The 57,671-nt window shown below is 46.8% G+C and carries 54 protein-coding genes, 2 tRNA genes and 1 other RNA gene (1 of these 57 only partly in view); 34 read left to right on the top strand and 23 right to left on the bottom strand.

What is annotated here, in order from left to right; translation table 11 throughout:
* Positions 1-490 precede the first annotated feature (490 nt).
* Both MHN31_RS17035 and MHN31_RS17040 read left to right on the top strand, forming a co-directional pair.
* Positions 491-763 carry a hypothetical protein gene (locus MHN31_RS17035; RefSeq protein ID WP_239444872.1) on the top strand — a complete coding sequence of 91 codons (273 nt, stop codon included), beginning with the start codon at positions 491-493 and terminating at the stop codon, positions 761-763.
* Positions 760-1,278 carry a DUF2726 domain-containing protein gene (locus MHN31_RS17040; RefSeq protein ID WP_239444873.1) on the top strand — a complete coding sequence of 173 codons (519 nt, stop codon included), beginning with the start codon at positions 760-762 and terminating at the stop codon, positions 1,276-1,278. Before MHN31_RS17035 ends, MHN31_RS17040 begins: the two co-directional genes overlap by 4 nt.
* Before the next feature lie 6 nt (positions 1,279-1,284).
* On the opposite strand, the gene MHN31_RS17045 is transcribed toward MHN31_RS17040, so the two are convergent.
* Positions 1,285-1,686 carry a helix-turn-helix domain-containing protein gene (locus MHN31_RS17045; RefSeq protein WP_239444874.1) on the bottom strand — a complete coding sequence of 134 codons (402 nt, stop codon included), beginning with the start codon at positions 1,684-1,686 and terminating at the stop codon, positions 1,285-1,287.
* Positions 1,687-1,793: 107 nt separating this feature from the next.
* Here MHN31_RS17045 and MHN31_RS17050 point away from each other — a divergent pair, with 107 nt between their 5' ends.
* The 9 genes from MHN31_RS17050 to MHN31_RS17085 all read left to right on the top strand — a co-directional run bounded on the left by MHN31_RS17050 (position 1,794) and on the right by MHN31_RS17085 (position 9,292).
* Positions 1,794-2,033 (top strand): DNA-binding protein, encoded by a 240-nt coding sequence (locus tag MHN31_RS17050; protein WP_239444875.1) that lies wholly within the window; start codon positions 1,794-1,796, stop codon positions 2,031-2,033.
* Between the two features lie 11 nt (positions 2,034-2,044).
* Complete coding sequence (locus MHN31_RS17055; protein WP_239444876.1) at positions 2,045-4,120, top strand: replication endonuclease; 2,076 nt, start codon at positions 2,045-2,047, stop codon at positions 4,118-4,120.
* A gap of 99 nt (positions 4,121-4,219) precedes the next feature.
* Positions 4,220-4,543: a hypothetical protein gene (locus MHN31_RS17060; protein WP_046004242.1), complete on the top strand. Its 324-nt coding sequence runs from the start codon at positions 4,220-4,222 to the stop codon at positions 4,541-4,543.
* Between the two features lie 5 nt (positions 4,544-4,548).
* On the top strand, positions 4,549-4,815 hold the full coding sequence (locus MHN31_RS17065; RefSeq protein ID WP_239444877.1) for a hypothetical protein: 267 nt from the start codon (positions 4,549-4,551) through the stop codon (positions 4,813-4,815).
* An 18-nt stretch (positions 4,816-4,833) separates the two neighbouring features.
* On the top strand, positions 4,834-4,968 hold the full coding sequence (locus MHN31_RS24275) for a hypothetical protein (protein WP_275446837.1): 135 nt from the start codon (positions 4,834-4,836) through the stop codon (positions 4,966-4,968).
* A 175-nt stretch (positions 4,969-5,143) separates the two neighbouring features.
* Positions 5,144-7,600, top strand: coding sequence for a collagen-like protein (locus tag MHN31_RS17070; protein WP_239444878.1), 2,457 nt, complete (start codon positions 5,144-5,146; stop codon positions 7,598-7,600).
* Positions 7,593-7,916, top strand: coding sequence for a hypothetical protein (locus tag MHN31_RS17075; protein WP_239444879.1), 324 nt, complete (start codon positions 7,593-7,595; stop codon positions 7,914-7,916). The genes MHN31_RS17070 and MHN31_RS17075 overlap by 8 nt, the downstream gene beginning before the upstream one ends.
* Before the next feature lie 9 nt (positions 7,917-7,925).
* Positions 7,926-9,065, top strand: coding sequence for a zonular occludens toxin domain-containing protein (locus MHN31_RS17080; RefSeq protein WP_239444880.1), 1,140 nt, complete (start codon positions 7,926-7,928; stop codon positions 9,063-9,065).
* A 32-nt stretch (positions 9,066-9,097) separates the two neighbouring features.
* Positions 9,098-9,292 (top strand): hypothetical protein, encoded by a 195-nt coding sequence (locus MHN31_RS17085; protein ID WP_239444881.1) that lies wholly within the window; start codon positions 9,098-9,100, stop codon positions 9,290-9,292.
* Between the two features lie 334 nt (positions 9,293-9,626).
* Here the strand turns inward: MHN31_RS17085 and ssrA are convergent.
* Positions 9,627-9,983, bottom strand: a transfer-messenger RNA (tmRNA) gene (ssrA, locus tag MHN31_RS17090).
* A gap of 587 nt (positions 9,984-10,570) precedes the next feature.
* Between ssrA and MHN31_RS17095 the strand changes: the two genes are divergently transcribed.
* Complete coding sequence (locus tag MHN31_RS17095; RefSeq protein WP_239444882.1) at positions 10,571-12,205, top strand: FapA family protein; 1,635 nt, start codon at positions 10,571-10,573, stop codon at positions 12,203-12,205.
* 50 nt (positions 12,206-12,255) lie between these two features.
* Here the strand turns inward: MHN31_RS17095 and rnt are convergent, their stop codons facing one another.
* Complete coding sequence (gene rnt / locus MHN31_RS17100) at positions 12,256-12,918, bottom strand: ribonuclease T (RefSeq protein WP_138539051.1); 663 nt, start codon at positions 12,916-12,918, stop codon at positions 12,256-12,258.
* A gap of 253 nt (positions 12,919-13,171) precedes the next feature.
* Between rnt and MHN31_RS17105 the strand changes: the two genes are divergently transcribed.
* A complete protein-coding gene (locus MHN31_RS17105) occupies positions 13,172-14,047 on the top strand; it encodes an OmpA family protein (RefSeq protein ID WP_125563340.1) in 876 nt (291 codons plus the stop codon).
* Between the two features lie 49 nt (positions 14,048-14,096).
* Here MHN31_RS17105 and mnmC read toward each other — a convergent pair whose 3' ends face one another.
* The gene (mnmC, locus tag MHN31_RS17110; protein WP_239444883.1) at positions 14,097-16,082 is read right to left on the bottom strand and encodes a bifunctional tRNA (5-methylaminomethyl-2-thiouridine)(34)-methyltransferase MnmD/FAD-dependent 5-carboxymethylaminomethyl-2-thiouridine(34) oxidoreductase MnmC; all 1,986 of its coding nucleotides are present in this window, start codon (positions 16,080-16,082) and stop codon (positions 14,097-14,099) included.
* Between the two features lie 180 nt (positions 16,083-16,262).
* Between mnmC and fabB the strand changes: the two genes are divergently transcribed.
* Positions 16,263-17,477, top strand: coding sequence for a beta-ketoacyl-ACP synthase I (fabB, locus tag MHN31_RS17115; protein WP_125563336.1), 1,215 nt, complete (start codon positions 16,263-16,265; stop codon positions 17,475-17,477).
* A 61-nt stretch (positions 17,478-17,538) separates the two neighbouring features.
* On the opposite strand, the gene smpB is transcribed toward fabB, so the two are convergent.
* On the bottom strand, positions 17,539-18,018 hold the full coding sequence (smpB, locus tag MHN31_RS17120) for an SsrA-binding protein SmpB (protein WP_010385884.1): 480 nt from the start codon (positions 18,016-18,018) through the stop codon (positions 17,539-17,541).
* 129 nt (positions 18,019-18,147) lie between these two features.
* Here smpB and MHN31_RS17125 point away from each other — a divergent pair, with 129 nt between their 5' ends.
* Positions 18,148-18,585 (top strand): SRPBCC family protein, encoded by a 438-nt coding sequence (locus MHN31_RS17125; RefSeq protein ID WP_125563334.1) that lies wholly within the window; start codon positions 18,148-18,150, stop codon positions 18,583-18,585.
* Positions 18,582-18,905, top strand: coding sequence for an RnfH family protein (locus MHN31_RS17130; protein WP_010385887.1), 324 nt, complete (start codon positions 18,582-18,584; stop codon positions 18,903-18,905). The genes MHN31_RS17125 and MHN31_RS17130 overlap by 4 nt, the downstream gene beginning before the upstream one ends.
* Positions 18,906-18,951: 46 nt before the next feature.
* Here MHN31_RS17130 and MHN31_RS17135 read toward each other — a convergent pair whose 3' ends face one another.
* The 5 genes from MHN31_RS17135 to MHN31_RS17155 all read right to left on the bottom strand — a co-directional run bounded on the left by MHN31_RS17135 (position 18,952) and on the right by MHN31_RS17155 (position 22,618).
* Positions 18,952-19,404: a DUF2069 domain-containing protein gene (locus MHN31_RS17135; RefSeq protein ID WP_239444884.1), complete on the bottom strand. Its 453-nt coding sequence runs from the start codon at positions 19,402-19,404 to the stop codon at positions 18,952-18,954.
* Entirely contained in the window at positions 19,401-19,952 is a 552-nt protein-coding gene (gene wrbA / locus MHN31_RS17140) for an NAD(P)H:quinone oxidoreductase (protein WP_125563330.1), read from the bottom strand. The genes MHN31_RS17135 and wrbA overlap by 4 nt, the downstream gene beginning before the upstream one ends.
* Positions 19,953-19,956: 4 nt before the next feature.
* Entirely contained in the window at positions 19,957-20,304 is a 348-nt protein-coding gene (arsC, locus tag MHN31_RS17145) for an arsenate reductase (glutaredoxin) (RefSeq protein ID WP_125563328.1), read from the bottom strand.
* Between the two features lie 195 nt (positions 20,305-20,499).
* Positions 20,500-21,951 (bottom strand): M48 family metalloprotease, encoded by a 1,452-nt coding sequence (locus MHN31_RS17150; RefSeq protein ID WP_239444885.1) that lies wholly within the window; start codon positions 21,949-21,951, stop codon positions 20,500-20,502.
* Position 21,952: 1 nt separating this feature from the next.
* Positions 21,953-22,618 carry a hypothetical protein gene (locus MHN31_RS17155; RefSeq protein WP_125563324.1) on the bottom strand — a complete coding sequence of 222 codons (666 nt, stop codon included), beginning with the start codon at positions 22,616-22,618 and terminating at the stop codon, positions 21,953-21,955.
* Positions 22,619-22,742: 124 nt separating this feature from the next.
* Between MHN31_RS17155 and MHN31_RS17160 the strand changes: the two genes are divergently transcribed.
* The 3 genes from MHN31_RS17160 to MHN31_RS17170 all read left to right on the top strand — a co-directional run bounded on the left by MHN31_RS17160 (position 22,743) and on the right by MHN31_RS17170 (position 26,486).
* Positions 22,743-23,000 (top strand): hypothetical protein, encoded by a 258-nt coding sequence (locus tag MHN31_RS17160; RefSeq protein ID WP_125563322.1) that lies wholly within the window; start codon positions 22,743-22,745, stop codon positions 22,998-23,000.
* A complete protein-coding gene (locus MHN31_RS17165) occupies positions 22,993-24,069 on the top strand; it encodes an AI-2E family transporter (protein WP_125563320.1) in 1,077 nt (358 codons plus the stop codon). The genes MHN31_RS17160 and MHN31_RS17165 overlap by 8 nt, the downstream gene beginning before the upstream one ends.
* 173 nt (positions 24,070-24,242) lie before the next feature.
* The gene (locus MHN31_RS17170; RefSeq protein ID WP_125563318.1) at positions 24,243-26,486 is read left to right on the top strand and encodes an aminotransferase class V-fold PLP-dependent enzyme; all 2,244 of its coding nucleotides are present in this window, start codon (positions 24,243-24,245) and stop codon (positions 26,484-26,486) included.
* Between the two features lie 35 nt (positions 26,487-26,521).
* Here the strand turns inward: MHN31_RS17170 and MHN31_RS17175 are convergent, their stop codons facing one another.
* Entirely contained in the window at positions 26,522-27,559 is a 1,038-nt protein-coding gene (locus MHN31_RS17175) for a LacI family DNA-binding transcriptional regulator (protein WP_239444886.1), read from the bottom strand.
* A 389-nt stretch (positions 27,560-27,948) separates the two neighbouring features.
* Between MHN31_RS17175 and pgi the strand changes: the two genes are divergently transcribed.
* From pgi to pgl, 3 genes are all read left to right on the top strand, one after another.
* Positions 27,949-29,589, top strand: a complete 1,641-nt coding sequence (pgi, locus tag MHN31_RS17180) for a glucose-6-phosphate isomerase (protein WP_125563314.1) — start codon at positions 27,949-27,951, stop codon at positions 29,587-29,589.
* A gap of 468 nt (positions 29,590-30,057) precedes the next feature.
* Positions 30,058-31,530 carry a glucose-6-phosphate dehydrogenase gene (gene zwf / locus MHN31_RS17185; RefSeq protein WP_239444887.1) on the top strand — a complete coding sequence of 491 codons (1,473 nt, stop codon included), beginning with the start codon at positions 30,058-30,060 and terminating at the stop codon, positions 31,528-31,530.
* The gene (gene pgl, locus MHN31_RS17190; RefSeq protein WP_239444888.1) at positions 31,530-32,240 is read left to right on the top strand and encodes a 6-phosphogluconolactonase; all 711 of its coding nucleotides are present in this window, start codon (positions 31,530-31,532) and stop codon (positions 32,238-32,240) included. The genes zwf and pgl overlap by 1 nt, the downstream gene beginning before the upstream one ends.
* Positions 32,241-32,589: 349 nt before the next feature.
* On the opposite strand, the gene MHN31_RS17195 is transcribed toward pgl, so the two are convergent.
* The 4 genes from MHN31_RS17195 to MHN31_RS17210 form a co-directional block, all read right to left on the bottom strand.
* Entirely contained in the window at positions 32,590-33,936 is a 1,347-nt protein-coding gene (locus tag MHN31_RS17195) for a sodium-dependent transporter (protein WP_125563308.1), read from the bottom strand.
* Between the two features lie 188 nt (positions 33,937-34,124).
* Positions 34,125-35,435, bottom strand: coding sequence for a HAMP domain-containing sensor histidine kinase (locus MHN31_RS17200; RefSeq protein ID WP_125563306.1), 1,311 nt, complete (start codon positions 35,433-35,435; stop codon positions 34,125-34,127).
* 99 nt (positions 35,436-35,534) lie between these two features.
* On the bottom strand, positions 35,535-36,242 hold the full coding sequence (locus MHN31_RS17205) for a response regulator transcription factor (protein WP_194866716.1): 708 nt from the start codon (positions 36,240-36,242) through the stop codon (positions 35,535-35,537).
* A gap of 307 nt (positions 36,243-36,549) precedes the next feature.
* Positions 36,550-37,356: a hypothetical protein gene (locus MHN31_RS17210; protein WP_138537856.1), complete on the bottom strand. Its 807-nt coding sequence runs from the start codon at positions 37,354-37,356 to the stop codon at positions 36,550-36,552.
* A gap of 180 nt (positions 37,357-37,536) precedes the next feature.
* Here MHN31_RS17210 and MHN31_RS17215 point away from each other — a divergent pair, with 180 nt between their 5' ends.
* A complete protein-coding gene (locus tag MHN31_RS17215) occupies positions 37,537-38,709 on the top strand; it encodes a serine hydrolase domain-containing protein (RefSeq protein ID WP_239444918.1) in 1,173 nt (390 codons plus the stop codon).
* Positions 38,710-38,712: 3 nt separating this feature from the next.
* Here MHN31_RS17215 and yhbY read toward each other — a convergent pair whose 3' ends face one another.
* Complete coding sequence (yhbY, locus tag MHN31_RS17220; RefSeq protein ID WP_010385908.1) at positions 38,713-39,009, bottom strand: ribosome assembly RNA-binding protein YhbY; 297 nt, start codon at positions 39,007-39,009, stop codon at positions 38,713-38,715.
* 83 nt (positions 39,010-39,092) lie between these two features.
* Here yhbY and rlmE point away from each other — a divergent pair, with 83 nt between their 5' ends.
* The 10 genes from rlmE (at position 39,093) to MHN31_RS17270 (ending at position 48,917) form a co-directional block, all read left to right on the top strand.
* On the top strand, positions 39,093-39,722 hold the full coding sequence (rlmE, locus tag MHN31_RS17225) for a 23S rRNA (uridine(2552)-2'-O)-methyltransferase RlmE (protein ID WP_010385909.1): 630 nt from the start codon (positions 39,093-39,095) through the stop codon (positions 39,720-39,722).
* A gap of 68 nt (positions 39,723-39,790) precedes the next feature.
* A complete protein-coding gene (gene ftsH / locus MHN31_RS17230) occupies positions 39,791-41,725 on the top strand; it encodes an ATP-dependent zinc metalloprotease FtsH (RefSeq protein WP_239444889.1) in 1,935 nt (644 codons plus the stop codon).
* 394 nt (positions 41,726-42,119) lie between these two features.
* A complete protein-coding gene (gene folP / locus MHN31_RS17235) occupies positions 42,120-42,965 on the top strand; it encodes a dihydropteroate synthase (protein ID WP_194866714.1) in 846 nt (281 codons plus the stop codon).
* Positions 42,962-44,302, top strand: a complete 1,341-nt coding sequence (gene glmM, locus MHN31_RS17240) for a phosphoglucosamine mutase (protein ID WP_125563294.1) — start codon at positions 42,962-42,964, stop codon at positions 44,300-44,302. Before folP ends, glmM begins: the two co-directional genes overlap by 4 nt.
* Before the next feature lie 79 nt (positions 44,303-44,381).
* Complete coding sequence (tpiA, locus tag MHN31_RS17245) at positions 44,382-45,125, top strand: triose-phosphate isomerase (RefSeq protein ID WP_125563292.1); 744 nt, start codon at positions 44,382-44,384, stop codon at positions 45,123-45,125.
* A gap of 4 nt (positions 45,126-45,129) precedes the next feature.
* Positions 45,130-45,477 (top strand): preprotein translocase subunit SecG, encoded by a 348-nt coding sequence (gene secG / locus MHN31_RS17250; RefSeq protein WP_125563290.1) that lies wholly within the window; start codon positions 45,130-45,132, stop codon positions 45,475-45,477.
* Positions 45,478-45,487: 10 nt separating this feature from the next.
* Positions 45,488-45,573, top strand: a tRNA-Leu gene (locus MHN31_RS17255).
* Between the two features lie 81 nt (positions 45,574-45,654).
* Positions 45,655-45,740, top strand: a tRNA-Leu gene (locus tag MHN31_RS17260).
* Positions 45,741-45,842: 102 nt separating this feature from the next.
* The gene (locus tag MHN31_RS17265; RefSeq protein ID WP_239444890.1) at positions 45,843-47,834 is read left to right on the top strand and encodes a UvrD-helicase domain-containing protein; all 1,992 of its coding nucleotides are present in this window, start codon (positions 45,843-45,845) and stop codon (positions 47,832-47,834) included.
* Between the two features lie 111 nt (positions 47,835-47,945).
* Entirely contained in the window at positions 47,946-48,917 is a 972-nt protein-coding gene (locus MHN31_RS17270) for a RimK family alpha-L-glutamate ligase (protein WP_125563285.1), read from the top strand.
* A 54-nt stretch (positions 48,918-48,971) separates the two neighbouring features.
* On the opposite strand, the gene MHN31_RS17275 is transcribed toward MHN31_RS17270, so the two are convergent.
* A complete protein-coding gene (locus MHN31_RS17275; RefSeq protein ID WP_125563283.1) occupies positions 48,972-49,202 on the bottom strand; it encodes a hypothetical protein in 231 nt (76 codons plus the stop codon).
* A 131-nt stretch (positions 49,203-49,333) separates the two neighbouring features.
* The gene (queC, locus tag MHN31_RS17280; protein ID WP_125563281.1) at positions 49,334-49,990 is read right to left on the bottom strand and encodes a 7-cyano-7-deazaguanine synthase QueC; all 657 of its coding nucleotides are present in this window, start codon (positions 49,988-49,990) and stop codon (positions 49,334-49,336) included.
* A 230-nt stretch (positions 49,991-50,220) separates the two neighbouring features.
* Between queC and queE the strand changes: the two genes are divergently transcribed.
* Entirely contained in the window at positions 50,221-50,886 is a 666-nt protein-coding gene (gene queE, locus MHN31_RS17285) for a 7-carboxy-7-deazaguanine synthase QueE (RefSeq protein WP_138537862.1), read from the top strand.
* Here queE and MHN31_RS17290 read toward each other — a convergent pair.
* The 5 genes from MHN31_RS17290 to MHN31_RS17310 form a co-directional block, all read right to left on the bottom strand.
* On the bottom strand, positions 50,883-51,863 hold the full coding sequence (locus MHN31_RS17290; protein WP_239444891.1) for a helix-turn-helix domain-containing protein: 981 nt from the start codon (positions 51,861-51,863) through the stop codon (positions 50,883-50,885). The genes queE and MHN31_RS17290 overlap by 4 nt on opposite strands.
* On the bottom strand, positions 51,850-53,229 hold the full coding sequence (locus tag MHN31_RS17295; RefSeq protein WP_239444892.1) for an MATE family efflux transporter: 1,380 nt from the start codon (positions 53,227-53,229) through the stop codon (positions 51,850-51,852). The genes MHN31_RS17290 and MHN31_RS17295 overlap by 14 nt, the downstream gene beginning before the upstream one ends.
* 102 nt (positions 53,230-53,331) lie before the next feature.
* Entirely contained in the window at positions 53,332-54,234 is a 903-nt protein-coding gene (locus MHN31_RS17300; RefSeq protein ID WP_228553095.1) for a transporter substrate-binding domain-containing protein, read from the bottom strand.
* 192 nt (positions 54,235-54,426) lie between these two features.
* On the bottom strand, positions 54,427-55,395 hold the full coding sequence (gene cysK / locus MHN31_RS17305) for a cysteine synthase A (protein ID WP_125563273.1): 969 nt from the start codon (positions 55,393-55,395) through the stop codon (positions 54,427-54,429).
* Positions 55,396-55,597: 202 nt separating this feature from the next.
* Positions 55,598-57,671, bottom strand: the 3' portion of a protein-coding gene (locus MHN31_RS17310; protein ID WP_239444893.1) for a DUF5916 domain-containing protein. Its footprint extends 236 nt past the window's final position; 2,074 of the gene's 2,310 nt are visible here — the last part of the coding sequence; the start codon falls outside the window, past its right edge — the gene reads right to left on this strand; the stop codon is at positions 55,598-55,600.

The following is a 57,671-nucleotide window of genomic DNA, read 5'->3' on the forward strand; positions in this document are numbered from 1 at the left end:
TTGATGTAATTAATAGCTGGGATACGTCTATTATCATATCGTGGGTGATATTTTTCTTATTTCTTCTTTTTTTCGTTTTTACTGTTAGGAAAAATTACCCTAATGCAAAATCAAACTCTATCGCTTTAGGTGCATATGCGTTTTCTCACTTGTTAGGTAACGCCTCAAGCGTGATTGATTCCGATACGGTAAATCATTTTGCTTCCAGCTCCTATTATCTGAATTGGTCACTTTATGAGTCGTCGACTTTTCTTTCAATATACTTCCTTCATTCCTATATGAAAGTAGGGCACTCAAGCGCTGTTCGATGTGTATATTTCATGTCGATAGTTTGTATGGTTTCATATGTATATATGCATTACTTAGCCTTTGTTATGAAATATCAATGGCATTGGTTCTACACTTTTTACTCAACTGGGATAAATGTTATTTCTGTGTTGATGTCATTTGTGCTTTTCTTTGATTTGAAATTTAAACTTAGAGATATTAAATGTCGATTGAGTTATTAATAGCGATAGCATTTATATTTTTGTCCGTTCTGGCTTTTTTCAGTGTGGCAGAAGAAAGTGTTGATGTGAAAAGTATGCCTTTAGATGATTTGGCAATGCTTTTGCTTTTAGAATTTAGAGATATTAGAACATTGCCTTATGAGCATAGAACAGAGCGTTATGAAGAATGGGAACAAAAGTTTATTATCTTTTGTGAGCGTTCAGATTCTCAGCGAGTGGAAAGGTATAAAGGTGTTCTGAGGGCTGTGAAATGATTACTGATATACCATATCTATCGTATTTTCTGATATTAATACCTTTTCTTTTATTAGTTTTTATTGCTGCTGCAAAGAAGAAAAAAGGCTCGCCTGATTCTCTTGTGTACGAAGTTGTGGGTAGTGTTCTATCACCAGCAGAAATTTCATTTTATAAGGTTTTACAGTCAATACTCACTGATGAAGCAATCGTATTGTCAAAGATGCGCGTTGCGGATGTTATGTTACCTGTAACTTCAGACAGATCTCTTTGGCAGGTAAGCTTTAATAAAATATCTAGGAAACACTTTGATTTTGTAATTTGCAAATCAACTGACATGTCGGTTATTGCTGTTGTGGAGCTTAATGACAAATCACACAAGAAGAAAAACCGACAGGACAGAGATGAATTTTTGCAGCAAGCTTGCGATAGTGCTGCATTGCCTATTGTATTTATTCAGGCGTCACGCACGTACAAGCCTGCTGAGTTAGTCTCGGAAATGTCCGAGAATATACCTCAAGAATACTTCCGTTAAATTTGTCTATGCACGCTTTATCTCATCACTTGCGCTCTTTTTGCTGTCAGTCACAATAGCTTTTTTCTCAACTTGCTTGAAGATCAAAGCAGATGCAGCGGTAAGCTGCTCAAATGACAGATCTTTCAGTATTGCTAGCTCTTTGCACTCGAAGAGCCCTTCTTGAATTGCGCTAAGCAGCTCTGATTTCTCGAAGGATTTACTTTCCTTTCCCTGTATTAACCAATCCAGTGATACACCGTGCTCATTACATGCTTGTAAACATTGAGGGAACGGGATTGAGTTGTTTTTAATCATTTGTCCCGCCCACGTTTTGTTCTTCCCGAACTTATCGCAGATTTCTTTTAGTGTTTTGTAGCCGTACAAATCTTTAAGCTTTTCAAAAACTTCTGATGCTTTTGCTTCCAAAGTGTTATACCTTTCATTCGAAGTGCGTAAATTTTAGTTTGACGTAGTAAAAAATAGCACTTAAGCTTCGTTTCGTTAGTTTCAGACAGACAAACAAGGAATATAACATGGGTCAGCAATTAATTTTATCAATTCCTGCACCAGTACTAACGTATGACGCGTACGCAGATTTGCAAGGTCAGAAGGTCAAGGATGTTGTTAACGCGGTTGCGCGTGGTCGTCTTCCTGTATACCAACCACCCACAGGCCCAGACGAAAATCCAGCCAAGGTCAAAAAATACATAAACATGGTTGCTTTGTTTGCTGATGCAGCAAAGCAAGCGGGCATCGAAATCAATTTAGGGTAGGGGTTTCGGTCATGGCTTTCCAGATTCGCACATCAAGGCAAAAACCACTCAATCTGCTTTCTGAACATACTCTTTCTGTGTATGAGCGCATTTTTCCAACTCAATCCGCTGTTAACGTACTTGAAGATTCGAAGGGAGACACCAGTGCACAGGCTATCGCCAAGCGTGCACGTATGGGTAAGAAAGAGCGCTTAGCGGATGACAAACTAAATAGTCTGGAAGCCAGAACGCAAATACTAACCCGTCACAGTTCTTTATCAATCATGCTGGCTAACGGCTACTTGGTAACGGAAAAGTTTTTCGGTTATGCCGAGGCCCGTGACAGACTGATAAATGCCGACAGAGTGTTAATGCTTGGCGGCATCAATCTCAGTGTCTGTGATGACGAATTGTGTGATATCGCAGAAGAAAAAGCGCGCGTTTTCGAGCTTAAGGTAAAGCTTCAAATTCACACCTACAAGCTGTATCTCGATTTATGTCAGGCTATGCAGCGCTACAATATTGAGCCACCTGCATTTGATGATGAGTATTTCAATATGGATTCGGGTCAGCGTGCTCAGCTTAAACCCGCTTATGTCGCCAACGTAATGAACCTGCTTACAGGCGCACTTAACCGTATGGCCTGCCCGTTGTGGTGGCGCAGACGTTTGCGCAGTAAACAGGCGTTAGTTATCGAACAGCTAGCGCGAGACCTGAGAACCGTACATAAAAAATCTTCACCTTACGTTAGCGAGTTCACAATCCGGAATAAGCGTGAACGCAAAAGCAAGTCTGACCGCCTGATGTCTGACTTGTTTGTTGTGCCGGAGGGTTCTAACCCGTACCGAGATTTCGAAACGCTTCATGATGTGGCGTCGCGTAGCTCATCAAGCGGCTATCAGCTAGCCTCTGAATTAATGGTCCGTATTCGAGGGTTTGAGGAATGCGCAAAAACGTTGGGTCATCGTGGTGAATTTTACACGCTGACCGCTCCGAGCCGTTTTCACTCGGTTCACGCAAGTGGTATTCCAAACCATAAATACGATGGTTCCACACCAAATGATGCGCAGGGTTATTTTAACGAACTTTGGAAGCGCGTTCGCGCACAGTTCTCCAAGGCCAAAATACGCCCGTATGGATTCCGTGTCGTAGAGCCTCATCATGATGGCTGTCCGCACTGGCATATGTTGCTTTTCTTTGCTGATGGTCAAGCTGCACCTGCGCGGAAAATTATGCGCAAGCTATCTATGCAGGATACACCGTCAGAAGTTCGAACATCATCAACTCGCTTTAAGGCAATCGCTATAGACCCTAATAAGGGTTCTGCGGCTGGTTACATTGCGAAGTACATAACGAAGGCTGTCACAGGCTCAAATATCGAATCAGTAAGTTGCTCTCAGGCTGGCGAAATGTCCGTTCTTCCGGCTGATGCCGCAGAGCGTGCAAGTACGTGGGCCAGTACATTCAATATTCGTCGATTTCAGCAAATCGGCGGTCCCAGCGTCACCACATGGCGCGAACTCAGAAAACTAGGTCAGGGAGACACCGGAAAATGCGAGGTAGCAAATAGCATGAACACAGATTTAGACACGGTATCACGGTACGCGCTGGAAAAGGTTCGTGCGGCTGCTGATTCATCAGATTGGGCGGCGTTTTGTATTGCTATGGGTGGCGTCCAGGTTAAACGCAAAGACCAAACTTTGAGAATTCACTATCAAATCCCTGACATCGTTGACCGCATCACAGGTGAGATTAGTCGTTCAGAGTCGAACTCTCCTTATTTCACTACCAAGTACGGCGACACTCCTGCAAATCGAATTTTGGGTGTTGCGTGGGATTCGGTCGTGGTTATCACGCGCAGAGGCACGAGTCAGATTTTGACTGAGAAAGAGCTTAAAGCGCAACGCAAGATAATGATGGGTGTCAGCGAATCTATCGAGAGCTGGATAGAGGATGGCCGTTATATGCAGCCCAGCGAAGAAGAAATGGCGTTCCTCGAAGCCTGTGCAATCGAAGACCACCAAAACATGTGTTTGTTCATGGATTACGAAGCTTTGGGTTCTGTTATCCAGAGCGACGAAGTCGCGACCTTGGACTTGTGTCATTAACTGTAACCCAGAGGCGAATATGAACTATCAGGTACAACTACGAGATTTTTTGACATCTCAGTATCAACTAATTGAAAGCTACATAAAGGAGCAATAGACATGGCTAGCATTGAAGGCGCTATTACCGATGTGAATTTAGTAAATAAAACCGACGACAAGGGCGCACCTTTGCCGCAATCCGGTGAATTTAAGTTTCATACCAAAAATCCAGCAAGCATCTGGACTGTAAAAGTAACGCCAGAACAGGTTGCGGATGGTACTTATCGCCAGCTCGAATCGTTGCAGTCTGACCCAAACGGCTGGGGGCTAAAGCCTGTATTACTCAATCTTGAGTATTACGAGGGCGCCAACGTAGCGCGCCAAATGGCGTGGAATGGATTTCGACTTAACTCTATCGCGACTGAGCTTAAAAAGGCGGGTTAAGTAAGGTGGCTACTTGCACACAACTTGAGTACGGAGAATTGGTTCCCACAGCTCAGTCAATTGAGGATTGCACAGGGTATGTGTTGCTGGAGCCATCCGAGTATCAACAATTTATGTTGGGGGCATCGTTGTTTGACCCTAACGCAATATCACAGGCCCAAGCACAGGCGCTTTTTATGTCTGGCTTTGGCTTGGTGATTATCAGCTATCTCGTAGCGTGGGGTTATGGGGTGGTTATTAATTGGTTCCATCCGGAACACGATAAAACATAATGTCTAAGGAGACACAACATGGACTTTTCATCAGTCACATCTGCGGTAGATTCAACAACCATCGTTGCAGCAATCACGGCGATTGCCGCAATCAAAATCCTGCCGGGCGTTGCTCGTTGGGGCTATAACCAAGTCATCGGCTGGTTCCGTTAACAGTCGAAAAGCGTAAATCAAAGCCCCTTCGTGGGGCTTTTTAGATCTAGGCGTTCAACATGCTTTGCGACATTTTTTACGAGGCCCTTTATATCGCTTGCTGGGTTGCTGTTGTACGCCGGCTTCATCGGGCTTTTACAAGATAGGGAACTTATTATGATTTGGGGGATTTACTATGCGGTATTGGGCATTGCGAGCGCGGCTGCAATCGTACGCGGTTTTGATGGGGCGTAAGTTGATTGCGTTCGTTGGTTACTCATTACGCCACCCGTTTAGAACGATGGCGCTGTTTTTTAAACTCTGGTTATGTGTCCTGGCATTTGGTGTGATGTCATTCGCGGTTCTGGCCAGCGACCCTCTCGACACAAATAAATACGGTCATGACTGCTCAATGGTGGATTGTAGTAGTGCTGTATCGCCAAAATCCGAGATTAATAATGGTACGCCCAAATACATATTTGAGTGCTACGACGGCCGAACAGTCATAGGTACTGATTATTTCGCGTGCCGTCCTCTCTGGTTAGAACGCTGGGGCGAACATATTGCTAATGCAGATTGTGAATCGAGGTTCATTGGTTGGAGTGACAGAAACATATCGTATCGATATCAAAAATCTCGTATTGCCTATGATGAGGAAGGCAGACAGTACACTGAGTGTCTTAACCAGTGGAACACGGCTGGCTTTGCTAATCCAGCCGCTCGAACTCTTGATCGCGTAGATGACACTGAGCCAGTGACATCTTGCCCACCTGAGGAATTTCCAAATCATTATATCGCAGGTTATGAGGGTGGCGTGGTTAAGGCGTGTTTCAAGCCTCGTGTTGGTGACCCCTCTGATGATAAGAACGATGACAGTTGCGAGCAGTACATTGGTGAGGATCCGGCATGGTTTGAGGTGACCGTAGATAATAAGGTTCATCCTGATGCGTCACGTATTCAGTGCGTTTCTACGGGGTCAGGTCGCATGTGTCAGGTTACGTCAACCAGATGGCTGGATACGTTTTACACTGATTCTACAACAACATATTCCCCAGTTGGCGGCGGTAATTTTACAGGCAGTGAATGTAAAGACGCAGCTAATGTCAAAGCACCCGGCCACGAGCCCGGCGAAGACGACCCTGACCGCGACGATTTTTGCACCGCCCATAGCTCTGACGGAGTTTATACCGTTGATTGCCCTGAAACAGATGGTTTTACGGTTGATTGGAACAAAATCCAGCAGCTAGACGAAACCCGCGCAAAAGAAGACCGCAGGCTTAATGAGATACAAGAGCGGTTCGAAGGAATCGAAGCGTCGTTTCTGACGCAAGAACAAATGCAAGCTATGGTCGATAGTGGTCAGCTCAGAGGTGACAAGGGTGACCAAGGCGAGCAGGGAGAGCAAGGCGAAAAAGGCGAGAAGGGTGAACAGGGAGACAAAGGCGAAAAGGGCGAAAAGGGCGAGCAAGGCGTTAAAGGTGACCAAGGTGTTAAGGGTGACAAGGGTGACCAAGGCGAACAAGGCGAACAAGGCGAACAAGGCGAACAAGGCGAACAGGGCGTAAAAGGTGACAAAGGTGACAAAGGTGACAAAGGTGACAAGGGCGAACAAGGTGAACAAGGTGAACAGGGCGAACAGGGCGAACAGGGCGAACAAGGTGAACAGGGTGAACAGGGCGTAAAAGGTGACAAAGGTGACAAAGGCGAACAAGGCGAACAGGGCGAACAAGGTGAACAAGGTGAACAGGGCGTAAAGGGTGAAAAAGGTGAGAAAGGTGAAAAAGGTGAAAAAGGTGAAAAAGGTGAAAAAGGTGAAAAAGGTGAAAAAGGTGAAAAAGGTGAAAAAGGTGAAAAAGGTGAAAAAGGTGAAGGTGAAAAAGGTGAGAAAGGCGAGAAAGGTGAGAAAGGCGAACGTGGCGTAAAAGGCGAGCGCGGTGCACAGGGTGAGCAAGGCATACAAGGTATCGCTGGTACTGCCGGCACTGCTGGCCGTGATGGTAAAGACGGCAAAGATGGCAAAGATGGCAAAGATGGCAAAGACGGTGAAGCTGGTGAGGATGGTACTAGCTGTAGTGTCGTCAATTTACCCAGCGGAGACGCAACCATCACCTGCGCTGAATCCAGTGCGACTGTTCGTGGCGGAAAATCTTGCACAACCGTACAGCTCGATAACGGTGACACCCGTATTGATTGTGAGGATGGGACTAGCTCCACTATTGGTGGTGTTGATGAGGAGGGTATTGTTGCGGCGCTTGGGCAGGTTCGCGGTGAACTTGAAACCCAGACCGAAATTTTAAAACGTGGCCTCGAATATGAGGGAGAGCCGGGGGGCTTAGACCTTGAAACTAAGCCGGACGCATGGCAGGAAATCGAAAACTTTGACTGGGAAGAGCGCAACTTCGGGACTGTCCTCGAAGACCATGTTGAAGAGATGAGGCAAATTCCGCTGTTTAGTGCGATTGATGGTTTCTTTGATGTCTCATTCAGTGGCTCGTGTCCCACCTGGTCAACGTCTGTGAATGTATTACAGGCGTCGTTTAACGTGTCGTTTGACCAGTTATGTAGCTCAGAATTCCAAAGCATACTACCTATGATTCGCGCGATATTACTATTGTGCGCTAGCTTTTTCGCATGGAGGATTGCAATTGAATAAGGTTATTGATTGGCTCGTCAGTGTCTGGCAGAGCGTTATAGATTGGTTTTATGGTGTCATCCTGTTTATTTTAAATGCGCTGCTTTGGGTGGCTCTTGAGCTACTTGATTTGTTATTACAGGGTTTCAGATTGGTATTCTCGGCTGTGGAGCCACCTGATTTTATAACGAGTGGTTTAGGTTCTGTGTCTGGAGCAATATCTCCAGATGTTGCCTATTTCCTCAGTGCTACAGGCTTTTCAGATGCATTAGCTATTGTAGGGCTCGGGTATACATTTCGTATCACCCGAAAATTACTGACACTATTTCAGTGGTAGGGGCTAGGCATGATTATATTTCATGAGGGTTTGCCGGGGTCAGGTAAGTCGTATGAGGCTGTTGTACACCACATAATTCCTTCAATAAAGAAAGGGCGTCATGTGTACGCTCGGTTGAATGGGTTTAATGCTGAAAAGGTCGCCGAAATTATAGGTGAAACAGTTGATTATGTGAGCTCTCTATATACTGAAATTACCGAAGAACAGGTTCTTGAAGTCTATAAGTATGTCAAAAACGACTCGCTGCTGGTTATAGATGAGCTACAAAATTTTTTCCCAAGTGGTCGTCAAAAGCTATCAGACGAGATGACGCAATTTATTGCTGAACATCGGCATAAAGGGATGGACATACTCTGTATGGGTCAGGCACTTGCTGATGTGCATACGACATGGAAGCGTCGTGTTGAGCGGAAAATCGTTTTTCTTAAGCTGTCGATGGTCGGTCTCGATAAGCGATATAAGTGGAAAATGTATCAAGGGGTTTTGTCTGGTAAGAAATCAGATATTGAGTTTAAGGAGATAAAATCAGGTACAAAAAGTTATGACAGTCAGTATTTTGGTAGCTATTTGAGCCATCAGCAGGGTACTGATAATACAGATGTTTATAATGATGACCGGGTCAATGTTCTCAAGTCAAACGCAATCAAAATATACTTACCCGCATTCATCTTCGTGCTTATATTTGCTGTTTGGTTCTTGTATGGGTTGTTCACTGGTTCTGAGAGTGTTGTATCTGATAACAAATCGTCGTCGGATATTGTTCGTCATGATAAACCCGCACCTACTCAACAGCAGGGCCAATCATCAACAGCCAGGTCAAAGCCGCCTGTACGTAAAGTGTCGACAGATGTAAAACAGCGTCAGCGAGATATAATTGAGAATAGCCCGGCATATGTTACGTACAGTGAAATTTATCGTAATCAAGTAAGTGAGTTGCTTTTGGTTGTCTACGACGATTTAGGGCAGGTTATCGACAGGTATGACAGGGATTCACTTTTGGTTCTTGGTTATCGGCTTAAAAACTCTAGGCTGGGCATCATGGCGTATTACAACAATCAGCTTGTGGCACTGTTTCGTTATAAGCCAAGCGGGGATTATTTCAAGCAAATACCTGATGATACATATAGTGATTTGAGAGCATCTAACTAGGTTGGAAAATACCATATAAGGCGAGGTCACTGGTGACTATTCAAACAAAGAATCAGCGGTATGAGAGAAAACAGAAGCAGAAGGGGTTGGTCAAGCGCACTTTGTGGATACCTGCTGGCGTGGAAGTTGAAGTGAAACAGATGATTCAGTTTTTATTGGAGAACCCTGATTATGTTCCCGCTCAGGCTCGCAGCTTGAAAACAGGTAGATTTAAAAAAATTGATTGAGTGTGCTGATGTATGCCGATTTTGCTTTGATGAGCCGCATTGCTCAGGGCTGCAATTCAGCTTGCTGAATTCTAGCCCTGCAATGCGGCCATGTTCAGCATTCCAGAGTCACTCTGTTAGTGCGCGATGATAATTGTTAACGCTTTTGGTGGTCATGGTTCGATTGTGACTTGTCGCGGATGTTAGGTGCGCCACTGTCTAATTCTTATCAGCAAATATCAATCGCCTCCTGATAAGCCAAAAAAAAGTGGATGAAAATTGGATGTTTCTGTCAGATACAAAAAAGCCAGTTAAAGATTATCTCTCTAACTGGCTGTTTTATAACACTTTAAAGTGGTGGAGCTGGGGGGATTTGAACCCCCGTCCAGAAAGCGTCGACCTTCGGTCCTACATGTTTAGTATCGTCTTTTGGTTAACCTTTAAGTCTCGGACGAACACGATAAGTAAAGGCGAGGCCGCTTAAATTTAGCCCTTCAACCCCGGCCAGGGTTTCCGTAGCGATCTTGTGTAGGGTGACACTCATAATCCAGATCCACAAGCATATCTTGGCAGAGTGCTAGCGGGCTATTATGCCGCTAGAGCGTAGTTATCGTCGTTTGCGATTACTTTAAATGCGGCTTTTTTACGAGGCCAACCGCCCCTCGACATGCACCTCAGGCTTCATGAATCCTGTCGAATCCTAATCAGCCCCTGAAATCTCTTTCAGTCAGTAATTGTGATTATACCCAATAAAATCCCTAAAGCTCAAGCGAAGTTTGCCGATAAGTACAGTGATAAGAACTACTTGGCGGTTTTATACTCAAGTCTCATTTACAATCGTTTATATTTTGTCTAGCTGAGCGGCTGGTCGGGCTTAACAATTAGGGAAGGTTATGCTCAAATAAGGCAAGGCAATGGTTGTTTTTATGTATCGTTGTTTAGTCTGTTAGGCAGACTTGTACTTGTTTTAGCTAAATTTGAAATTTGGCCGCATCTTAGATTGTGGGAAATATAGCACTTTGGTTGTAATTTTTCCACGTGATTTTTGTTGTTTGTCAAAATTCGCTTGCATGATTGGGTACAAGTGTAAAATGATGGGACTAGATATCAATGCTATTAGAAGCGTGAGCGCTTTTTGGGCGGTGGTATCGCAGGCTGTTTTCTGTATAAGCTCTTCACAGATTGTCAGCATGGATGCAATACACAATAAGAGGTTACACAGCGGCCGAGCCCTATGTATAGACCTGGTAGTGCATAATAAATTTAATAACATCGTGCATATTTTTCGGGAAGTAAGTGATGTCTTTGTTTCATTTTGATGAGGAGTCAGGGTACGTTTCAATGAACGAACACCCTGCAAATACCGGATTTCCGGCCAGTTCCGCGCAGCTTGTTGAAGCGCTGGAAAGCTCTCCTTATGCCGACTTTGATATCATACATGCCAATATCGGGCAGTTGTTTTCGCCGTCGGATGACAGGGAGAAGGATTCTTTAATTGTTGCGCAGGCGGTTGATGCTGAGTTGTCTATTCGGGTTGACGAAAATAACATGATGGCTGAAGCACGCCTGACAACGGCACGCGGCGGTAAAATGGTCACTATGGATCAAGCCCGTGAAGCTCTTAAATCAGCAGGGGTTAAGCGTGGTATCAGTAAGCAGGCCTTGGACACCTTTTTAGGTCAGCAGTTTGAGCAGTCTCCGGGCAGTGTTTACAGTGGTATCGTTGCCCATGGTCAACGCGCTAAAGATGGCACCGACGCCCGATTTGTCCGTTTGTGCATGACAGCGCAAGACAGAGTGCTGAGTCCGCAACAAAAAGATGGCGGCAAAGTTGATATGCGTGACCTGGGTGCCATCATTACGGTGAGTCCGGGCAGTCCTCTTATGAAGCGCATCCCGCCCACACCGGGTGAAGAGGGTTACTCTGTGTTTGGTGATGTGCTTGAGCCCAAGCCAGGCAAAGACTTTGCGCTGGAAGTACCCGAAGGTACTAAAATCTCACCAGATGATCCTAATCTGCTTATTGCGGACGCCAAAGGTGTACCTGTTGCTATTCCGCGTGGGATCCGCGTTGACGATGTGTTGTGTTACGATCAGGTTGATGTCACCACAGGTCATATTGAATTTGACGGCAGTGTGATCGTCAGCGGTGATGTTAAAGATGGTATGAAAATCAAAGCGTCCGGAGATATTACCGTGATTGGGTTTGTTGAGTCTGCCCAACTTGAAAGCAATGGTGCTGTTACCGTGATGCTGGGTGTGATTGGTCGTAAGCGTGATGAAGGCGAAGATTTCAGTTGTTGTATCAAGGCAAAGCGTACGGTTTCTATCGGTTATGCTCAATATTGTCATATAGAATCTGAACAGGATCTGCTGATTGAGCGCCAGGTTTTACATTGTGACCTCAGAGCCAAGCGAATGATCCGGGTAGGAAAAGGCGATACGCCGCGAGGTAAGTTGATCGGTGGCACAGTTTATGATGCTATGCGTATAGAAGCAGGCGAAGTAGGGGCTCCGTCGGGGACACGAACGCGGATTGCGCTGGCCCAGGACTGGCATATGCTAAAGCAAAAACAACAAGAATTTAAAGATCTCGAAAAACGCCTCACAGATAAAACCCTTGCCCTGAAACGTGCACAGATCAAAGCCCAAAAGGCGCCTGCCTCTAATAAACGCGATGCTTATCTCAGTAAGCTGGCTCAGAATGAACAACAGCTCAGTAAACATTACGCACGTAATCAAAGAAATATAAAGCTGGTACAGCAAAAGCTGGCGCGACTATTAAAGCTTAGCCGGATTAAGGTCAATGAATTGATGCATCCGGGAATAGAGTTGACCATTGCCAGAGACAGTAAGTCGTTTTCACGGATCTATCCGCCTCACTCGGTCCTGCTGGACGAGGGTAAAATCACCCAGGAATTCGCCACTCAGTAACTGCGTCGCGATACCTCGGTGTGCGGTATCGCGTATCCAAAAGTAGCGAGCTACTCTGACCCTTCGTCGCTCTCATCCTCAACGTCTGGCAGAGGCCAGCCGCCCAAAGCCTGCCATTTATTAACGATATGGCAGAATAGCTCAGCGGTGCGTTCGGTATCATACAGGGCTGAATGTGCCTGACTGTTGTCAAACTCAATCCCCGCAGTGCGACAGGCTTTAGCCAGTACGGTCTGACCCAGTGCTAGTCCGGCCAGTGAGGTGGTATCAAAGCTCACAAATGGATGAAACGGGGTACGCTTGATTTTACAACGTTCAATGGCTGCGTTTAAAAAGCCATGGTCAAACGCCGCATTGTGCGCGACCACCACAGAGCGCTGGCATCCAGCGGCTTTTTGGGCTTTACGTACCGCTTTACAGATCTCTTTGATGGCTTCTTCCTCATCAACCGCGCCTCGGAGCGCGCTGAAGGGATCAATGCCATTAAACTCAATCGCCGACTGCTCGATATTGGCACCTTCAAATGGCGCCACATGAAAGTGTACCGTGTGGTCTAGGCTGAGCAGGCCCTGTTCATCCATCTTGAGCATGCTGACAGCAATTTCCAGCAGTGCGTCGGTGTCTTTATTAAAGCCTGCGGTTTCTACGTCAATGACGACCGGAAAGAAGCCGCGGAAGCGCTTTGCGAATAGGGTTTGCTCTTGTTCTGCCATAATCTGCTTGGTTTACTAAATTGAGCGGCCTATTATACTGATCAGAGATAAAGATGCGAATTTAGTGGCGTGCTTCCTGCACACAGAGCAAGGTAGATGTGAAGAGATGCAGGCGTCAGAACTTTGCCGTCAGAATCCGCTTTTAAAGGCATGATTATTGCTTTAACTATCGGTGAGGCGTTACCTGACGATTGCGATGGCCAATCAATCAGTTCGTCCAGTTCGATATTTTTGTTTAAAGCGGAGTAAGAGCGTGAAGTTTAAAGCGAACCTGATTATTGCTACCACACTGAGTATCCTGACACTTCAGGCGCACGGTGCAATGCGGCAATACTCTGCCACAGCAGACAGCTCCCAATGGTTTGTTGACAGGACAACGCGGTTGTCTTGTGCCTTGTCACATGAAGTCCCTTATTATGGTGAAGCGATATTCCTGGCTACGGCGAGTAAAAACAAAGATCTTACCTTTAATCTGGATATGGTGGTCAGGCCCGAGAGTTACGATTTTGCAGGTCTGGAGTCGGTGCCACCTGCATGGCGAGCCGGAATGCCAGCCAGAGTCATGGGCCAGATGAAGCTGTTGAAGAAATTTGATGGGGAACTCACCAATGCCATTAGCTGGGAGATGCTGACTGAGTTAGAGAAGGGCTATTATCCTACTTTTTATTATCAGGACTGGCAAAACCAGCATGATCAAATCTCTGTGGCACTCTCGTCAGTGAACTTTAAAAATGCCTATTGGGAATTTTTGCAGTGTCGCGATAATTTGTTGCCCTACAGCTTTGAAGACATCGCATTTACGGTGATGAACTACAAGTTCAACAGCAGTGAGCTCACTAAGTCATCACGAAAACGTTTGGATATGATCGGAGAATATCTGAATAACGACCCGCAAATTGAATCCATTTACATTTCGGCGTACACGGATAGCTATGGTGGCCGCTCGGTTAATATGGCTATGTCGAAAAAACGGGCTGAGGCGATAAAAACCTACATGGCGTCAAAAGGCATACCCGAAGATAAAATTGTCACTGATGGATTTGGCGAAAAGCGTCACGTTGCACCAAACGACACGCCGATTGGTCGGGATAAAAACCGTCGGGTCATTATCCAGATCTCGAAACCGTAACAGCCAGGCGCGCTTTTCAGGCGCGCCGCTGCAAAGTGGCAGTTTCGGGTTAAATCTTATTCCTGATTAAGTCCCGGACCACAAAGCGGGCAGGGTGCAATGCCTGATTGATCCGCTCGCTAAACGGGCGGGGCTCGTCACACAGCGCCGCAACCAGGTGCTCTGTCACTAAAGGGGCGCTGCATAGCCCTCTGGCACCAAACCCGGTCACCACATGTAATCCCTCATGAGGCTCAGTTAACGGCTCAAAGTCATCGTGTTTGCCCCGGCGCAGATTTGCAAACGCACTGCACAGGCTGTCAGGATCCGGCACCTGGCCTACCATCGGAAAGTGGTCGTTAAAACAGCAACGTACAGCTGCTTTTGCACCTGTGATTTCCCCAAGGCTTTGATCAAACTCAGTATCTGCATAAAAGCCCTGTAACTGAGCGCGGTTGGTTAGGTTATCCTGCTCGGTCACTTCTCGGCCTTTACTGTATTTTTCAAAGGTCGCACCCATGCAATGTTCACCCGCCATACTGGGCGTAAAGTACCCTTTATGGCATAACACGGTAGTGAGTTTGGAGGAGGCTTCCCCAGCCTGGATATGTGAAACCTGGCCGCGCACACCGTGCAGCCCTAAGTGCTGAGTTTGTGCGAACATATCACTGTGTTCACCACCACAGACGAAGACATCTGAAAACGGGCCTTGCCACTGCTTGTTGATTTGTAAATACCAGCCATCCTCACGCTTTTCTAGCGCGCTGACATCTGTATTAAAGTGTTGCTGGCTTTGACACTTGGACTGGGCTGCATTAAAAACTGCTGCTGTGAGCTGAGGTGGACTTACCCAGCCTGCCTGTTCAATAAAGAGTCCCTCGAACGGAGTATCAATATTAGCCAGCGCTTGCGCTTCTGCCGCAGAGACCGGACGTATCAGAGATTTGGGAAATAAGTCACTGGCGGCGATTTTTTGATGCTGTGTGCGCTTACCATCCGTCACACTTTGCAAGAGTACGCCACACCAGTCGTGGTCATAGTCAAAACCCAATGCTTCAATGTGTTGATAAAAGCGGCGCGCGTATAAAAAGCTCAACCCATACAACTCGCTGGTGGTGCTGTACTGGGCTTGCAGGTTGGGGTACACGGCACCCTGACGATTATGCGATGCGCCGCTGGCCAGCGTATCATCTTTGCAGAATAAAGTTGTGTTGATATCACGTTTGGCAAGATGGTAGCTCAAACAGGCTGAGCTTATGCCGCCGCCTATGATAGCAACTTTGTGTAGTGTACGCGGTGAATGACGGTAATATTGTGGGTTAGTTGCTTGCGTGTTGGCTGCCTCAAACTGACCAATTACCATTTCCCGCTTACGACCGTAGCCTTTCACTTTTTGGCAGTTGAAGCCTGCCTGCTGCAAGCCTCTGCGGACAAAACCCGCTGCGGTGAAAGTGGCAAATGTGGCGTTGTCTCGGCTCAGAGCCGCCATGGCATCAAACAGGGATTGTTGCCACATGTCCGGGTTTTTACTCGGAGCAAAGCCGTCCAGGTACCAGGCATCAACCAGGCCCTGTGGCCCATAAGACAGTTTCGGCAAGGAAGTGTGCACATCGCCAAACCACAGATCCAGGATCACCTGCCCATCATCAAATTCAAGACGATGACAGCCTTCAACGGCATCTGGGTATTGGGCGCAGAGTTGTTCGGCTTGTTCTGACAGATCCGGCCATGCTTTTAAGGCTTGTCTTAAATCTTCAATCTTAATCGGGTATTTTTCGAATGAAATAAAATAAAGACGCTGAACGTTACGCTGTGTTTTTAGTCGTTGAAATTGAGCCCAGGTATTAAGAAAATTCAGGCCGGTGCCAAATCCGGTTTCTGCAACCACAAAGTGGCTGCGGTCATGGCTCAGTAAACGGGTATTGAGCTTATTTTGCGAATAAAAAACATAGTCGGACTCAGCCTGGCCATCATCATTTGAAAAGTAGACATCGTCAAAGCTGTCTGCGACTGGTGTTCCTGCGTCGTTAAAGTGTATCTGGGCGTTGCGTATCATAGTGTGTATAAAAGTTCGCTACTAAATTGGTGTCTATTTTACGGATTTTATTTGCGTTCGTCCGTTGCATTTTAACAAATATCAGTTCAGAGTACGTGTGTACGCTGGAAAGCTGACCACTTGGTGCCTGGTTTCAGCGTAGAATACGCGTAAATTTAAAAAGTCCTAAGGGAATTACCCATGAGAAGAGCCGTTATTACGGGTATCGGTGTAGTGTCAAGCATCGGTAACAACAAGCAAGAAGTACTAGAGTCTTTGAAAGCGGGTAAAAGTGGTATCGCTTTTAACCAAGAGTTCGCAGACGTAAATCTGCGCAGCCAGGTATCAGGCAAGCTGGATATTGACGTGAAGTCTCTGGTTGACCGTAAAGCACATCGCTTTATGGGCGACGCAGCTGCATTTTCTTATATTTCAATGGCACAGGCGATTGAAGATTCAGGTTTGGCACCTGAGCAAGTTTCACATGAGCGTACTGGTCTGATCGTTGGTTCAGGTGGTGGTTCATCTAAGTATCAGGTTGAAGCCGCGGACATTCTGCGTGAGAAAGGCGTAAAGCGTGTAGGTCCTTACATGGTACCGCGCACGATGGCAAGTACAGCTTCAGCTTGTCTGGCAACACCTTTTAAAATCAAAGGTGTAAACTATTCAATTAGTTCTGCCTGTGCGACTTCCGCACATTGTATCGGCAACGCTGTTGAGCAGATCCAACTGGGCAAGCAGGACGTGATCTTTGCTGGTGGTGGTGAGGAGCTACACTGGACTCTGGCAATGGAATTCGACGCTATGGGTGCCTTGTCAACCAAGTACAATGAAGCGCCAGAAACGGCTTCTCGTACATATGATGCAAACCGTGATGGTTTCGTTATCTCTGGCGGTGGCGGTATTGTGGTCGTTGAAGAGCTTGAGCATGCACTGGCACGTGGCGCACACATCTATGCAGAGATTGTAGGATACGGTGCGACGTCTGATGGTTATGACATGGTTGCGCCGTCTGGTGAAGGTGCTGTGAGATGTATGAAGCAGGCGATGCAAGATCTCGACGGCCCAATCGATTACCTGAACACACATGGCACGTCTACACCAGTTGGTGATGTGAAAGAGCTGGGCGCTATTCAGGAATTATTTGGTGATAATTCCCCTGCGATTAGTGCAACTAAAGCAATGACGGGTCACGCATTGGGTGCTGCAGGCGTTCACGAAGCTATCTACTCATTGCTGATGCTGGAAAACAACTTCATCGCACCGTCTATCAACATTGACGAGCTGGATGAGCAGGCACAAGGTCTAGATATTGTCACTGAAATGCGTGAGCAAGAACTGAATACTGTCATGTCGAACAGTTTTGGTTTTGGTGGTACTAACGCGACCTTGGTTATGCAAAAGTATAAAGCTTAATGGCCTTTGTCATTAAGCGATAAAAAACCGCCGAAAGGCGGTTTTTTTATGTGTCTTGATATTAGGCTTTATGTTTCATCAGGCGTTCTTTATCACGAGACCAGTCTCTGTCTTTGATGTCGGCCCGTTTATCATGCATTTTCTTACCTTTGGCAAGGTGGAACTCAAGTTTCACCCAGCACTTCTTCCAGTACATGGCAGTGGCGACTAATGAGAAGCCATCACGCTCGGTTGCACCGATCAGCCGGTCTATTTCGCGCTTTTTAAGTAGCAACTTACGGTAGCGCATTGGATCGCATATAACATGTGTGGATGCGCTATTAAGTGGTTGGATCTGACTGGCAAGCAGGTAGGCTTCGCCGTCTTTCAGGTGAATATAAGTATCTGTGATATTGACCTTGCCAGAGCGAATGCTTTTAACTTCCCACCCCTGAAGCTCAATACCCGCTTCGAACTTGTCGTGTAAAAAATACTCATGACGCGCCTTTTTATTTAGCGCTATGGTATTGCTATTTGATTTGTTTGGTTTTTTCTTTGCCATAATGGCTTAGTCTACCTTGTATATCGGCGCGGATCAAAAATTGTGGCTATTTTCGCGCAGTCGCCTGTCACAAACAAGATAAATCTTGAAAACCTTGGTAAAATCGCCTTGTTAGAGTTTGGAGAGCGTATGCCACAAGTAGAAAAAAGTGCGTTAGTGATGTACAGCACACAAGAGATGTTTAACTTGGTCAATGATGTTGACGCTTATCCCGCTTTTTTGCCGCATTGTTCCGGGGCGCGGGTGATAGATACTTCAGATCAGGGTATGACTGCAAGCCTTGAAATCTCTAAGGCTGGTTTGACAAAATGGTTTACGACTAAGAATCAGTACGAAGGTAACCGGGTTAGAATGCAGCTCGTTGATGGTCCGTTTAAATCATTGCACGGATATTGGGAGTTTGTCGAATTGGATGAGCAGGCGTGTAAAGTCTGTTTAAAGCTAGAGTTTGAATTTGCTAATAAGCTAGTTGAGCTGGCATTTGGCCGTATCTTTAATGAAGTGGCAAAGAACATGGTCTCTGCCTTTACACAGCGAGCCAAAATTGTATACGGAGTACGCTCATGATCCAGGTTGAAGTGGTATTTGCGTTGCCCGATAAGGCCACTACGCTCAGTGTCGACGTTGCAGAGGGAACCTCGGTGGAACAAGTGGTTTTACAAAGTGGTATTTTGGAACGATGCCCTGAAATTGACCCGACGAACCTGAGCCTGGGTGTGTGGAACAGAACGGTTAAGCTGAATCATGTGGTACGAGCTGGCGATCGGATTGAGGTATATCGCCCACTTATCGCCGATCCAAAAGAAGCGCGCCGTCGTCGGGCTGAAAAAGCCAAAGAAGAAGGGCGTGCCAATAAAATCACTGGTGGACGCCCATTATCTAATTAGCAGTTAAAGTTCAGGCCGCTGTGCTGACGCGCATGGCCTGATTGCGTTACTTGTCTTCGTCCTTAGGGCTATCTTGCTCGTAAGCCGCTTTCTCATCTGCTAAATCCTGTTTTAGCTTACGGATCTTCAACCCCAGCTCCTGACCTCGGTGTCTAGCGTAATAGGTACAGCCAATAAACATACAGGTGGCAAAAAAGAGCTCAAGTAAAATCAGCAGAATTTCCTGCGGAGACACCCAAAGTAGCGTCAGTCCATGTGTGAAGTAGATCAACACAATGAAGTTGGCCCAGGCATAGGTATACGGCTTATCCTGAATAATGCCTTTAAGTGGCAACAACAGGGGTAAAATATATACCGCAAACACGAAACCTGTGCTGTAGCCCTCACGGGGTGCCAACACAAATAACCATAAAGGCATAAGAATTAACAAGCCCACGTAGCCAATAAGGGCTGAGGCCTGAAAGCGTTTTGTGACGGTTTTTTTAGGGATCTGACTCATGATAATTTATTGCTAATGGTATACAGTCGCTTTGCAAGTGCACGGCAGATTTTTATCTCTGTATCGCTTAACTCACAGCTGTTGTCCATGCCTGCCACATGGGTTGCGCCATAAGGTGTACCACCACTGGTGGTAGAGAGTAGTTCAGGTACATCATAGGGTACACCCATCAGCAGCATACCGTGGTGTAACAGCGGCAAAGACAGATTAAGCAGGGTCGCTTCGTTGCCCCCATGCATACTGCTGGACGAGGAGAAAACACATGCCGGTTTGTCGATAAGCTGGCCTTTGAGCCAAATATCACTGGTCGTTTCCCAGAATGTTTTGGCTTGCGACGCCATCATGCCAAAGCGTGTGGGCGTGCCAAATGCGAGCGCATCGCAGTCAATGAGATCTTGCTTTGATACCACAATGTCATGGGCTTCTCTCGCAACAAAAGTACGAAGTCTGACTTGGGCGCCGTGAAACTCCAGTGTTTCTGCAATTTCATGTGCCATTGCTGCAACCGAGCCATGGCTTGAATGATATAAAACTAAGATCTCAGGCATAGGTTTACAGGATATCCAGTACTGATTCAGGTGGGCGGCCAATGGCGGCTTTATCACCTTTAACTACGATAGGTCTCTCGATGAGTTTTGGGTTTTCCAGCATTGCCTGACGCAAATGCGCTTCGTCGCTGTCTTTGCTCAGGTTCAGTTCTTTGTAGAGTGTTTCTTTGCTGCGCACCAGTTGGTGAGCAGAGGTAAAACCCAACTTTTGTAATAGTGCACTTAGCGTGTCCGAATCGATGGGGGTTTTCAGGTATTCGACGACGTCAGGCTGAATATCACGAGATTCCAGCAGAGCCAGCGTTTCGCGAGATTTTGAACAACGAGGGTTGTGATAAATCGTAACAGACATACAAGATCCTTTACGGTAATGGTACTTATCTAATTTGGCGCAAATTGTATCGTATCCTGTAAGCCCTGCCTATGTTTTTCCGGCTAAGTAGCGGCGTATACCCGGGCGGCGCGGCAGGAAGTTTAGGAGGGTAGACAGGTAGCCGCACCATGAACGCCCGAGCAAAACGACAGTGTTCATGGTACAGCAGGTAAATTAAAGCTTGGCGAGTTCTTTTTGCATATCACGATATTGCGTCAGTAGTGCTTTTAAGCGCAGGCGACGTATGGTTTCTTCCTTTTCCACGTGGTTGAGCGCTTTTTGAATTTCGTCCGCAGCGCGCATAAAGGCCCCGTAATGGCTGAGCAAACTGGCCTGACTTTCATGGTAGTCGGCTTTGGCATCCATCTTTTTGTAGGTGTCTGTGAGCAGTTGTCTTGCCAAAACATGATCTGGCTTTTCCAGCAAAAAGACCTTCAGTAGTTGCTCAGCCAGATCATATTGCTCACCTTTTATTGCTGCATTGGCATAGTTTAGCGTGATCACCTGGTTATTCGGTCTGAGTTGATGTTTTTCACCCAGTAACTTAGTGATCCCTGCGTAATCTTTCTTCGCCAGTAACAGATCGGTATACACGTCCAGATAAAACAAGTTATTGGGGTCAGCACGCAGTAATTTGTCCATTACCGTTTGGGCTTTATCCAGTTTTTCCTGATCCAGGAAAGTAATAGCCAGGCCATATTCCAGGGCGCTTTTGTCCAGTTCTGATGAACGCTTCAGTGCCTGCTCAAAGTACGCCTGTGCTGATTCGCTATCGAGTTGGTATCTGGCAATAACCCGGCTCTTGGCCAACTGGAATTGAGGACTTCTGGGTACATAGCGTTGTTCGTATTGTTGAGCACGCAAACGGACGTCTGATACCCGAGAGTCGGGTAGTGGGTGAGACATTAAAAACACCGGTGCTTTATTTTTAAAACGCACCTGAGCTGCCAGTTTACTCAGGAACTCGCTGGATGCATGTGGATCGAACCCTGCGCTGTACAAGGTCTGCATACCGAAGCGGTCGGCTTCCTGTTCGGCTTTACGGCTGTGAGTAAGCTGACTCAGTGCTGATTGCGTTGAACTGGCCGACAGGATAGCCATGCCTGCATCCGGGGCGATTACAGTTGCCAGAATACCTGTGATCATACCCGCAATGGTCAGAGCACTATTGTCTTTGGCTTGCTGGATCCTGCGCGCCAAATGACGCTGGGTTACGTGGGCAATTTCGTGGCCCAGTACAGATGCAAACTGACTTTCGTTATCGGCCTGTGCCATCAAGCCCGTGTGTACGCCAACGTGACCGCCATAAAAGGCAAACGCGTTAATGTCTTTGTTATCAATCCAAAAGAAGGAAAAAGGAAAGCGTACATCGTTAGCATTGGCAACTAACTTATTGCCGAGTGTTGATAAATACTCATCGAGCACCGGATCCTGCACCAGCTTGGAGCCTGAGCGGATCTGCATCATCATAATTTCGCCGATGGCTTGTTCTTTGTCTATGGGCAACACTTGGACTGCGGATGTGCCCAAATCGGGCAGTTTAAGTGTTGACTGAGCCTGGCCCGGGAGTGAAGTACTCAAAGCCAGGGCACATACAGATGCCTGAAACAGCTTTTTTAACTGCATTCTAGTCCTTATTCATTTCGTCACCCAGCATGATCTTGGCGATGTCTATTTCATCGCTACACGCACGGGCATCTTTTTCGCACAACATATAAAAATCTTTAATTGAGACCCCATCAACCTTGATAACGTTCAATTCTCTTTGCAGCATGTTTAATGTTTTATAGACCACTTTGTGTGCATGCAAAATCAGGGCTTTGTCTGCGGTGTCACCTCTGTCGAAATAAAATGCGATAAATTTATGGAGCTGGTTAAACCGCAGCAGTACTTTCATGGTATGTGGGTCCCAGACGTTAAACTCAAGATATTTATTGTCTTTCAGATAACGATCTACTTTAACGCCCTTGGCGATGGGGTAAGCCCATAACTCAAAACCACGATCAGTAAACACTTGATGAAGCGCTAAGGCCGGTGCCTTCTCGCAGTGGATGATACCGTTGCTGTCCTCATATCCGCCAAGCAGAGATAAATTCCAGTTGCGCTTGTCGAGCAGGCGCTTAACGGCGTGATCAAATCCATGTTGAAAAATACCTTCGCCTTCACTAACTGAAGAGGCGACAAGGTGATAAAATGGTGGCAACTCACCCCAGTTAATTTGTTTTTTAAACCAGTTTATTTCTTTTAAGGTTGGGTTGTCAGGCAAACGCGCCTTGTTGTTTACACCAGGCATGTGAAAATCCGAAAAATCACTATCTCTTTTATAAGGATAACGCATTGACCGGGTTCAGGCTATACGGTTTGCCCACAGAGTAAACCTGAGCCGTGTTCTGGTACAGGCTAAGAGTTGTAACAGGTTGAAAGTAGAATTAAATAAGGCTCAAAACAGCGTGATTGAATGTGATTTGCGACCGTTTCAGTGTCCACAGCTTTTTGTCCAGTTTAAGTGGCAGCTTAAACAAGCGAAAACCAAAGCAAAAGCGGTGCGCTTTTTTTATACAAAAGAACAAGACTTGCGAGATGTAATGCGCTATTTAAACAATCAAGATATGGTATTTCAGCATAATCAACAGTCAGAACCATTTTTTATACAAGTGGAGTGTATAGATGATTGAACTCATTAAATCCTGGTATCGGGCCAAGTTCTCAGATCCCAACTCTGTGACCTTACTGCTGATGCTGCTGGCGATGGCTGCACTGTTATACTTTTTTGGGACATTCATTATTCCCGTATTAGTTGCCATAGTTATAGCCTATTTGTTGGATTGGCCGGTAACGCACCTGCAACGGGTGGTACCCAGCCGGCAGATGGCCACTAATATCGTGATGCTGGTCTTTGTGAGTGTCATGCTGGCACTGATGTTTGGTATTTTGCCCGTGCTGTGGGCGCAAACCAGCAACTTGGTGCAAGAAGCCCCTACCATGATTGAAGAAGGCAAATATTATCTGCTTCATTTACCAGACAATTACCCGAATCTGATATCGACAGAGCAGGTTCAAAACCTGGTGGGAGCAGTGGAAACCAAGTTGTTTGATTTTGGCCAACAGGTGGTCTCTGCCTCTCTGACATCTATAAAAGATGTCGTCGCCTGGCTTATCTACTTAGTTCTGGTGCCTTTGTTAGTGTTTTTCATGTTGAAAGATAAAACCCAACTCACAGCGGGGTTGTTGCAGTTGGTGCCAAAAGAAAGACGTCTGATCAATCAGGTGTGGGAAGAAATGGACCATCAGATCATGAACTACATTCGGGGTAAAGTGATTGAAATTGTGATTGTCGGGTTATCCAGTTTTATTGCCTTCACGGTGTTGGATTTACGTTATGCCGCCTTACTTGGCACCTTGGTGGGCTTCTCGGTGTTGATCCCCTTCATTGGTGCTGCAGTGGTGACTTTGCCTGTGGCTGCCGTGGCGTTATTTCAGTTTGGTGTTGCGCCAGAGTTCTGGACGGTATTGGTGGTTTATGGCGTGATCCAGGCTTTGGATGGCAACGTGTTGGTGCCCTTGCTGTTTTCTGAAGCAGTAGACCTGAATCCGGTGTACATTATCGTCGCTGTCCTGTTTTTTGGCGGCTTGTGGGGGTTCTGGGGGGTCTTTTTTGCAATTCCGCTGGCCTCTTTAGTCAAAGCCCTGCTCAATGCCTGGTCAACACAGCAACAGGAATACCTCGCATCTGAGGCTAAATAATCTATAACAGGTGGCGTGCCTGCGTCACCTCGTTCTTTCATGTCTCCTCCAATGTTATCTTGTACCATTTTGGAATAACGATCTTCATTTATACAGCAAATGATTATTATGCTTGCTGTGCCTTTTGTGTAGAATGGAATAAGATATTCTATATTGTTATAAAGGAGCGCCGTGTGATCCAGTCTGAACAAGACCAATTAATCTACCTCGATGCCAATGCCACTACGCCGGTATTACCCGAGATTGCAAAAGTCGTGGTGCATACCATGCAAGTGTGTTTTGGTAACCCTTCGAGTGCGCACATTACGGGCGTGCAGGCCAAGCACTTGATGGAAGAGGCCCGAAATAAAGGTCGAGAGGTGATTGGGGCGACTAGTGGAGAGCTGCTTTTTACCTCGGGTGCAACAGAAGGGATCCAAACGGCCATCGTTTCAGCTCTGAGTGATTATGTTCAGCGTGCCGAAGAGGTTTACGAAAAGCCAGTTCTTATGTACGGCGCAACGGAACATAAAGCTGTGCCGAATACCTTAAAGCACTGGAATCGATTACTTGGTCTGGATGCACAAATCCTGGAAATACCCGTAGACTCGAAAGGGATACTGGATCTGGACTTTATTGCAGAGCATGTTGAACAGGCAGTGATGGTCTGCACTATGGCAGCTAACAATGAAACAGGTATTAAGCAAGACTTACTCAGACTTGAGCAAGTGATCCGTGAAGGTAATGCGAAAACGGCCTGGATGGTCGACTGTGTTCAGGCCTTGGGTAAGTTGCCGCTGCAATTGTCACAAACCACAATAGATTATGCGCCGTTTTCCGGCCACAAGCTCTATGCACCAAAAGGCATCGGCTTTTTGTATATTCGCAGTGGCAGTCCATACACGCCCTTTATTGCGGGCGGCGGTCAGGAATCGGGGATGCGTTCAGGCACGGAAAATATTCCAGGTATTGCCGCACTCAGTACGCTCTTTGATATGCTGCTGGATAAAGAAAACTCTCCTTTTAATCCGGTTGAACAGCTTGAAAAACACCGCAGCATGTTAGCTGAAGCCATTGAAACGACTTTTAAGCAGGTCACTTTTCATCATGATTTTGCGCTGTCTGTACCAACAACGCTTAACTTCTCGGTGGATCACCTGACTAATAAAGAAGTCATTGATCTGCTGGATGCTGCGGGGATCCGTGTCAGCGGTGGATCTGCCTGTAGTTCAGGCTCAAGTCGCAGCTTTGTACTTGATGCAATGAATGTCCCGGACTGGCAAAGTGAAAATGCCATTCGTCTGTCGTTTGGACCGGCCGATAGTGAAGCACAGATCCGCAAGGCATGTGAAGCATTGACAAGTCTTCAGCCGATCCTGGAAAACAACTGTTTGGTGGTCTCAGACAGCACGGCACCGGAGCAGGAAGCTTGCGCAGTTGGCTTAACTCAGCTACGACATCAGGGAGCCTGCTGTTGGCTGTACGTGACGGCCGATAAACAGGCTATCATTGTGGACCCTGTACCTGAGCTAGTTCCTCGTTTACAACGCTTGCTGGATAAGCAGGGGCTGGGCTGCAGGGCACTATTGAAAACGCATCTGAGTGAACCGGCAAGCGATGCGGTGAATTTGTTATCTCATAACCTGATTGATAATAAAGTAGTCGATGACTTTGGCTGGCCTGTGGACGGCACACATGGTTTATTGCAAGAGTCGCTGATCCAACTGCCGGGCGCTGAGAAAGAGTCGGAAAATCGTTGTTATTTATTGATGCAGGGCGATGATGTGTCTGCCTGTTTTGCCGGAAAGCTGTTACTGCCCCAGGGGCTTGGTGATAGCCAGGGAGAGACAGCATGTGCGGCTTCTATGGCTGAAACGCTATTACGCCTCAATGAAATACTGGATGACAATAGTTTGATCTGTAGTGCACTGGACTATCAACAGTGCTTTGCAATTAACTGGCATGCACAAGTACAGGTTAGCCCGTTACTGGGTCGCCTGCTTAATGGTGCCTGTTCAACCGATGAGTTTATTGAGCAAAAAGCCAGTATGGATAGCGACTCCAGCACATTCAGAGAGCGATTCCTGGGAGCGTTGATGGACTCGGCTGTGCCCGCGGTGAAAGCGCTAAACAGATCTGCCGCAGAAGAGTGGTTGCAATGTCATGAGGGAATGATCATTGATTGCCGGGAACCGTATGAGTCCGATGTATCACGTCGGGGGATCACTGAGTTGTTTGGCAATCTGGCGGTTGGTCGGGTGCTGAATATTCCTCTAAGCAGAATGACGGATGTATTGCGTAATGGGGCACTTGATTCATCGCAGCATTATCTGTTGGTGTGTCGCACCGGCAATCGTTCGATGCAGGCTGGTAATACACTGGCAATGCTGGGGTTTGATCGGGTCGCGAACCTGGCAGGTGGATTGGCATTAAATTAGCGCGCTGAAGCCCCGGTCATGCCGGGGCTAAGTGTTTATTGTGGCGCCGGACCTGTACTTTCCCGTACTACCATATTAGGCGTAAAAGTGGTGGTGATGTCTTTGTCCTGATTTCGACTGCCACGGGTTTTAGAGAAAAGTAGCCTTGCTGCATGTTCGGAAATCACATCATTAGCCTGATGTGCCGTGGTAAGCTTTGGCCAGGTCTGACGCGAGAACGGGGAGTCCTCGAACCCGGAGATAGAAAGTTGCGCCGGGATCTCAATGTTCATTAGGCGAGCCGCAAATAACGCACCAGCTGCCACCTCATCGTTACCGCCTAAGATTGCGGTGATCTTATTCGGATTACCATCTTCAAGTAGCGCTTTAGCACCCTTAACACCGGATTCGAATGAGTAAGTGCCCTTGTGTATGAAGTCTTCATTAAAGGCGATTTGATGATCTGTCAGCGCTTGCTTATAGCCTGCCAGGCGCTCTGTGGTTGATTTGTGTTCTTCATCACCGCAAACAAACGCAATGTGTTTGTGTCCGAGCGAAAGCAGGTGCTCTGTAATTTCATAAGCGGCTGCAAAATCGTCTACATAGATACAGTTTTTCGATTTTTCTTCTGTGTCTTCATTATGGCCCGATAAGAGTCGTACATAGCTGACCCCGAGCTCATCCAGCATATCAATAATGGGTTGTTGCTCAGATAGTGGGGGAGTCAGAACCAGGCCTGCAAGTCGAGAGCGTTTAATCATTGTTGCGATTTCAGCCTGCATATCTTTTTGCTGTGCATTGCAAGGGTGGATCACTAGCTCATAGCCTTCCTCTTTACAGCGCGAAAGTACTCCGTTTTGCATATCTATGATGTAGTAGGCGTTTGGGTTGTCATAAACCAATCCTATGGCAAACGATGACGTGCCTGCCAGGTTACGTGCGGCAGTATTGGGTTGATAATTGAGCTCTTTTACGGCTTGCATTACCTGATCATAGGTTTTTTTGCGTACCGATGGTTCCTTGTTAATCACGCGCGATACGGTTTTCATCGACACGCCTGCATGTTTTGCTACATCGTTGATGGTTACTTTCATCTTGTTTTTCTTCTGTGAGAGAAGGTGGTACTATATTGTGTACAAGTGCTTAACCATGCACTTTATAGCGCGATCATTGCGCATTCCTGATGACTAGCACTCAGGTTTTCACTCGGTATAGTCCGTGCCTTGATTTCATAAAATGATCATTTGTTGTTTCTAGTCTATCCAATTTGCTCTTAAATTAGCAGCAAAAATTCTACCAAATAAATTAATGATACCGGTGTCAAAAAGTCAAAATTGGGGTATTATGCGCAATGTAAAATCGAGAATTAGCTATTTGACAGCGTTGTCATTTTAACTTATGTTTAACGCAATACACCGTTTAACACTTGTGATAAATACAATTTTTATTGTTTTGAAAACGCATCGTCACTAGGGGAATTAATATGAGTTGCCGTACACAACTATCGAGTTGGCAGGCTTTAACAACAGCATCAGAACAACTGAAGACACAACATTTAAAATCTTTGTTTGAGCAAGATGCAACGAGATTTGACCTGTTTTCTCGTCAGATCCCGGGTTTGTTGTTTGACTTTTCTAAGCAACTCATCGACAAAGACACATTTGCACAGCTGATTAACCTCGCTGAACAATGTGATTTGGCTCAGTGGCGCGACAAGTTGTTTGCTGGTGAAAAAATCAATATCACCGAAGACCGAGCGGTGTTACATGTCGCTTTGCGTAACCGTGGTAATACACCGATTTATGTTGATGGCGAAAACGTCATGGACCAGGTTAATGCAGAGCTTGAAAAGCTTAAAGTATTCAGTCACAAAGTGCGCAGTGGCGACTGGCTGGGTTATACAGGCAAAGCAGTGAAAGATGTTGTCGCCATCGGCGTAGGGGGGTCTAACCTGGGCCCGCAGATGGTAACAGAAGCACTGAGCTCCTATGCAGACGACACCCTCAACGTACATTATGTTTCTAATGTTGATGGTGTTCAGCTTGCACATGTATTAGATAAGGTCTCTCCGGAAACCACCTTGTTTGTGATCTCATCGAAAACGTTTACCACCTCAGAGACCATGACAAACGCACGTTCGTCTGTCGCCTGGTTCCTCGAGTCTGCTCAAAACGAAGCCGAAATCGCTAAACACTTTGTTGCTGTAAGTACTAATCTTGAGAAAACGCGTGCTTTTGGTATCGCAGATGAAAATGTATTTACCATGTGGGACTGGGTAGGCGGACGCTTCTCTTTGTGGAGCGCAATTGGTTTACCTATTGCCCTATATTTGGGTTACGACAAGTTTGAAGCCATTTTAGAAGGCGCTTACGAAATTGATGAGCACTTTAAAAATGCTTCATTTGAGCAGAATATTCCATTAATTATGGCGCTGCTGAGCGTTTGGAATACCAGTTTCCTGGGTTATCAGTCGCAAGCCATTTTGCCTTATGACCAGGCACTTCATATGCTTCCTGCTTACTTGCAACAAGGTGAAATGGAAAGTAACGGTAAGCACGTTACCTTTGCAGGTCAAACAGTCCCTTACACCACTGTACCGCTTATCTGGGGCATGACAGGCATCAATGGTCAGCATGCATTTTATCAGTGCCTGCATCAAGGGAATGTCATTGTACCTGCCGATTTTATTGCGTCTGTTAAACCACAGCGCGATGTGGCCAAACATCACGACATTTTGTTGTCTAACTTTTTCGCCCAAACTGAAGCCCTGATGGCTGGGGTGAATGAGCAGCAGGTACGCAGCGATTTAGCTGCGAAAGGCAAATCAGAAGCAGAAATTGAACGTCTGTTGCCACATAAAATTCATGAAGGAAACAGGCCGACAACGTCAATGATTTTGGACGAAGTTGATGCCAAAGCGGTTGGTCGTCTCATTGCGCTGTATGAGCACAAAATATTCTGCCAGGGTATTATCCTTGAAGTTTGCTCATTTGATCAATGGGGTGTTGAGCTCGGCAAAGGGCTGGCAAGCGCCATTGAAGCAGAACTAACGCAGGATGATGTTGAACATCCACACGATAGCTCGACAGCCGGGTTAATCGCGTATTACAAACAAAACAGATAATTGCCGATGAGCAAATTGCTTGTCGGGTGCCCGGTTGCAACCTGGCACAGATGAAAAGAATACCTTTGAACGGGTAGCGCTGGAGTGCTTAGGGCCTGTATTTTTGTGAGAGGAATTACAGTGCCCCTAAGGCTCATTTTTTCAAATTTATTTGCCTTGTCATAACCTGTAAGTGGCAGGTGAGTAAACTGGCTTAACAGAGCCAACAAGCAGTGACGGAACAGACTCTTACTGGGGATGTATGGCGTAGTCGTCACGACGAAGTACATACATAAATCAGACGGGCTAGCCATCACCATCCCTTACCGCACTGCGGCACAACACCATGGTATCATTGTGTGGTGCAAACGAATTCAATTCCAGCAAGAAAGCAGAGTTTGCTAGTCTGAGCGCAGACTGGAAACAGTTTTAACTAACGAGCGTGTGATGCACTCAGCTGCGACGCGCCTAACCTTGTGAGACATAATTATGCTTAATCCTTTTGATATCGTAATTTTTGGTGGAGGCGGCGACTTAGCGTTACGAAAGTTACTACCTGCAATGTATCGTGCGTATCAAGAAGGTAATTTACCTGAAGGCTCACGCGTACTCCCTACCGTCCGGGCGCAAGAACAAAGAGAACAATACATCGCCACGGCAGAGCAAGCACTTAAATCGCACCTTAGCGAAGGTGAGTTTAACACAAAAGACTGGCAGGCCTTTGCCCAGTTCTTAGTGCCGGTGGTGGTGAATGTGACCGAGGCCGATGACAACTGGGACGTACTGAAAGACATTCTTGATGCTGATGGGGAAGAAAAATCACGCGTCTTTTATTTGTCTTTGCCGCCTGCGGTGTATGGGACCTGTTGTGAGTTATTGTCACAAAAGAACCTGATCACGGATAATTCTCGTGTGGTTGTTGAAAAACCGATTGGCTATTGCGGTAAATCGGCTGAGGAAATTAACGGGAAAATTGCGCAATTTTTCGAAGAAGATCAAATCTTCCGTATTGACCACTATTTAGGTAAAGAAACCGTTCAGAATCTGATGGCACTGCGTTTTGCGAACGCTTTGTTTGAAAATCTGTGGGACGCGAAGTCAATCGACAATATCCAAATCAGTATCTCTGAGACGGTAGGCCTTGAAAGTCGTGCTGGCTTTTATGATAAGGCCGGTGCACTGCGTGATATGGTTCAGAACCACTTGTTGCAGCTGCTATGTCTGGTGGCAATGGAATCTCCGTCAAAACTTAATGCCAATAGCATTCGTGCCGAAAAGCTTAAAGTGCTTGAAGCCTTACGCCCCCTGGTTGGCGAGGATGTGGATGACAACGTCGTTCGTGGCCAGTATGTGCCAGGCGATCTGAACGGTAAACTGGTTCCAGGTTACCTGGAGGAGCTTGGTGAGGGGTCAAGTAAGACAGAAACGTTTGTGGCTATTAAAGCACATATCGATAACTGGCGCTGGGCTGGTGTGCCATTTTACCTGAGAACGGGTAAACGAATGAAAAAGCGCTGTGCAGAAATCGTGGTTGAATATAAGCCGGTTTCTCATAACGTGTACGATTCAAGCGTTGGGCCAATTCAGCCAAACCGCCTTGAGATCCGTTTACAACCAGAAGAAAGCATTCAGTTAACGCTGATGTCTAAACGCCTTGATAATCTGGAAATGCAGTTGCAGCCAGTGACATTGAACATTGAGTTGAGTCAACAGTACAGCAAAGGTTTCCACTCAGATGCATACAAGCGTCTGATGCTGGATGCCGCGGCGAATAACCCGGCATTGTTTATCCATCGTGATGAAGTAAGACAAGCGTGGAAGTGGATCGACCCGATTGTTGCACGCTGGCAGGAAAAAGGCACTCCTTCGCTTTACCGCGCGGGATCATGGGGTCCAGAGGCTGCCGATGAGCTGCTGGAAGAAAATAATCACGCCTGGTTTAACGTAGGAGAGAAAGCATAATGGCACAACTGACCGAAGCGTTTTTTGATAGCAAAGAAGCGATGACAGCAAAGCTGGCTGAGCTGTTGAGCAGTACCTTAAGTCAGGCGATTGAAGTGGATGGTCGTGCCTCTATGCTGGTATCTGGCGGCTCGTCACCCGCACCTGCCTACAAGCATCTGTCTAATTTATCTTTACCCTGGGAGAAAGTAACGATCGCCATGGTTGATGAGCGTTGGGTTGACGCAGACCATGAAAAGTCCAATGAAGCTTTCATAAACTCAACACTGTTGCAAAACGAAGCGAGTAAAGCGGCATTTGTGACGATGAAGAATGCTGAGGCAACGGCCATTGCAGGTCAGGCGCAGTGTGAAGGCGCCTATGCTGAATTAAAAGCGCCATTCGATATCACCATTTTGGGTATGGGTCCCGACGGGCACACCGCCTCTTTGTTCCCACATGCAGAGGGGCTAGAGCAAGCATTGCAAACCTCAGAGTTGGTGTGTGCAATCAATGCTAAGCAAAGTGAAGTAACGGGTAGCATTACGGAGCGTATGAGCCTGACTTTGGCTGGCATTGCCAATACTAATCACGCGGTATTGTTGATCAGTGGGGATGCAAAGCGCGCGGTTTATGAAGAAGCTAAGGAGCCAGGCTCCGAGCTCGATATTCCGCTGCGTGCGGTGTTAAATCACCCAGAGCTGAAGCTCAGCGTGTTTTGGTGCCCTTAATTGAGGGTACCCAGTAACAGGCATTAAAAAAGCACGCCCTCGAGCGTGCTTTTTTAATGCCTGGATATCCTTATCGACTAATACTGATTTCACTTAATACCTGCTCTATTTGAAGGAGCAAATATAACGCTAACGGCGTTAAAAATTTCTCATTTAGAACCTTATACCTCAGACATAGGCTCACAAATTTTTGCCTGATTATCGATCCTATCTTCTCGCCTCAAAATAGAAGGCTTAATTAAGCAACTTGGTATAAATTATCTAAAACTGGTGTGCCAGTAGAGGTATAGTGGATATGAAAAGAGAGGCAGTGTTGCCTCTCTGTAGTGAATTTGAGTTTGTCTTTTTATTACAGGGAATTGATGAACACCAGAGCGATGGCCAGCGGACAAACAAACTTGATATACCAGGGCCAAATGCGCCAGAACAGCGATGAAGCAACTTCTGGGTGGCCAGTCTGGATTTCCTTGAGTAGCTTCTGACGGTGCCAGATCCAGCCTACAAAGATGCAGCACAGCATGCCAAGTAAGGGTTGGCCAAACTGTGTGGTTAGCTGCACAACCAGACCAAACAGGGTCGAGAAGTTGAGAATAATCGTTACGCTCACTGTCGCGATAATTCCACCAATGATCCAGGTTGCCTGCGTTCTGGCCAGGGCGAATTTTTCAACCGCGTAGGACACCGGCGCTTCGAGCATTGAAATGGAGCTGGTTAGTGCAGCGATGCTCATCAGTGCAAAGAAGGCAAAACCGACGAAGACGCCAACGCCACCCATGCCTTCAAATAAGGCCGGCAAGACTTGGAAAACAAGCGTGTCTTCTGACAATAATTGCCCGGTTGATGAAAAGATCTCGACGCCCTGAGCCTGTGCCACATACATAGCAGGGATGATTAGCAGGCCAGCAACAAAGGCAATGAACACATCGATTAAGGTGACATATGCACCCAGTGATACGAGATTTTCTTGTTTGCTGATGTAAGAGCCATAAATGATCATCACACTGGTACCCAGCGACAAAGAGAAGAAAGCCTGGCCGAGCGCGCTTACTAGCAGTGCTGGATCCAGCAATGAGGAAAAGTCAGGGACCAGATAGGCTTTTAAGCCAGTTGTAGCACCATCCTGAGTCAGTACATAAGCAATTAATGAGAACAGAATGAGCAGCAACGCAGGCATAAGACGCTTGGACCACTTTTCTATGCCATTTTCGACGCCTTTACTGATGATTGAGATAGTCAGGGCGACAAAGGCAAGCGTAAAGCTGAGATCTCTCAGCAGAGATTGCTCTGAAAGCCACTGTGCTGCGCCTGTTGCACCGACCGTGCTGGCAACGGGCTCAAAGGTTGCACTTAACATCCAGCCTGCCACAATGGCGTAGAAACTTAAAATCAGCCCGGCACAAATGATGCCACCAAAACCAACGAAAAACGCAAACTTCTTTTGCATCGGGTTGTTACCGAGCTTTTGCAGTGAAGACACGGCATTGGCCTGACCATGGCGACCGATCACTAGCTCAGCCATCAGTGCGGGATAAGCCAGACAGAACGCCAGGATCAAATACATCAATACAAAAGCGGCACCACCATTACTGGCGGTTTGAGTGGGGAAACCCCAAATGTTCCCCAGGCCTACAGCAGATCCCGCTGCAGCCATAATGAATCCGAAGCGAGAGCTGAACTCTCCGCGCACACTGCTCATATTCTTATACTTCTCTTTTTTAAAGACGGCGGCAACAATCTACTGTAATTAAAAGGAAATAAAAAGGCCTAAATTGCTTTGATCTAACACAAGTTTTTGCTTAAATCCTGAGCGTAATCCGAAAAATCCAGTAGTGTATCCATCAGTGGTTAGTATCTAGCTGATTTATAGCACAAATCTAACGCTTGTCAGTCAGTCTTGACAGTATTTCTCGGGGCTTTACAGGAAAATGTTAGCGTGAATTTTGCGCCGCCGAGCAGGTCAGATCTGCTGACACTGGCTTGCCCGTGGTGCCAGTCGACTACTTTTGCAACAATGGCCAGCCCCAGGCCGTAGCTTTTTCCTGCCCGGTTACGATGTCCCTGTTCCTGGAAAAAGGGGTCAAACACTTTGGCCCAGTTTTCTTCTTCGATGCCTGGACCATCATCTTCGACGCGAATTTCAATTTGATGATCCAGCTGCTGAGCACTGACAATAATCTGTTTGTTGGCAAAATCGCAGGCATTGCTGAGTAAATTGGAGATGGCTCTGGCCAGCCAGTGAGGATCGGCAGCCAATTCCAGGTTTGCCGGGACCGATACGCTGGCATTGATTTGCTTCTTGGACAGTTTAGGTGCCATCTGTTCAACCACATGACTAATATAGGTGTCCAGTTGGGTGGGAGCAAACTTGAGGAGGTGTGACTTTTGTTCCAAGGTGGCAAAAGACAGATAACTGGCCAGCATATCTTCCATCTGATCAAGGTCTTTCTCCATCCGATGCATCAGGGCATGTACTTGCTCAATATCGTCTTCTTCAAAGGCGGCATCAAAACCGAACCGTAAACAGGCCACCGGGGTACGAATGTCGTGAGATAAGCTGGACGCCATCAACTTATTTTCGGCCAGTAGTTTTTCTATCTGGTTAGCCATGCGGTTAAAGGTCAGCTCCAGATCTTTGATATAGGTAAAATGATTCACCTCGATGCGAGCGCTTAAATCACCGCTGGCAAATTGTTTCGCTGCGCTGACCAGGACAGCAAGTCGTCTGGCTAGGGGCGCCAAAATTACCCACATGAAAGTGCAAATCCCGGCATAAAAGGCCAGGGTTAAAAACACATCAGAATCATATTGTTCAGGTGGTTTTTCGAGTCTCAGTTCAAGATAATCGGGTGCCAGTGAGGGGGCCGACTTGAGTAAATAGTAGCCAATGTCATCCTCCAGCAGCAAGCCTTCTGGCTGCATCATCTGATTTTTTAATTCGACTGGTAAAGCTAATGAATCTCCGGAGCTATAAGTGATGGGCAAGTCAAAATCTTTACTTACTTGTTCCATATAAGCCGTTCGTAGTGTCTCTGGTATGGAGGCGCTTTGATTGGTCACACCGTAAAGTAGTTTAGCCTGCCAGGCAAAGGCGTCTTCTGCAGGTTCAGCTTGCTGGCTCAGGGTATCAAGCAGCCAGCCCAGTACTACGATTGAGATTAGAGCGCTCGCTAATAAATACAGGTAGAGCTTTCTCATCCTTTACTCCAAAGATAAATCCCGTTACATAAGGTAGGCAAGGGAAAGGCTGGGGTCCGCGTAGTCAAAAGCGGACCTATAAATAGATTAAAGTCTGGCTTACCACGCTGAAGGTACCAGCAGATAGCCTTTCCCCCAGATTGTTTTAATTTTTTCAGGGTTTTGGGGGTCATCACCGAACTTTTTGCGCAGCGCAGAAATGAGTACGTCAACACTGCGGTCCAGACCATCGTATTCACGGCCTTTGGTGGCTTTGAACACCGCATCCCGGGACACCACTTCACCGGCGTTGCTGGCGAGGAAATGCAGCAATAGGTATTCAGCACTGGAGACATTCACTTCCTGGTCTGCGACGATGACCTTGCGTGCCTGAGTGTCTATGCGGAGATTACCGACATTGAGCATTACTGCGCTGCTATCTGTGCCGGCGTCATTGTCCTGGGCAACGCGCATGTTGGCTTTGATACGCGCGAGTAACGCTCTAGGGCGCACGGGTTTTATCACATAATCGCTGGCACCTACCTCCAGTCCAATCACTTCGTCCATTTCTTCATCTTTTGCTGTCAGCATGATGATGGGCTTGTTGTAAAACTGGCGCAATTCGCGACATACGCTGATACCATCCTGACCCGGTAACATGATGTCCAGTAAAACCAAATCCGGTTCGTGTTGTTTGACCATACTGACAACCTGATCGCCGCGATAACAACACTCGGTAGTGTAGCCTTGATTATTCAGGTAATCAGCAACCCACTGTGCGAGTGATTCGTCATCTTCAACCAACAAAATCGTGCCGTATTGCTCCATTTGACTTCTCCTTTATTGCGCTTGCCTGGATTCAGCTGGACAAGGCGTTATTTATTTTGTTTGAATTATGTTCTTGCCTGCAATTATAAGTATGAATCACGTAAAAAGTGTAATTAAGTGTGTGTTCTTGTGTGAGAACTCCAGTTATACCAATTTGCTTAATTAAGTGATCTATTTTGAGGCGAGAAAATAGGGTCGATAACAAGGCAAAAATTTTGCTATTTAGTTATTCTAAATAAGAAATTTTTAACGCCGTTAGCGTCCTATTTGCTCCTTCAAATAGACCAGGTATTAAGTGAAATTGGTATTAAAGCAATACATTAAGCTTTTCTATCAGACCTCGACTCAAATGATGCATCATGTCGCTGGTCAGTGCGCTCACTTCTGTTTGATTACATGCGCCAGCCGTTTTTACCAAAGGCGAAATCTGTGTTTCCACCTGATAGGGCGGGATGTCGACAGCCTGATTGTATCTGGCTCGGCGTGCTTCTTCTTGGTTTTGTTCAACAATGAAGGAGATCACCGCGTGTTCGTTTGCGACCTTTTCTGTTTCTGTGAAGGTATATTGTAGCGGAATGCCCTGATATCCAGCACTGTTAATCGATGATTTGGCAAACCAAATGACATCGGAGGATGACTTGTGCGTCAGCCGCATGCTTAAAGACGCAATGATATTACTACACTGCTTACTTGGGATCGTTTGGGCGAGTTGCGCAATGTAAGGGTGGGGATCTTCAGGTTTATTGAGTACATAAACCTTGTCCTTGCCAAATGATAGATCCATTTGCTGCACAACCAGGTGGTAGTCACTGCTTTTTTGTGCGACGACTGTCAAGCCTTTGTCTTTTAGTAGTTGGATAATCTGCTTACGCAATGTGTCTGTGACGCTTACTTTACTGGTATCTATGTAAACTGTATTACCACTCTTAACTGGGTGAGCGGGCAGTTGCACAGATTTGATCCGGGCAGATTCGAGTTCAGTGCTATATGACAGCTGGTAAACGGATTTAGTTAATAGCGGCTTTTTTGGCACGTCCAGTTTGGGGGCCATTGGCGGTGTTGCAATACACCCTGTGAGTCCGGCCAAGGCAATAATTGAAAGCAAACAGCGCATGACTTATACCTCTAAACTTAGTTTTATAGATCAGCACTTAGCTGCATTAAAACACGACAAATTATTTGACACTGTCCCTCGGTCCGCATTGAAGAATTTCTATGACCAACAAGGATTGTCCGCGTGAGCAGTGCCAAACTTCATGATATTATGTGCAGCGTGTTAATGAATCGGATCATTATGAAGTCACTGCATCATCTTATTATTATTGCTTTCGCACTGTCGACTTGGGTCGCTCAGGCTAACCCAGACAGCGAACAGCTGCGCTGGGAGCAATTTGTGAACGCATATTCTAAGCAACTCAAACAAAAACTAAAAGAAAAATCGATACCGGGTGCTGCTTTGAGTATTGTTCATCAGCAGCATGGTGATCATATCGTAGGCATAGGGCAAACCAAAGTTAAAAAAGGGCGCAACGTCACGGCCAATACGCGCTTTCGGTTAGCCTCGGTATCCAAGACCTTTGCCGGCTCCCTGACTGCCAAGTTGGCAGCTCAAGGGGTTCTTAATCTCGAAGATACCGTTGCGGAGCACCTGCCTATTTTCAGTGAGAGCGCTTACGGTAAGGCCAAGTTATACCACTTACTGAGCCACTCTAGCGGTCTGGTACCCAACGCCTATGACAACCTGATAGAGTCACGCATGACGTATGACAAAATTTATCCGCGCCTGGTTGATGTTAAGCATCTTTGTAGGCCGGGTATTTGTTATGGCTATCAGAATGTTATGTTTAGTTTGATCGGCAATGTGATTGCGCAAACAACGCAACTTAGCTACGAATCCTGGCTCGAGCACTTCTTTTTTGCTCCTTTGGGTATGAAAGATGCGGGCTTAGGTCATGCGCACATGACCAGAGATGATAATTTTGCGGCGCCTCATGTGCGAGGGACTAAACGATGGCACACTGCCAGGCTGAAGCCGCACTACTATAAAGTGGCGCCAGCAGCGGGTGTGAATGCCAGTGCCGCAGATATGGCGCAATGGCTAAAGGCACAACTGGGCATATACCCGTCGGTCTTGTCGCTGGATGCGCTTACCATACAGTCACGCCCGTATACGCACACAAAGCGCGAATTGCGCAGGCGTGTGTGGCGTAATTATGTTGAACAAGCACATTATGGCCTTGGCTGGCGTATTTATAGTTTTTCAGGTGAATTAATGTATTACCACAGTGGCTGGGTGCAAGGTTATAGAGCGGATGTGGCAGTGTTACCAGAGTTGGGGATTGGTTTTAGTTTGCTGCTGAATGCAGAAAGTGGGGTCATCAATGGCCTGAGTACAGAATTCATTCGTCAGGCCATTGAATTTAGCAGAGCTGCCAGGGCACAAGCTGATGCTCAGGCAGCCAGCTAGATGCTACTGGCGAGGTAACTGGATTTTTTTATCTTCACTTTGGCGATACAAAACGACGATATGGCCGATTGTCTGAACCTTGTGGGCACCTGTTTCACGGATAATGGCTTCAAAGATAAGCTGTTTGGTTTCACGATCATTGGTCGGTACTTTGACCTTGATGAGTTCGTGGATGTCTAAACATTGCTCAATCTCTAACAGAACTCCTTCTGTCAGCCCGTTACCACCGAGCAAAACAACGGGTTTTAGGTCATGTGCTAACCCTTTTAGGTACTGCTTCTGTTTATTTGATAATGTCATATTGATACAATTTACTAATTAAGGCTTGAATTACCGCTATTCTAACGCCATCTAAAGAATATTACTAATGAGTTGCAGTTAATATGGCAAATAAAAAGCACTCAGCGAGCTCCAAACGCTGGTTAAAAGAACATGTTGAAGATCCTTATGTTCATGAGGCACAAAAGCGAGGCTATCGCTCACGTGCTGTGTTTAAGTTGGAAGAGATCCAACAAAAAGACAAATTGTTTAGACCAGGTATGCATGTTGTCGACCTGGGCGCAGCGCCAGGAAGCTGGTCTCAGTATTTGGCCGAACAGGTCGGTGAGAAGGGCGAAGTGATCGCATGTGATATTTTGCCAATGGACTCTCTGCCGGGTGTCGCCTTTTTGCAAGGTGACTTTCGCGAAGAAGCCGTACTCAATGCCTTAATGGAGCGAATTGGTGGCAAAAATATTGATGTGGTATGTTCGGATATGGCACCCAATATGAGTGGCAACAATGTGATAGATCAGGCTGGTAGCATGTACTTGGTCGAGTTGGCATTTGATATGTGCCATCAGGTTCTCAAACCGAATGGGGCGTTTGCCGTGAAGGTGTTTCAAGGCGAAGGCTTTGATCAGTTTGTGCAGGACGTGCGTAATGCCTTTAAAGTGGTTAAGATCCGCAAACCAAAAGCATCTCGTCCACGATCTCGTGAAGTATATATAGTGGCGACGGGCTACAAACTGTAGTACAGTTGAGACGCTTTTAAGACGAATTTGAATTATTTTAGATACAAGAGGTTAACCCCTTGAGCGATATGGCGAAGAACTTAATACTCTGGTTGGTGATAGCAGTCGTGCTAATGACCGTGTTTCAGAGCTTCAATGGTGGCGAACAAGCAGATCGCCAAACTAGTTACACTCAGTTTGTGAACGAAGTGCGTAGTGGTGTAGTCCGCGATGTTAACATCGACCGCACAGCTGGTACGATCACAGGGGTCAAAAATAATGGTGAACGTTTTCAAACCATTATGCCGTTGTATGATGACGACCTGATCAATGACTTACTTAAAAACGACGTAAACGTTAAAGGGGTTGCGCCGGAAGAGCAGTCTTTCCTGGCTAATATCTTCATTTCCTGGTTCCCTATGCTGTTGTTAATTGGTGTGTGGATCTTCTTTATGCGTCAGATGCAAGGTGGCGGTGGTAAAGGCGCCATGTCATTTGGTAAGAGCAAAGCTCGCCTGATGGGGGAAGACCAGGTTAAAACTACATTTGCCGACGTTGCAGGGTGCGATGAAGCAAAAGAAGACGTGACCGAACTGGTCGACTTTTTGCGTGACCCGTCTAAGTTCCAAAAGCTTGGCGGTAACATTCCTAAGGGTGTGTTGATGGTCGGTCCTCCTGGTACAGGTAAAACTTTGCTTGCCAAAGCGGTCGCTGGTGAAGCTAAAGTACCATTTTTTACCATTTCAGGTTCTGACTTCGTAGAAATGTTTGTTGGTGTTGGTGCGTCACGCGTACGAGACATGTTCGATCAGGCAAAGAAAGCTGCGCCGTGTATTATCTTTATCGATGAGATAGACGCCGTAGGCCGCAAACGTGGTGCTGGTATGGGTGGTGGTCACGATGAGCGTGAGCAAACTCTGAACCAGATGCTGGTTGAAATGGATGGTTTCGAAGGCAATGAAGGTATTATCGTTATTGCTGCGACGAACCGTCCCGATGTACTTGACCCGGCATTGCTGCGTCCTGGCCGTTTTGACCGTCAGGTTGTTGTAGGCTTACCAGACGTACGTGGTCGTGAGCAAATCCTGAATGTACATATGCGCAAAGTGCCGCTTGATGAAAACGTTGAGGCATCGGTTATTGCCCGTGGTACACCTGGTTTCTCAGGTGCTGACCTGGCTAACCTGGTTAATGAAGCTGCGCTATTTGCTGCCCGTGGTAACAAACGTAAAGTGAGCATGGCTGAATTTGACGCAGCCAAGGACAAGATCATGATGGGCGCAGAGCGTAAATCTATGGTGATGTCTGAGAAAGAAAAAGAAATGACAGCATACCACGAGGCAGGTCACGCGATTGTAGGTCGATTGGTGCCAGAGCATGATCCTGTCTACAAAGTGTCTATTATTCCGCGTGGCCGCGCATTGGGTGTAACTATGTATTTGCCTGAGCAAGACAGAGTTAGTCACTCAAAAGAGCATTTGGAGTCTATGCTATCCAGCCTGTATGGTGGCCGAATCGCAGAGGCCATTATATATGGAGATGACAAAGTAACGACGGGTGCCAGCAACGACATTGAGCGAGCCACTGATATTGCCCGTAAAATGGTTACGCAATGGGGTCTTAGTCCAAAGCTGGGTCCTCAGATGTACATGGAAGAGCAGGGCGAAATGTTTATGGGTGGCGGGTCGTCACGCATGGCAGGTGTGTCTGATGAGACTGCTAAGCTCATTGATGCTGAAATTAAGGACTTTGTAACCCGCAACTATGGCAGGGCGGAACAAATTCTGAAAGACAATATGGATATCCTTCATGCCATGAAGGATGCATTGATGAAGTATGAAACAATTGATGCAGGCCAGATTGACGACTTAATGGAAAGAAAAGAGGTGCGTCCTCCAAGAGACGCGCATGACCGTAAGCCAACCGATAATGGTAATACGGGTACTTCTGCTGGCACCGATACTGACGCTGAAAAGAGCGAAAGTGCGCCAGTATCGGGTTCTGAGCTTGATGACAAGTTATAATCTAAGTTAGAATTCAATAATTGATAAACCCCGGCATTAGCCGGGGTTTTTTTATATTTTAAGGATGACTTCTTTACCAATTCGTCTGGCTAACAGATTTTACTGGCTGAGACTTATCTTATCTCACGTTTAGCCAACGAATACTTAGAGCATAGGGAAAATGAAAGTCCGCCTAGATAATTATCAGGACTAGAACACTGTATATATGTATACAGATGGATGCTGTGAATTGGCATCTTCCAGGCCTCCTAAAGAGCCGAAATTCGACGAATTGGATTAAGTAAGCAGCCATTCATGTGGTGTCAGGTATGCTCTTCACAGCGAGCACTCACTATCTTAATGTGGCAGTTTTTTATAAAATATGCTTATATAAAAGCAATTCAACAGGCGTATTATGCTTAAGCTTAAACTTCCTCGTGGTCGTACACTTGACCTGTCTACACCCCAGATAATGGGAATTGTTAACGTAACTCCTGATTCCTTTTCAGATGGCGGCAAGTATTGTCAGTCTGACAGCGCTGTCAATCATGGTTTGACCCTTCTTCAGCAAGGCGCAAGTGTGCTCGATATTGGGGGGGAGTCAACACGTCCTGGCGCACCTGATGTCGCATTGGAACAAGAGCTTGAGCGTGTTATCCCCGTGATTGAAGGAATACGGGCTCAGTCTGACTGTGTTATTTCAGTTGACACCAGTAAAGCTGAGGTTATGTCAGCTGCGATTGAAGCGGGTGCTGATATGATCAACGATGTGCGTGCGTTGCAGGAGCCAGGTGCACTTGACGTGGCTGCACATTATGATGATGTTGCAGTGTGCCTGATGCACATGCAGGGGCAACCCAGAACGATGCAGCTCAATCCCTGCTATGAGGACCTGTTTAGAGATATCAGCGCATTTTTCGAGTCACGTATGGCTTGCTGTGTTGAAGCAGGCATAGCACGTGAACGCCTCATTATTGATCCAGGGTTTGGCTTTGGAAAAACGCTGGAACATAACTTTTCACTGTTAGGACAATTATCTTACTTTGCTGAACTACAACGTCCTATTCTTGCCGGGTTATCCCGCAAATCTATGTTTGGCAAATTACTTAATCGGGATACAGATGAACGCTTGGCTGCGAGCCTTAGTGGAGCATTGTTATGTGCTCAACAGGGCGCGCAGATTATACGTGTTCATGATGTTAAAGAAACCAATGATGTGCTGCGGGTTTGGCGCGCAGCAACGCATGGAGTAAATGAATGACAACAAGAAAATATTTTGGTACCGATGGTGTGCGGGGTATGGTTGGAGAGTTTCCGATCACACCTGAATTTGCACTTAAATTAGGCTGGGCGGCAGGTAAAGTGCTGTCAAAGTCTGGCACCAAAAAAGTAATCATAGGCAAAGATACGCGCATTTCAGGCTATCTGCTGGAAACGTCTTTGGAAGCAGGATTAATCGCTGCAGGGATTAATGTCGTGCTGCTTGGGCCAATGCCCACACCTGCCGTTGCTTACTTGACGCAAACATTTCGGGCCGAAGCGGGCATTGTGATCAGTGCGTCGCACAACCCATACCATGACAACGGGATAAAATTCTTCGGTGGTGATGGTAAGAAATTACCAGACCAGGTTGAGCTTGAAATTGAAGCTATGCTCGATGAGCCAATGACCTGTGTGGCTTCAGATAAGCTTGGTAAGGCACGACGCCTGGAAAACGCAGATGGTCGTTATATCGAATTCTGTAAAGGGCAATTCCCCAACGAACTATCACTCGAGGGGCTCAAAATCGTCTTGGATTGCGCAAACGGTGCGACTTACCACATTGCGCCGGCAGTTATGCGTGAATTAGGCGCGGAAGTGATCTGCACGGCTTGTGAGCCAAATGGAGTTAATATCAATGAAAAGTGCGGTGCAACGCACGTAGATGCTTTAAAACGCCATGTACTTGAGCATCAGGCCGATGTGGGGATCGCTTATGATGGTGATGGCGACCGCGTCATGATGGTAGATCATAACGGCCGTGTGTTTGATGGGGACGACATTGTATATATCATCGCTGCGCAAGCTCAGCGTAGTGGACACCTAAAAGGCGGTGTGGTTGGCACTGTGATGTCCAATATGGGGTTGGAAAATGCGCTGAAAGAGAGAGACATTCCGTTTGAACGCAGTAAAGTGGGCGACCGTTATGTGCTGAGTAAGCTTCAGGAGCATGGCTGGACGATTGGCGGTGAAAGCTCAGGTCACGTCTTGAATCTTGAGCTCATCCCAACAGGCGACGGTATTGTATCAAGCTTACAGGTACTGGCTGCAATGGTTGCTCAAAACCAGACGCTGAAAGATTTAGGCGCCGGATTTGTCAAATATCCGATGAAAATGATCAATGTGCGTTATGTCAAAGGTACAGATCCCGTATCAACGGATGTGGTTCAACAAGCGGTGAAAGAGGTTGAAGCCGAGTTGGGTGATAAAGGTCGGGTCTTGTTAAGAAAGTCAGGCACTGAGCCTGTTGTTCGCGTTATGGTTGAAGCTGAACAGGAAAAGCAAGTTATTGACTTTGCCACCAAAATTGCTCAAGTCGTTGAATCTGTGAGCAACTAAACCAAAATCCACAATTTTTTCTTGTAACTTAGGGTGAGTGACGTTAGTATCTCACCCGCTTTCTGATGCGGAGTAATACATGGGACAGAGAAAGCCAATCGTCGCAGGCAACTGGAAAATGAACGGCTCACTAGAGCTGATAAAAGAAATTGCAGCGGTGAGTGCGCAAGTCGCAGAGCAACAGTGTGAGGTATTAGTTTTTCCTCCTGCGGTGTTACTGTCTGAGGCAATATCAGCAGGTTTAAAATGTGGCACACAGACTGTGTCAGAATTTGATGCTGGTGCCTATACAGGTGAAATACAAGCTTCTTTAGTGAAAGCCCTTGGTGCAAATTACACCTTAGTTGGCCACTCTGAAAGACGCAGTATTTACGGCGAATCTAATGAAGATGTCGCAAACAAATTTGCTCAAGCGCAGCAAAGTGGTTTGACACCTATTCTGTGTATTGGTGAAACCCAAGAACAAAGAACAGATGGCAAGACAGAAGAAGTTGTTAAACAACAGCTTGAATCTGTCATTGAAAAATTAGGCATAGCATCACTGGTAAATTCTGTGATAGCATACGAGCCTGTTTGGGCCATCGGTACTGGTTTAACAGCCACACCAGAGCAAGCTCAGGCAACGCACAAGTATATTCGCGATTTGTTACGTAGTTATGATGAACAGGTTGCAGATGCACTGCGCATATTATATGGCGGCAGTGTGAATGAAAGTAATAGTGAATTATTGTTCGCACAAGCAGATATTGACGGCGGCCTGATAGGCGGAGCGAGTCTCAAACCTGAAAGCTTTAGTGCTATCTGTGAAAGTGCAAAGGGATAAGTAAATGTACGAGATTCTTTTGGTTATTTATTTGGTGGTCTCGCTGGCTTTGATCGGCATGATCTTAATTCAGCAAGGCAAAGGCGCCGACATGGGGTCATCTTTCGGTGCTGGAGCGTCAGCAACCGTGTTTGGTTCATCAGGTGCTGGTAACTTTATGACCAAAACAACAACAGTTCTTGCGACGGTATTTTTCGTCCTGAGTATTGTTTTGGGTAGTCTGACTGCCAGCCAAATTAAACAGGCAGATCAGTGGGAAAACCTTGAAGCACCAGCTTCTACAGTAGTGCCTGCTAGTCAAGATGTACCAGCGTCAGAAGAGTCTCAAAACAACTCAGACGTCCCAAACTAAAAACTTCTTAGCGAACGTGGTGGAATTGGTAGACACGCCATCTTGAGGGGGTGGTGAGCATAGCTCGTGGGGGTTCAAGTCCCCCCGTTCGCACCAAACTCAGAGCCAGCGATGCACTGGCTCTCTCATCAGATATGAGATAAGTCGTCACTAAGCGACAATGCATTACACCGAATTGCGAATGTGGTGGAATTGGTAGACACGCCATCTTGAGGGGGTGGTGAGCATAGCTCGTGGGGGTTCAAGTCCCCCCATTCGCACCAATCGGTTATCTAGACTCCTTTCTTATTTTCAAAAACGCCCGAATTTAAACTACTTAAGTGCGTTATTCCGCTTACATAGGTTACAATAAAAGAAATTAGTTTGTGTTTCTTTCTATGCATTTTCCTGCTCATTTTATTTCCAAAGTTTTCCATGGCGTTAGATCAATCGACGTATGCCCACAAGGAATAAGGGTACTTAAGGCGGACGGTGAAAAGCTGATTGCCTGGGCACAGCAACATCAGCCTCCTGCCATTTCGGTGGATTGGTTAGGCGCACGCCTACTGTGTCATGAGCAGGATCAGGTACTGGCTATTCGGGTAAAACATCAACCCGACCCACACTTACAATCTCAGCTTGAAACCTTCTGGTTAAACACGCATAAAGCACGCCTGCTTTCGTCGGTTGCGGCTGTGGAGCGGCTACTGCAGCATCGATATTTGTCTGTACGTTATTGGGCTACAACTCGCTCTGTTATAACTGAGTTGGCAAAGTACTGGAGCGGCTGGCAAAACCAGCCAGACATGAATGAGGTACTGCGGCAGGCCCAATACACGGTGGCTGAGCTGCACTGCTGGCATGAGGAAGATCTGGCTCAATTCAGAGAAGCCTTTATTCAGGCCCAGTTACGTCGTTATGAGGGCTTTTTCGATACGGTGTGTACGCAGCCCTTGACCCAGGCACAGCGTCGAGCATGCGTGGTACAGGATGAGCGCCAGCTATTGCTTGCAGGGGCGGGAACCGGAAAAACCAGTGTCATGGTAGCCAAAGCCGCTTATTTGCTTCACACCCAACAAGCCCGGACTGAGCAGATACTTATGCTTGCATATGGAAAGGAAGCGGCTGTTGAGATGCAGCAACGGCTGACGCACAGCAAGGTTGCGGTGGAGTGCGCAACCTTTCATAGCCTTGGGCTGGAGATCATCGCTCAAGTTGAAGGTAACAAACCGACCTTGTCTGCGTTGTGTCAGAGTGACGCAGCCAGAGAGCAGTTTATTGCCGAAACGCTGGCATCTTTGTGTCAGGAGCCCCATTATCAGCGTGATTTACAGGCGTTGCTGAAAAGTCAGTTTTCAGCAACTGAAAACAGCCAAAAACTCGACCTGACCTCCCGAGCGGCAACGAAATTGATCCGGCAATTTTCGGAGGCGCTGAGCTTTTACAAGCAGGCCTTGTTTTTGGGCAAAACGCAGTCATTGAGTCATGAGTTTTCCCTATGGACGAACTGCTTCCGGCCTGTTCTTACTGACTATCAGCTCTATTTGCAAAAAGAGCAATGTATTGACTTTGATGACATGATCACGCGTGCCATCGAATATGTGCGTAGTGGCAAGTTTCACAGTCCCTGGCATTACATTCTGGTTGATGAATTTCAGGATATTTCTCCGCTTCGGGCCGAGTTGCTCAAAGCGCTGCTGGTGCGCAACAGTAAGAGCGATTTGTTTGCCGTCGGAGACGACTGGCAGGCGATATATCGTTTTAGTGGTGGAGATATCTCTATGACGACCCACTTTTCGGAGCACTTTGGAGAGGCAACGATCCAACAGCTCGATATGACATTTCGTTATCCACAACAGCTACTGGACATTGCTAGCGAATTTGTATGTCAAAACCCTGGTCAATTGATTAAACGGGTTAATTCGAGCCAAGTGGCCAGTTGCCCCGTGTTGATTACGTACCCGGAGGAGGAGGAGGCGCTAAGCAAAGCAATCGATGGGTTTATGAGCCTGACGGCTGAGCCTTGCTCAGTCTTGTTATTGGCACGTAATCACAAATATTTGCCATCAGCAGAAGTGTTGGCCAAACTTGCTCAGCGATTTCCTCGCGCGCGTATTACCGCGCTGACTTTTCACGGCGCTAAGGGTAAAGAGGCTGATTTTAGCATTTTATTGGGTTTGCATAGCAACAGCGTGCCCGCCAGGCAGCAAAGTGCGGCGATCATAGAGGCGTTATTACCTGCGCGGGAGTCGTATCCAGATGCGGAGGAGCGGCGATTGTTCTATGTTGCGCTTACCCGTGCCCGTCGGCAAGTTTGTTTGCTGGTGCCTGACGAACCCAGCCCGTTTATCGAGCAGACCCTGGCACTAGTGAACTGACCCTTTAACTGGTAATTCTTTTATCCTGACGACAAATAAATTTTGTTGTACTTTGGGGCCATAGCTTTTCATAATCCGCGCTTTGAATTTCAAGCGAGCACAGAGCACCCAATGCGTGGATGGATTATATACAAAGACTCGGCAAACCTTTTAAAGCCAGAAACATACGAAATTAAACGCCTACTGGAAGTTGCCCAGGAGGAGAACATAGATCTGCAGGTGTTTTCTCCTGATCAGTTTGACTTGCTGGTATCTCGTGAAGACGATCAAAGTGTTTTGATCGATGGCGAGCCGGTATCGCTGCCCGATTTTGTGTTACCTCGTATGGGAGCTGGAACAACGTATTTTGCACTGGCGATTATTCGTCACCTTGAGCGGCTCGGCGTGCACTGTTTTAACAGCTCAGAAGCAACTGAAACAGTAAAAGACAAATTGTTTGCACAGCAGATCCTGGCACAGCAAAATTTACCCACGCCAAAAACCATGCTGGTGAAGTTTCCGGTTAATATTGATCTGGTTGAAAAGCAGATTGGATTCCCGGTGGTGGTAAAAACGCTGTCTGGCTCACAGGGCAGTGGGGTCTTTTTGTCAAAAACGCGCAGTGAGTTTGACGACTTAATGCAGTTAATTGAAGCGACCAGCCCGAAAGCAAACATTATTCTGCAAAAGTTCATTAAGTCGAGTCACGGTAGGGATTTACGTGTATTGACGATTGGTGGGCGTGTGGTTGCTTGTATGGAGCGAAATTCAGGCGGCGCAAACTTCAAAGCGAATGTGAGTGCGGGCGCGAAAGGCCTGTCGCATCCAATCACCCCCGAGATAGAATGGCTAGCAACGCAAACGGCGAATATTCTTAATCTGGATATGGCGGGGATCGATCTGTTGTTTGATGAAGAACACTTTAAGATCTGCGAAGCGAATTCGAGCCCAGGTTTCGAAGGCTTAGAAGCTGCGGTTGATGTTGATGTGGCGCGGGAGATACTGCACTTTATCCGAATTCGTTTGGGGATATTCGACAAGAAAAAGCCAAAGGTCTCAGAAGCCAAAAAGCAGGTGGCTAAGCCACAGCCTACCAGCGCTTAACTTGTCAGCACGGCTTAGAGCCCAAGTGATACCAGCAACCATTGCTGGCTGGTATCATAGCTTATTGATTTCTTTAGCAACCTGATAGCCATCATCGGTGATGATCTGCTCAAGCGTTGCTACACGGGCTTTGAGTTGCTGAATTTCATCCTGCATTGCCTGTTTTTCGGCTTGACTCATTCCGTCGAGCTTTTTCATTTCGAGGCGCTTAGCAAAGATATCGCGGATAACGCCAAAACCCACTGCCACTAAGACAATTAAAAAAACCATAGTTGTGCCGGACATATCTGTGACTCCCTTTCTCACTTTGATAGTCCTAGGTTAGCAAATTATCGAACAGAGGTCTTGATTGGATCTGTTTCAAGATGTGATTTAGCCAGTGGGCGTAGCTTTGCCCACTGAGCAAATGATGGACGTTATTCGTAAGACAGTGGGTCACTGGCCTGATTTAATGTAAAGGCTTCCAGGCGCTCCTGGCAGGCTCCACACTTACCACAGGCCTTCTCACGACCATTGTAGCAGGTCCAGGTTTTACTGTAGTCGAGCCCCATTTTCAGGCCGTCTGTGAGGATCTCAATCTTGCTGTTGTTCAGGTATGGGCAAACAATTTCAATTTCTTCATAATTTGCGATGCGGCAGACGTCGTCCATTTTTTTCACAAACTCAGGGCGACAGTCCGGATAGATTGCATGGTCGCCTGAATGGGCACCGTAAAAGACTTTACTGGCCTTGAGCGAAACCGCATAGCCAACCGCCAGAGACAGCAAGATCATGTTGCGGTTTGGCACCACAGTGCTTTTCATGCTTTCTTCTTCGTAATGGCCTTCAGGTACTTCAATGTCATCAGTTAGTGATGAACCACCGATCAGCTGATTGATAGCGGAAATGTCGACGATTTTATGAGCCACACCGAGTTCGTCGCAGGCTTGACGTGCAACTTCGAGCTCTTTTACATGACGCTGGCCATAATTAAAAGACAGTGCATAGACCTCATAGCCTGATTTAAGTGCCTTGTTCAGGACTGTATATGAATCCATGCCACCGGAATAAATAACAACGACTTTTTCGCTCATAGGTTTGCCTCGTTTGTGTGCTCGAATACTCACTGACATTGCTCGCGATTTTAATAGAGGTTTATGTCAGGGCGCGATATACTACACGGCCGCTGAAAAAATGACAATCCGACGGGTCAGATAATGCCTGTTTTTCAGCGTTATGGTTTTTGCCAGAGTAAAATGTAAACGTTATTAAGTCGTCATGTGTCCGGTTTGAATCCGGTATGTAAAGTGAGTTCGGAGCTGTTTTGTACAAGATAAATGAAGTGTTTGAAACCATCCAGGGTGAAGCCAGCCACACTGGTGTGCCTTCCATTTTTGTGCGCTTACAGGGATGCCCTGTAGGTTGCGCCTGGTGTGATACCAAGCAGACCTGGGAGGTTGACCCCGTTTATCTTGTAAGCTTGGATCAAACGGTAGAGAAAAAAGCGGATTCAGACTTTTGGGCCAATGCCACACCTGAGCAACTACTGGCCTTGTTTGAAGCGCGCGGCTATACCGCAAAACATGTAGTAATCACCGGGGGCGAGCCTTGTATGTATGATCTCAACCCGTTGTGCGACAAGCTTCATGCTAAGGGATATCAAACTCAGGTAGAAACCAGCGGTACTTTTGAAATTCTGGTGCCAGCGCAAACCTGGGTAACGGTATCTCCGAAAATCAATATGCGCGGCGGCTACAAAGTCCTGGCAAGTGCGATGCAAAGAGCGGATGAGATTAAACACCCGGTCGCAATGGAGAAGCACGTAGAAGAGCTGGAAGCCTTGTTCGAAGAGACCGGGGTTCAGCCTAAGCTGGTATACCTGCAACCTATCAGTCAAAAGGCGAAGGCGACTAAGCTGGCCATTGATACATGTAAACGGAAAAACTGGCGCTTGTCTGTGCAGGTCCATAAATATATTGGCATCAGTTAATCGGGTGTCGTGTTAGCCAGCGGTTTGACTTTTAACCAGATCTCCAGCGCAATCATACGTTTTGCAGGGTCTTTGTTATGGTCGTTATCAACTGGTCGGTCGTAATGCTCAATGAGCGGGGCATCGTCCGGCTCAAACCCGCTGTTCGGTAACCAGGCTGCGTAGAGGGCCAGCTGAAAAGGCAGCAGGTTACTCACTAAGTCATGGTAGCGAAAAACCGCATACTGACCCGCAGCTAACGCACTTAGTCTGAAAGGGCTTTTAACTTTGTCTTTTAATCCCGAGGGGATCACCAACGCACCGTCATATCTGGCTTTATCCAGCGGGGTAAAGAGGGGGTTGTCATGACCAAATCCGAACTTAGTAATGCTGTGCGAGTTAAGACCATGCACTTGGGCCCATTGATTTAGTTGCTCCCAGCATTGCCAGATCCCATCAAGGTGATAGCCTTGCGGCGCCCTGAGGGTGCATAAGTCCATTGCATCAATCTTCATGATCCGGCTGGCCGTGGGTGATATGTCAGGCTGCTTCGCAGACATCTTTTCGGCTTGCAGTCGCATCAGTAATTCAACGTTCATCTTCTGAACTTCAAGGCGCTCTGCCAGCTGCTTTTTAAGGCGCTCTGTTTTTCTAATGCTGATTGGTGTAATGCCATAGTGTTCTTTGAAAGAGCGCGTGAAGTTGGCGCTACTTGAATAGCCGCAGTCCAGTGCAATGTCAGTTACGCTTATTTCGGGGTGAAAGAACAGTAAAGAAGCGGCGCGTTCCAGCCTTACCCGATTACTGTATTGGGTCAGGGATTCACCCATCAGGGCAGAAAAAATGCGTTGTAAATGGCACTTAGAAAAGTGGCTGAGTCGCGCGGCTTTTTCCAGACTAACAGGCTGATCCGGGTGGCTGTGAATATAAGCAACCACAGGTTTCAAGCGCTGATAATATAAGTCCCGATGCTTTTCCTGCCGGTCAGTTTTTTGCACTGATAATCTCCAGTTTGTTTGAGGTTGCTTGTTTGTAGTGAAACCAACACAGGCAACAGGTCGCCAGCGCGGTGATGATATCGGCGCTGACTATCGCGATAAAGATCCCGTTCAGGTCAAACCACAGTGGCAGTACAAAAAGCAACGGCGTAAACACAAATATGATCCTGAATGCACTATAAAAACTAGCTCGGCGAGGGTCGCCAATAGACTGATAAAAGCCGCTGGCAACCAACATCAAGGCGACAAGTGGCAGCCCCCACAGTGCGGAGTGTATCATTTCCTGACCCTGATATATCAGTAATGACTGGTTGGTAAACCAGGCCATGACATTTGGGGCAAACAAAGCAAGCTGGATTGTCACGAGTGTGGCATACAGCATCATTGAAATGAGCGCGATTTCAATTGATTTACGCACCCGTTCTGCTTTTTGTGCTGCAAGGTTAAAGGCACATAAGGTTTGAAAGGTGACCAGCATGGCAACCATGGGCAGAGTAGCAAAGGTCAGCACCCGACTTAGCATACCATAAGTGATAACCCAGGTTTCTCCTGCGGTTTGCATGAGCTGAAGATTCATGATGGCCGTTTGCCAGCCCAGACAGAGGTGTGTGATCAACACCGGTGCCCCTGTCGACAAAATAGGGAGCCAGGCTTTATGATCAATTGCAAAATAAATGGGGGTAAACCTGCCGGGTCTCGATAGCAGGTATAAGGCCAATAGCAAGGCGGTAGCCTGTGATATCACTGTGGCCGAAGCCGCGCCGGTAACACCCCATTCAAATACTGCAATAAACACGTAATCCAGCACAATATTGAGTCCGGAGGCCGTTAACATGATCAGCATGAGCTTGTGCGGTTGTCCTTCAGCACGAAAAATATCTCCCAGTACAGGCAAAATTATCGCAACAAAACTACATAGCATAATGGGATAAAGATAAGCGAAAGCGTCGGCTTTGAATACCGGATCGACGCTGAGCCAGTTTAGTATCTCAAGTGGATAGAGCCAGCCTAATACCAGGAGGATTGCGCTGAGTAGCATTGCTATCTGCAAGGTATGGCCAATTATCAATCCGGCTTTTGCTCGTTGTCTGGCGCCCAGCAGACGGGTAACCATAGTTGACATGCCGGCAGAGAGCATAGCAGCCAGCGCTGCAATCCCCATTTGAACAGGGAATACCATGGCAACTGCGCCCAACGCCTGCTCCCCCACAAAGTGGCTGATAAACAGACCATCTATCAGGTTGTACAGGCCGATAACCAGCATACCGATGCATATTGGAAAAAAGTGTTTCAAAAACAAGATGGCGACCGGCTCGGTCGCGAGGTGCTCTGAGTTACTGGAAGAGCGATTTGGATCAACAGACATCCATCATTACCTGACATTGATTTAATGTCTGGCTAGTCTATGTCGCTCATTCTATGAAAAATATTCAAATCTTGCGCACTTGAGTAAGCGAAGGCTTATCAGTTAATAACACTCTGAGCTGCCCATTTCGATGATGCGATCGGTTTCACCACTATTTTTAAACAGATACAGGCCTTTATTAAGGTCATTCAGGACGCTACGCCAGTTCGGTTTGGCTTTACTGAGTGCAAAATACAGATTGTTGTATCTCAAAGCTGGCTCCACATTTTCCAGCCCGCGCAACAAGGTGACCTTTTCAGATTTAGTCAAATCTGAATAACTTACGGTAAAGCGCAGCACTTTGGGGTCGCCAATAATCAGGTCAACGCGCTTGCCTACCAGTAGCTTAACAAGTTGTAAATCGTCGACGGCTTCGACAATGATGAATTCGTTGTTGTCCATCATGGCGTCAAACTCGGGGGTGTTCTGATAGCCCCGTACCACTCCTATGGTTGCGCCTTTGAGTGCATTAAGGTTGCCCTCGAAGCTGTCTGACTCACCACGGCGTTTTAGCAAGGTAATTTCACCACCTGGGTATGCATTAGACAGTGCCAGTAATTCACGGCGCGTTTTGCCGGGGTAGTTATCAGAGGGAGACGCATCTTCGATAAAGTACTCAGGAAAGAGGATGTCTGCCCGGCCGGATTCAACGGCTTTGACAGCGCGGGCCCAGGGCAGGAATTCGACATAAACAGGGTAGTCCTGATCCGCCAGCAACGAGATTGTAAATTGAAATACCCAGCCTTTATTACATAGCTGGTCGCCAATATAAGGCGGCCAGTCCAGTGTTACCAGATGCAATAACGGTTTATCCCCACTTTTGTTGTACAGGTAGCCATTTTTATATTGTTCACCCTGGACCATAAGGTACTTACCTTGTTTAAAGTAGCCGACATTCAGGCTCGCAAAGGCAGTCACAGAGAGGCTGCACATTAACAGCAACAATAGCCGGGTGAGTATTTTCATAACCTATTTCCTGGTGCGCACAATTGAGATAAAAACGTTTAAAAATAAAACGATGAGCTTGCTTTTAGGCTACATCGATTATCCATTAAGTCTAGACATTATCACGCTAAAAGGAAGGACAGAAGACAATAAGGCCAGCATTTAGCTGGCCTTATTATAGACAATTAGTCTAACGAGCGTGGTGTATTCAGATTACTGAACCAACTCCTGATCGGTGAACTCATCAGCAAATAATGGGCTCGACAAGTAACGCTCTGTTGCACTTGGTAGAATAACGACGATGTTCTTGTCTGCATTTTCAGGCTTCTCTGCAAGACGCTTAGCAGCAACCACCGCAGCACCAGAAGAAATACCGACTAAGATACCTTCGTCTTTCATTAGCTGATGTGCCATTGCAATCGCATCTTCGTTTGATACTTGCTCTGTGCCATCAAGCAGCTCAAGATCCAGGTTGCCAGGAATGAAACCAGCGCCGATACCCTGAATTTTGTGTGGACCAGGCTTCAACTCTTCACCAGCCAGAGCTTGAGAAATAACGGCTGAATCAACAGGCTCTACTGCAATTGACTTAACAGCCAGGCCTTTCTCTTTCTTCAGGTAACGAGTTACACCAGAAATTGTGCCGCCTGTGCCAACACCGGCTACGAAGTAATCGATTGCACCGTCCATCGCTTCAAAAATTTCAGGACCTGTGGTCTCTTCATGAATTTTCGGGTTAGCCGGGTTCTCGAACTGTTGTAGCAGTACGTACTTTTCAGGGTCGCCAGCCAGGATTTCATTGGCTTTCTCGATGGCGCCTTTCATACCTTTGGCACCTTCAGTTAGTACCAGGTTTGCACCTAGCGCTTTTAGTAGCTTACGGCGCTCAAGACTCATGGTATTTGGCATGGTCAGGGTAAGCTTATAACCACGGGATGCGGCAACGAAAGCCAGTGCAATACCTGTGTTACCAGAAGTTGGCTCGATCAGCTCTTTGCCTTCGCTTAGCAAACCGGCTTTCTCGGCTTCCCAAATCATCGAGGCACCAATACGGCACTTTACGCTGAAGCTCGGGTTACGAGATTCAATTTTGGCAAAAACATTGCCACCTGTTACGCGATTAAGTTTAACAATCGGGGTGTTGCCAATTGCCAGGCTGTTATCTGCAAAAACGTTCGACATAATTTTCCCTTCAATGAGCTAAGGATATTTAATACTAGTCACACTTTACTGGGGCTGGAGCAAAACAAAAGGAAAGAATGGCTATAAGATATATTAAAAAGGCTTATGCCCTGATGGAATAAAAAAATAAATATGTATAATAAAAGAGCAGTTAAGGCCCGCCCAGAGTTGATGTGTCTGATCAGGCCTCAGCGTGTCTGGATCACAGCAGCCAGGCGTAGCTAAACTTGGCAAAAAACGTCTTGTTGTCTTTGCTGATTTTACTCAAATCGTCATCCTGATATCCATTGTCTGAATAGCCGGCAAAAAACACGGTCTGTGGGTTCAGCTTATAAGCGTAAAGCAATTGGGTGCTCAGGCGTTTATAGTGACTGTCTACATCATCAATGTAGTTGGCCTGATTACGGCGAATATCCGTTTTAATGAAGGCCAGCCTCAGATAACTGTTAATGTTAAACTGATAAGTGAAGCGCACGTCGCTCAGGTTTGCTGTAAACACTTCCATACCTTCAGCGGTGAGCTTTTGATACGTATGACGAAGTCGGATCTCAAAGTGCTGACCAAGGTAGAAGTCCAGCAAAGGGCGTATGTAACGCTCATCCGCCATGCGATTATTGGCTAAATCAACGCGGTTACCTCTGCGCAGGGTGAGTCCGCTGAAGATGCCGGGTGCGGGCTTACTCTCCAGGTAAATCCATTGCGTGTTTTCGGTAAATAAGTCCGTGTTGCCATCAATGGCCAGGCTGGTTTCGTCATGGCGTAATCCGGTACGCTTACGATGGTCGAAACCAAAATCAATGATACTTTGCAGTGGTCCGCTGATAGCGATATTGCTCTGGACTTCTTTTTCCAGTAACTCACCGTTTTCATTGTGGCTAATATCCCAGTCAGTATACCAGCGTGTGCGGTTCCACCAGGTGTTTTCATCACCATACCAACGGTATTCAAACCCGGTAATAAACTTATTGAAGTCCACTTGCGACAGGAATCCCATGTCGGCGCGTAGCGCAGCATCATAGTTGCGATAGCTGGCAAAGGCTTTCCAGTGCTTGCGGTTATGACGATAGTCCAGCATATAACCCAGGCCTTGATTATCATCTTTTAGCTGGGTGCGCAGTACGCTTTCGTCTATTTCACAGTCTTCCAGTGTTTCGTCATCACAAAGTTCTTTGACCATAGCCGGATCATAGTCAGTTTTTGACGTTAAGATCTGTGCTTTGAACGTATCGTTCGCAGTGGGCTCGTATTTACCGTCCACACTGAACAGCTGATTCTTATAATCATTACTTTGCCGGGTTGTGGTTAGTGCGCCCACAGAGAGTGTCTCGTCGGCATCATAGCGGTAGCGCAGTGCGGCATTTTCACTTTTTTGTTCCAATGAAACGACGCTGGACCCCAGGTTCCCCGGCACCATGACATTGGTAAACTCATCGTTAGTGACAAAAGCTGCATAGGTGTGGCCTTGCTTGCTACCGGTTAGTTTGGCCCCATAATCCGGCGCGGCAATATTACGGGTGTGCAACAGATTAATATGTGAGGAAAAGTAGTCTGCATTGTCGAGGAAGAATGCCCGTTTTTCCGGGAAGAACAAGCTAAAGCTGTTATTAACACTGAGCTGACCATTGTCGGCTTCTACCTGAGAAAAATCCGGGTTGAGCGTCGCATTCAGTGTTGTGTCCGGGGTGATTGCCCATTTGACATCTAGCCCGGGTTCATAGTCGGTGTCGTTTTCCCAGTCCGGGATCGTGCTGCCATCAATGTCTCTGGTTTGCTGGCGGCTGACAACCATAGAGGGGATCACGGCAAGGTTGCTGCTTTGCTGCGCGCCAGAAAATCCGGTGTATGCCGGCATTTGGCAAACCCAGCATTGATTTTCATGGGCGATTTGCATACTGGAAATACGCAGCCTTTCGCTACGTGGGTAAAAGCGCAGGAACTCCATGGCCATGGTTTTCGTGTCCTGGCTGTTATCAAAATTGAGCACACGTAATGGGATCTCTACTTCAACCACATACCCAGACTCATTGATTTGCCCGGCAGAATCCCAAATACCATTCCAGGAATCATCCTCGCTGCCACTGAGTACATTTTCTATCGAATCTTGCTGTACACCCAGCGGATTAATGAAGAATTGATAAGCACTGCGACCTGTGTTGAAGGAGTCTATTTTTATGCCCACCAGATCGTCGTTCCAGTTGCGGTCCCTGTCACGGAAAAATGCCCTGATCTGACTGGGATCTGGGTCTTTGGCATCAAATGCCAGAAACAGTGACTGG

The organism is Pseudoalteromonas sp. McH1-42, from assembly GCF_022347845.1.
In the GTDB taxonomy this organism is placed as follows: Bacteria; Pseudomonadota; Gammaproteobacteria; order Enterobacterales; family Alteromonadaceae; genus Pseudoalteromonas; species Pseudoalteromonas rubra_D.

Bases quoted from the DNA above. Each gene is read 5' to 3' on its own strand.
- MHN31_RS17035 (WP_239444872.1), top strand. From the start codon at position 491: ATGTCGATTGAGTTATTAATAGCGATAGCATTTATATTTTTGTCCGTT.
- MHN31_RS17040 (WP_239444873.1), top strand. From the start codon at position 760: ATGATTACTGATATACCATATCTATCGTATTTTCTGATATTAATACCT.
- MHN31_RS17050 (WP_239444875.1), top strand. From the start codon at position 1,794: ATGGGTCAGCAATTAATTTTATCAATTCCTGCACCAGTACTAACGTAT.
- MHN31_RS17055 (WP_239444876.1), top strand. From the start codon at position 2,045: ATGGCTTTCCAGATTCGCACATCAAGGCAAAAACCACTCAATCTGCTT.
- MHN31_RS17060 (WP_046004242.1), top strand. From the start codon at position 4,220: ATGGCTAGCATTGAAGGCGCTATTACCGATGTGAATTTAGTAAATAAA.
- MHN31_RS24275 (WP_275446837.1), top strand. From the start codon at position 4,834: ATGGACTTTTCATCAGTCACATCTGCGGTAGATTCAACAACCATCGTT.
- MHN31_RS17070 (WP_239444878.1), top strand. From the start codon at position 5,144: ATGCGGTATTGGGCATTGCGAGCGCGGCTGCAATCGTACGCGGTTTTG.
- MHN31_RS17080 (WP_239444880.1), top strand. From the start codon at position 7,926: ATGATTATATTTCATGAGGGTTTGCCGGGGTCAGGTAAGTCGTATGAG.
- MHN31_RS17095 (WP_239444882.1), top strand. From the start codon at position 10,571: ATGTCTTTGTTTCATTTTGATGAGGAGTCAGGGTACGTTTCAATGAAC.
- rnt (WP_138539051.1), bottom strand. From the start codon at position 12,918: ATGGCAGAACAAGAGCAAACCCTATTCGCAAAGCGCTTCCGCGGCTTC.
- mnmC (WP_239444883.1), bottom strand. From the start codon at position 16,082: ATGATACGCAACGCCCAGATACACTTTAACGACGCAGGAACACCAGTC.
- fabB (WP_125563336.1), top strand. From the start codon at position 16,263: ATGAGAAGAGCCGTTATTACGGGTATCGGTGTAGTGTCAAGCATCGGT.
- smpB (WP_010385884.1), bottom strand. From the start codon at position 18,018: ATGGCAAAGAAAAAACCAAACAAATCAAATAGCAATACCATAGCGCTA.
- MHN31_RS17125 (WP_125563334.1), top strand. From the start codon at position 18,148: ATGCCACAAGTAGAAAAAAGTGCGTTAGTGATGTACAGCACACAAGAG.
- MHN31_RS17130 (WP_010385887.1), top strand. From the start codon at position 18,582: ATGATCCAGGTTGAAGTGGTATTTGCGTTGCCCGATAAGGCCACTACG.
- MHN31_RS17135 (WP_239444884.1), bottom strand. From the start codon at position 19,404: ATGAGTCAGATCCCTAAAAAAACCGTCACAAAACGCTTTCAGGCCTCA.
- wrbA (WP_125563330.1), bottom strand. From the start codon at position 19,952: ATGCCTGAGATCTTAGTTTTATATCATTCAAGCCATGGCTCGGTTGCA.
- arsC (WP_125563328.1), bottom strand. From the start codon at position 20,304: ATGTCTGTTACGATTTATCACAACCCTCGTTGTTCAAAATCTCGCGAA.
- MHN31_RS17150 (WP_239444885.1), bottom strand. From the start codon at position 21,951: ATGCAGTTAAAAAAGCTGTTTCAGGCATCTGTATGTGCCCTGGCTTTG.
- MHN31_RS17155 (WP_125563324.1), bottom strand. From the start codon at position 22,618: ATGCCTGGTGTAAACAACAAGGCGCGTTTGCCTGACAACCCAACCTTA.
- MHN31_RS17165 (WP_125563320.1), top strand. From the start codon at position 22,993: ATGATTGAACTCATTAAATCCTGGTATCGGGCCAAGTTCTCAGATCCC.
- MHN31_RS17175 (WP_239444886.1), bottom strand. From the start codon at position 27,559: ATGAAAGTAACCATCAACGATGTAGCAAAACATGCAGGCGTGTCGATG.
- pgi (WP_125563314.1), top strand. From the start codon at position 27,949: ATGAGTTGCCGTACACAACTATCGAGTTGGCAGGCTTTAACAACAGCA.
- zwf (WP_239444887.1), top strand. From the start codon at position 30,058: ATGCTTAATCCTTTTGATATCGTAATTTTTGGTGGAGGCGGCGACTTA.
- pgl (WP_239444888.1), top strand. From the start codon at position 31,530: ATGGCACAACTGACCGAAGCGTTTTTTGATAGCAAAGAAGCGATGACA.
- MHN31_RS17195 (WP_125563308.1), bottom strand. From the start codon at position 33,936: ATGAGCAGTGTGCGCGGAGAGTTCAGCTCTCGCTTCGGATTCATTATG.
- MHN31_RS17200 (WP_125563306.1), bottom strand. From the start codon at position 35,435: ATGAGAAAGCTCTACCTGTATTTATTAGCGAGCGCTCTAATCTCAATC.
- MHN31_RS17205 (WP_194866716.1), bottom strand. From the start codon at position 36,242: ATGGAGCAATACGGCACGATTTTGTTGGTTGAAGATGACGAATCACTC.
- MHN31_RS17210 (WP_138537856.1), bottom strand. From the start codon at position 37,356: ATGCGCTGTTTGCTTTCAATTATTGCCTTGGCCGGACTCACAGGGTGT.
- MHN31_RS17215 (WP_239444918.1), top strand. From the start codon at position 37,537: ATGAAGTCACTGCATCATCTTATTATTATTGCTTTCGCACTGTCGACT.
- yhbY (WP_010385908.1), bottom strand. From the start codon at position 39,009: ATGACATTATCAAATAAACAGAAGCAGTACCTAAAAGGGTTAGCACAT.
- rlmE (WP_010385909.1), top strand. From the start codon at position 39,093: ATGGCAAATAAAAAGCACTCAGCGAGCTCCAAACGCTGGTTAAAAGAA.
- ftsH (WP_239444889.1), top strand. From the start codon at position 39,791: ATGGCGAAGAACTTAATACTCTGGTTGGTGATAGCAGTCGTGCTAATG.
- folP (WP_194866714.1), top strand. From the start codon at position 42,120: ATGCTTAAGCTTAAACTTCCTCGTGGTCGTACACTTGACCTGTCTACA.
- glmM (WP_125563294.1), top strand. From the start codon at position 42,962: ATGACAACAAGAAAATATTTTGGTACCGATGGTGTGCGGGGTATGGTT.
- tpiA (WP_125563292.1), top strand. From the start codon at position 44,382: ATGGGACAGAGAAAGCCAATCGTCGCAGGCAACTGGAAAATGAACGGC.
- secG (WP_125563290.1), top strand. From the start codon at position 45,130: ATGTACGAGATTCTTTTGGTTATTTATTTGGTGGTCTCGCTGGCTTTG.
- MHN31_RS17270 (WP_125563285.1), top strand. From the start codon at position 47,946: ATGCGTGGATGGATTATATACAAAGACTCGGCAAACCTTTTAAAGCCA.
- MHN31_RS17275 (WP_125563283.1), bottom strand. From the start codon at position 49,202: ATGTCCGGCACAACTATGGTTTTTTTAATTGTCTTAGTGGCAGTGGGT.
- queC (WP_125563281.1), bottom strand. From the start codon at position 49,990: ATGAGCGAAAAAGTCGTTGTTATTTATTCCGGTGGCATGGATTCATAT.
- MHN31_RS17295 (WP_239444892.1), bottom strand. From the start codon at position 53,229: ATGTCTGTTGATCCAAATCGCTCTTCCAGTAACTCAGAGCACCTCGCG.
- MHN31_RS17300 (WP_228553095.1), bottom strand. From the start codon at position 54,234: ATGAAAATACTCACCCGGCTATTGTTGCTGTTAATGTGCAGCCTCTCT.
- cysK (WP_125563273.1), bottom strand. From the start codon at position 55,395: ATGTCGAACGTTTTTGCAGATAACAGCCTGGCAATTGGCAACACCCCG.